This is a genomic window from Ramlibacter paludis (genome assembly GCF_022012305.1).
Classification (GTDB): Bacteria; Pseudomonadota; Gammaproteobacteria; order Burkholderiales; family Burkholderiaceae_C; genus Ramlibacter; species Ramlibacter paludis.
On sequence record NZ_JAKLTM010000007.1, the window covers coordinates 112,922 to 169,096 of the forward strand.

At 68.1% G+C, this 56,175-nt stretch carries 55 protein-coding genes, 1 tRNA gene and 1 pseudogene (2 of these 57 only partly in view); 33 read left to right on the top strand and 24 right to left on the bottom strand.

Annotated features, from left to right (window positions below; all coding sequences use genetic code 11):
* On the top strand, positions 1-229 hold the 3' portion of the coding sequence (locus LZ009_RS21110) for an RNA pyrophosphohydrolase (RefSeq protein ID WP_275699955.1). It extends 425 nt beyond the left edge of the window; the window shows 229 of its 654 coding nt (coding positions 426-654); its start codon lies beyond the left edge, outside the window; it ends in the stop codon at positions 227-229.
* The gene (locus LZ009_RS21115) at positions 219-719 is read left to right on the top strand and encodes a CNP1-like family protein (RefSeq protein WP_275699956.1); all 501 of its coding nucleotides are present in this window, start codon (positions 219-221) and stop codon (positions 717-719) included. Before LZ009_RS21110 ends, LZ009_RS21115 begins: the two co-directional genes overlap by 11 nt.
* Before the next feature lie 36 nt (positions 720-755).
* On the opposite strand, the gene proB is transcribed toward LZ009_RS21115, so the two are convergent.
* The 4 genes from proB to rplU form a co-directional block, all read right to left on the bottom strand.
* Positions 756-1,892: a glutamate 5-kinase gene (proB, locus tag LZ009_RS21120; RefSeq protein WP_275699957.1), complete on the bottom strand. Its 1,137-nt coding sequence runs from the start codon at positions 1,890-1,892 to the stop codon at positions 756-758.
* Complete coding sequence (gene cgtA, locus LZ009_RS21125) at positions 1,889-2,965, bottom strand: Obg family GTPase CgtA (RefSeq protein ID WP_275699958.1); 1,077 nt, start codon at positions 2,963-2,965, stop codon at positions 1,889-1,891. Before cgtA ends, proB begins: the two co-directional genes overlap by 4 nt.
* Positions 2,966-3,027: 62 nt before the next feature.
* Positions 3,028-3,288 (bottom strand): 50S ribosomal protein L27, encoded by a 261-nt coding sequence (gene rpmA / locus LZ009_RS21130; protein ID WP_275699959.1) that lies wholly within the window; start codon positions 3,286-3,288, stop codon positions 3,028-3,030.
* A 12-nt stretch (positions 3,289-3,300) separates the two neighbouring features.
* On the bottom strand, positions 3,301-3,612 hold the full coding sequence (gene rplU, locus LZ009_RS21135; RefSeq protein WP_275699960.1) for a 50S ribosomal protein L21: 312 nt from the start codon (positions 3,610-3,612) through the stop codon (positions 3,301-3,303).
* Between the two features lie 203 nt (positions 3,613-3,815).
* Here rplU and LZ009_RS21140 point away from each other — a divergent pair, with 203 nt between their 5' ends.
* The 8 genes from LZ009_RS21140 (at position 3,816) to LZ009_RS21175 (ending at position 10,511) form a co-directional block, all read left to right on the top strand.
* Positions 3,816-4,745 carry a polyprenyl synthetase family protein gene (locus LZ009_RS21140; RefSeq protein ID WP_430300406.1) on the top strand — a complete coding sequence of 310 codons (930 nt, stop codon included), beginning with the start codon at positions 3,816-3,818 and terminating at the stop codon, positions 4,743-4,745.
* Between the two features lie 32 nt (positions 4,746-4,777).
* Positions 4,778-4,854, top strand: a tRNA-Pro gene (locus tag LZ009_RS21145).
* 210 nt (positions 4,855-5,064) lie between these two features.
* Positions 5,065-6,801, top strand: coding sequence for a type IV-A pilus assembly ATPase PilB (pilB, locus tag LZ009_RS21150; RefSeq protein ID WP_275699961.1), 1,737 nt, complete (start codon positions 5,065-5,067; stop codon positions 6,799-6,801).
* A gap of 24 nt (positions 6,802-6,825) precedes the next feature.
* Entirely contained in the window at positions 6,826-8,040 is a 1,215-nt protein-coding gene (locus tag LZ009_RS21155; RefSeq protein WP_275699962.1) for a type II secretion system F family protein, read from the top strand.
* Positions 8,041-8,042: 2 nt separating this feature from the next.
* On the top strand, positions 8,043-8,903 hold the full coding sequence (locus LZ009_RS21160; protein ID WP_275699963.1) for a prepilin peptidase: 861 nt from the start codon (positions 8,043-8,045) through the stop codon (positions 8,901-8,903).
* 7 nt (positions 8,904-8,910) lie between these two features.
* Positions 8,911-9,513 (top strand): dephospho-CoA kinase, encoded by a 603-nt coding sequence (gene coaE, locus LZ009_RS21165; RefSeq protein WP_275699964.1) that lies wholly within the window; start codon positions 8,911-8,913, stop codon positions 9,511-9,513.
* A gap of 40 nt (positions 9,514-9,553) precedes the next feature.
* On the top strand, positions 9,554-10,306 hold the full coding sequence (zapD, locus tag LZ009_RS21170; RefSeq protein ID WP_275699965.1) for a cell division protein ZapD: 753 nt from the start codon (positions 9,554-9,556) through the stop codon (positions 10,304-10,306).
* A gap of 4 nt (positions 10,307-10,310) precedes the next feature.
* Positions 10,311-10,511: a DNA gyrase inhibitor YacG gene (locus LZ009_RS21175; protein ID WP_275699966.1), complete on the top strand. Its 201-nt coding sequence runs from the start codon at positions 10,311-10,313 to the stop codon at positions 10,509-10,511.
* Here LZ009_RS21175 and LZ009_RS21180 read toward each other — a convergent pair whose 3' ends face one another.
* From LZ009_RS21180 to LZ009_RS21200, 5 genes are read right to left on the bottom strand one after another with little or no spacing between them, the layout of a single operon-like run.
* Positions 10,512-10,985 carry an NUDIX domain-containing protein gene (locus LZ009_RS21180; RefSeq protein ID WP_275699967.1) on the bottom strand — a complete coding sequence of 158 codons (474 nt, stop codon included), beginning with the start codon at positions 10,983-10,985 and terminating at the stop codon, positions 10,512-10,514.
* Positions 10,982-11,854, bottom strand: a complete 873-nt coding sequence (locus tag LZ009_RS21185; RefSeq protein ID WP_275699968.1) for an ATP-binding protein — start codon at positions 11,852-11,854, stop codon at positions 10,982-10,984. Before LZ009_RS21185 ends, LZ009_RS21180 begins: the two co-directional genes overlap by 4 nt.
* Positions 11,851-13,077 carry a bifunctional glutamate N-acetyltransferase/amino-acid acetyltransferase ArgJ gene (gene argJ / locus LZ009_RS21190; RefSeq protein ID WP_275699969.1) on the bottom strand — a complete coding sequence of 409 codons (1,227 nt, stop codon included), beginning with the start codon at positions 13,075-13,077 and terminating at the stop codon, positions 11,851-11,853. Before argJ ends, LZ009_RS21185 begins: the two co-directional genes overlap by 4 nt.
* A gap of 16 nt (positions 13,078-13,093) precedes the next feature.
* Positions 13,094-13,525, bottom strand: a complete 432-nt coding sequence (locus LZ009_RS21195) for a rhodanese-like domain-containing protein (RefSeq protein WP_275699970.1) — start codon at positions 13,523-13,525, stop codon at positions 13,094-13,096.
* 37 nt (positions 13,526-13,562) lie between these two features.
* Positions 13,563-14,348: a fumarylacetoacetate hydrolase family protein gene (locus tag LZ009_RS21200; RefSeq protein ID WP_275699971.1), complete on the bottom strand. Its 786-nt coding sequence runs from the start codon at positions 14,346-14,348 to the stop codon at positions 13,563-13,565.
* 151 nt (positions 14,349-14,499) lie between these two features.
* Between LZ009_RS21200 and LZ009_RS21205 the strand changes: the two genes are divergently transcribed.
* The 11 genes from LZ009_RS21205 to LZ009_RS21255 all read left to right on the top strand — a co-directional run bounded on the left by LZ009_RS21205 (position 14,500) and on the right by LZ009_RS21255 (position 28,258).
* Positions 14,500-15,615 (top strand): TRAP transporter substrate-binding protein, encoded by a 1,116-nt coding sequence (locus tag LZ009_RS21205; RefSeq protein ID WP_275699972.1) that lies wholly within the window; start codon positions 14,500-14,502, stop codon positions 15,613-15,615.
* A 109-nt stretch (positions 15,616-15,724) separates the two neighbouring features.
* Positions 15,725-16,384 (top strand): TRAP transporter small permease subunit, encoded by a 660-nt coding sequence (locus LZ009_RS21210; protein ID WP_275699973.1) that lies wholly within the window; start codon positions 15,725-15,727, stop codon positions 16,382-16,384.
* Positions 16,381-18,381 (top strand): TRAP transporter large permease, encoded by a 2,001-nt coding sequence (locus LZ009_RS21215; protein ID WP_275699974.1) that lies wholly within the window; start codon positions 16,381-16,383, stop codon positions 18,379-18,381. The genes LZ009_RS21210 and LZ009_RS21215 overlap by 4 nt, the downstream gene beginning before the upstream one ends.
* On the top strand, positions 18,378-19,211 hold the full coding sequence (locus LZ009_RS21220) for a PPK2 family polyphosphate kinase (protein ID WP_430300403.1): 834 nt from the start codon (positions 18,378-18,380) through the stop codon (positions 19,209-19,211). The genes LZ009_RS21215 and LZ009_RS21220 overlap by 4 nt, the downstream gene beginning before the upstream one ends.
* 72 nt (positions 19,212-19,283) lie before the next feature.
* Positions 19,284-22,577 (top strand): fused isobutyryl-CoA mutase/GTPase IcmF, encoded by a 3,294-nt coding sequence (icmF, locus tag LZ009_RS21225; RefSeq protein ID WP_275699975.1) that lies wholly within the window; start codon positions 19,284-19,286, stop codon positions 22,575-22,577.
* A gap of 116 nt (positions 22,578-22,693) precedes the next feature.
* The gene (locus LZ009_RS21230) at positions 22,694-23,467 is read left to right on the top strand and encodes an ABC transporter ATP-binding protein (protein WP_275699976.1); all 774 of its coding nucleotides are present in this window, start codon (positions 22,694-22,696) and stop codon (positions 23,465-23,467) included.
* A complete protein-coding gene (locus LZ009_RS21235) occupies positions 23,467-24,174 on the top strand; it encodes an ABC transporter ATP-binding protein (protein ID WP_275699977.1) in 708 nt (235 codons plus the stop codon). The genes LZ009_RS21230 and LZ009_RS21235 overlap by 1 nt, the downstream gene beginning before the upstream one ends.
* A 37-nt stretch (positions 24,175-24,211) precedes the next feature.
* Positions 24,212-25,426, top strand: a complete 1,215-nt coding sequence (locus LZ009_RS21240; protein WP_275699978.1) for an ABC transporter substrate-binding protein — start codon at positions 24,212-24,214, stop codon at positions 25,424-25,426.
* Between the two features lie 94 nt (positions 25,427-25,520).
* Positions 25,521-26,408 carry a branched-chain amino acid ABC transporter permease gene (locus tag LZ009_RS21245; protein WP_275699979.1) on the top strand — a complete coding sequence of 296 codons (888 nt, stop codon included), beginning with the start codon at positions 25,521-25,523 and terminating at the stop codon, positions 26,406-26,408.
* Between the two features lie 85 nt (positions 26,409-26,493).
* Positions 26,494-27,432: a branched-chain amino acid ABC transporter permease gene (locus LZ009_RS21250; protein ID WP_275700078.1), complete on the top strand. Its 939-nt coding sequence runs from the start codon at positions 26,494-26,496 to the stop codon at positions 27,430-27,432.
* A 55-nt stretch (positions 27,433-27,487) separates the two neighbouring features.
* Positions 27,488-28,258, top strand: a complete 771-nt coding sequence (locus LZ009_RS21255; RefSeq protein WP_275699980.1) for an SDR family oxidoreductase — start codon at positions 27,488-27,490, stop codon at positions 28,256-28,258.
* A 34-nt stretch (positions 28,259-28,292) separates the two neighbouring features.
* Here the strand turns inward: LZ009_RS21255 and LZ009_RS21260 are convergent, their stop codons facing one another.
* The 7 genes from LZ009_RS21260 to LZ009_RS21290 form a co-directional block, all read right to left on the bottom strand.
* Complete coding sequence (locus LZ009_RS21260) at positions 28,293-29,174, bottom strand: carbohydrate kinase family protein (protein WP_275699981.1); 882 nt, start codon at positions 29,172-29,174, stop codon at positions 28,293-28,295.
* 22 nt (positions 29,175-29,196) lie between these two features.
* Positions 29,197-30,252 (bottom strand): DUF3426 domain-containing protein, encoded by a 1,056-nt coding sequence (locus tag LZ009_RS21265; protein ID WP_275699982.1) that lies wholly within the window; start codon positions 30,250-30,252, stop codon positions 29,197-29,199.
* A gap of 22 nt (positions 30,253-30,274) precedes the next feature.
* Entirely contained in the window at positions 30,275-31,156 is an 882-nt protein-coding gene (gene prmA / locus LZ009_RS21270; RefSeq protein WP_275699983.1) for a 50S ribosomal protein L11 methyltransferase, read from the bottom strand.
* A complete protein-coding gene (accC, locus tag LZ009_RS21275; RefSeq protein WP_275699984.1) occupies positions 31,156-32,505 on the bottom strand; it encodes an acetyl-CoA carboxylase biotin carboxylase subunit in 1,350 nt (449 codons plus the stop codon). Before accC ends, prmA begins: the two co-directional genes overlap by 1 nt.
* A gap of 2 nt (positions 32,506-32,507) precedes the next feature.
* Positions 32,508-32,969: an acetyl-CoA carboxylase biotin carboxyl carrier protein gene (gene accB / locus LZ009_RS21280; protein WP_275699985.1), complete on the bottom strand. Its 462-nt coding sequence runs from the start codon at positions 32,967-32,969 to the stop codon at positions 32,508-32,510.
* Between the two features lie 148 nt (positions 32,970-33,117).
* Complete coding sequence (locus LZ009_RS21285) at positions 33,118-33,666, bottom strand: TlpA family protein disulfide reductase (protein WP_275699986.1); 549 nt, start codon at positions 33,664-33,666, stop codon at positions 33,118-33,120.
* Positions 33,659-34,255: a hypothetical protein gene (locus LZ009_RS21290; protein WP_275699987.1), complete on the bottom strand. Its 597-nt coding sequence runs from the start codon at positions 34,253-34,255 to the stop codon at positions 33,659-33,661. Before LZ009_RS21290 ends, LZ009_RS21285 begins: the two co-directional genes overlap by 8 nt.
* A gap of 66 nt (positions 34,256-34,321) precedes the next feature.
* Here LZ009_RS21290 and LZ009_RS21295 point away from each other — a divergent pair, with 66 nt between their 5' ends.
* Together LZ009_RS21295 and mpl are read left to right on the top strand one after the other, a co-directional pair.
* The gene (locus LZ009_RS21295) at positions 34,322-35,950 is read left to right on the top strand and encodes a long-chain fatty acid--CoA ligase (RefSeq protein WP_275699988.1); all 1,629 of its coding nucleotides are present in this window, start codon (positions 34,322-34,324) and stop codon (positions 35,948-35,950) included.
* Positions 35,951-35,999: 49 nt separating this feature from the next.
* A complete protein-coding gene (gene mpl, locus LZ009_RS21300; RefSeq protein WP_275699989.1) occupies positions 36,000-37,379 on the top strand; it encodes a UDP-N-acetylmuramate:L-alanyl-gamma-D-glutamyl-meso-diaminopimelate ligase in 1,380 nt (459 codons plus the stop codon).
* 3 nt (positions 37,380-37,382) lie between these two features.
* Here mpl and LZ009_RS21305 read toward each other — a convergent pair whose 3' ends face one another.
* The 6 genes from LZ009_RS21305 to rodA form a co-directional block, all read right to left on the bottom strand.
* The gene (locus tag LZ009_RS21305; protein ID WP_275699990.1) at positions 37,383-38,459 is read right to left on the bottom strand and encodes a hypothetical protein; all 1,077 of its coding nucleotides are present in this window, start codon (positions 38,457-38,459) and stop codon (positions 37,383-37,385) included.
* 96 nt (positions 38,460-38,555) lie between these two features.
* Positions 38,556-39,677: a 3-deoxy-7-phosphoheptulonate synthase gene (locus tag LZ009_RS21310; protein ID WP_275699991.1), complete on the bottom strand. Its 1,122-nt coding sequence runs from the start codon at positions 39,675-39,677 to the stop codon at positions 38,556-38,558.
* A 219-nt stretch (positions 39,678-39,896) separates the two neighbouring features.
* On the bottom strand, positions 39,897-40,460 hold the full coding sequence (locus LZ009_RS21315) for a hypothetical protein (RefSeq protein ID WP_275699992.1): 564 nt from the start codon (positions 40,458-40,460) through the stop codon (positions 39,897-39,899).
* A 104-nt stretch (positions 40,461-40,564) separates the two neighbouring features.
* On the bottom strand, positions 40,565-42,025 hold the full coding sequence (gene tldD / locus LZ009_RS21320; protein ID WP_275699993.1) for a metalloprotease TldD: 1,461 nt from the start codon (positions 42,023-42,025) through the stop codon (positions 40,565-40,567).
* Complete coding sequence (locus tag LZ009_RS21325) at positions 42,022-42,912, bottom strand: NAD(P)-dependent oxidoreductase (RefSeq protein ID WP_275699994.1); 891 nt, start codon at positions 42,910-42,912, stop codon at positions 42,022-42,024. The genes tldD and LZ009_RS21325 overlap by 4 nt, the downstream gene beginning before the upstream one ends.
* A gap of 4 nt (positions 42,913-42,916) precedes the next feature.
* Positions 42,917-44,071, bottom strand: coding sequence for a rod shape-determining protein RodA (gene rodA / locus LZ009_RS21330; protein WP_275699995.1), 1,155 nt, complete (start codon positions 44,069-44,071; stop codon positions 42,917-42,919).
* 71 nt (positions 44,072-44,142) lie between these two features.
* On the opposite strand from rodA, the gene LZ009_RS21335 reads away from it, so the two are divergent.
* Entirely contained in the window at positions 44,143-44,805 is a 663-nt protein-coding gene (locus LZ009_RS21335) for a response regulator transcription factor (protein ID WP_275699996.1), read from the top strand.
* A gap of 4 nt (positions 44,806-44,809) precedes the next feature.
* Here the strand turns inward: LZ009_RS21335 and LZ009_RS21340 are convergent, their stop codons facing one another.
* Positions 44,810-46,165, bottom strand: coding sequence for a sensor histidine kinase (locus LZ009_RS21340; protein WP_275699997.1), 1,356 nt, complete (start codon positions 46,163-46,165; stop codon positions 44,810-44,812).
* A gap of 133 nt (positions 46,166-46,298) precedes the next feature.
* On the opposite strand from LZ009_RS21340, the gene LZ009_RS21345 reads away from it, so the two are divergent.
* The 8 genes and pseudogenes from LZ009_RS21345 to LZ009_RS21375 all read left to right on the top strand — a co-directional run bounded on the left by LZ009_RS21345 (position 46,299) and on the right by LZ009_RS21375 (position 53,051).
* Positions 46,299-46,883 (top strand): YqiA/YcfP family alpha/beta fold hydrolase, encoded by a 585-nt coding sequence (locus tag LZ009_RS21345; RefSeq protein WP_275699998.1) that lies wholly within the window; start codon positions 46,299-46,301, stop codon positions 46,881-46,883.
* Positions 46,884-46,929: 46 nt separating this feature from the next.
* Positions 46,930-48,462: pseudogene (locus LZ009_RS21350) on the top strand (ribonuclease catalytic domain-containing protein); the annotation flags it as partial.
* A gap of 472 nt (positions 48,463-48,934) precedes the next feature.
* The gene (locus tag LZ009_RS24365; protein WP_430300407.1) at positions 48,935-49,006 is read left to right on the top strand and encodes a hypothetical protein; all 72 of its coding nucleotides are present in this window, start codon (positions 48,935-48,937) and stop codon (positions 49,004-49,006) included.
* 2 nt (positions 49,007-49,008) lie between these two features.
* A complete protein-coding gene (locus LZ009_RS21355; RefSeq protein ID WP_275700000.1) occupies positions 49,009-49,857 on the top strand; it encodes an energy transducer TonB in 849 nt (282 codons plus the stop codon).
* Positions 49,858-49,887: 30 nt separating this feature from the next.
* Positions 49,888-50,703 (top strand): shikimate dehydrogenase, encoded by an 816-nt coding sequence (gene aroE, locus LZ009_RS21360; RefSeq protein WP_430300408.1) that lies wholly within the window; start codon positions 49,888-49,890, stop codon positions 50,701-50,703.
* Complete coding sequence (gene mtgA, locus LZ009_RS21365) at positions 50,700-51,428, top strand: monofunctional biosynthetic peptidoglycan transglycosylase (protein WP_275700002.1); 729 nt, start codon at positions 50,700-50,702, stop codon at positions 51,426-51,428. The genes aroE and mtgA overlap by 4 nt, the downstream gene beginning before the upstream one ends.
* 20 nt (positions 51,429-51,448) lie before the next feature.
* On the top strand, positions 51,449-52,057 hold the full coding sequence (locus LZ009_RS21370) for a lysophospholipid acyltransferase family protein (RefSeq protein WP_275700079.1): 609 nt from the start codon (positions 51,449-51,451) through the stop codon (positions 52,055-52,057).
* 4 nt (positions 52,058-52,061) lie between these two features.
* Positions 52,062-53,051, top strand: coding sequence for a phosphatidate cytidylyltransferase (locus LZ009_RS21375; RefSeq protein ID WP_275700080.1), 990 nt, complete (start codon positions 52,062-52,064; stop codon positions 53,049-53,051).
* A gap of 7 nt (positions 53,052-53,058) precedes the next feature.
* Here LZ009_RS21375 and LZ009_RS21380 read toward each other — a convergent pair whose 3' ends face one another.
* Positions 53,059-55,665, bottom strand: coding sequence for a M1 family metallopeptidase (locus tag LZ009_RS21380; RefSeq protein WP_275700003.1), 2,607 nt, complete (start codon positions 55,663-55,665; stop codon positions 53,059-53,061).
* 69 nt (positions 55,666-55,734) lie between these two features.
* Between LZ009_RS21380 and ruvC the strand changes: the two genes are divergently transcribed.
* On the top strand, positions 55,735-56,175 hold the 5' portion of the coding sequence (ruvC, locus tag LZ009_RS21385) for a crossover junction endodeoxyribonuclease RuvC (protein WP_275700004.1). 108 nt of this gene lie beyond the right edge of the window; the window shows 441 of its 549 coding nt (coding positions 1-441); it begins with the start codon at positions 55,735-55,737; its stop codon lies beyond the right edge, outside the window.

The following is a 56,175-nucleotide window of genomic DNA, read 5'->3' on the forward strand; positions in this document are numbered from 1 at the left end:
CGTGTACGAGATGGCGCTGCGCGAGCTGGCGCGCTACCTGCCGCGCAACGACCATCGCAACCGCTACCTGCGCAGCGGCATGCGCACGCGCGACGGCGACTACGCGGCGCACGACGGCGGGCAGATGCAGATGCCCGGTCCGGCCATGGAATTGCCGCCCGGCGCGGTGTTCGACCCCAACCCGCAGGCACAGGTGGAAGAGGTCGTCAAGGGAAAGCATGTTTCGTAGATTCTTCGCGCTGGCCGTCCTGGCCGGCGCCGTGGGCTCGTCCTTCGCGCAAGGCATGGACAACCCCGACTGGAAGGAGCAGGACGCACCTCCTCCCCCGCCCCTGCGCACCACGGGCCTGATCCCGCTGGAAGTCCCCGGCAGCAGCCTGCGCTTCGGCGTCGACCCCGCTTCCGTGGCCGTGGGCAAGGACGGCGTGGTGCGCTACGTCGTGGTCGCCCAGAGCAGCAGCGGCGCCGTCAACGGCATCTACGAAGGCCTGAGCTGCAGCGGCGGGTCGGTGCGCATCTACGCGCGCCACAACCCGGACAGCGGCTGGGTGCCGGCCGGCACGACGCTGTGGACGCCCCTGCACCAGACGGCGAACTCGCGCTACAGCCTGCAGGTGGCCCGCACGGGCGCCTGCGTGGGCCACGCACCGAACGGGAATGCGGCGCAGATCGTGCGCGACCTCCGGTCCGGCGTGGACCACCGGTTCGAGAAGTATTGAGTTCGGGATGCCGGGGCGAAAACCCCGGCTGGCGGCCTACCGGGTGACGACCAGGTTCGTCCGGTGGATCATCTCCGGCTCCGCCACGTATCCGAGCAGCTTCTCGATCTCGCTCGAAGGCTTGCGGCACAACAGGCGCGCCTCGGCAGCGGCGTAGTTCGCCAGGCCGCGCGCGATCTCCTGGCCGCGCGGGTCGCGCACCGCGATCACCTCGCCGCGGTGGAAGTCCCCTTCGACCGCGGTCATGCCGATGGGCAGCAGGCTCTTGCCGTCGTCGCGCAGCTTGGCCACCGCGCCCTCGTCCACGGTCACCGCGCCGCGCAGCTGCAGGTGGTCGGCCATCCAGCGCTTGCGTGCCTGGTTCTTCTGAGTTGGCGCCAGCAGCAGCGTGCCGATGATCTCGCCGCGCGCCAGGCGCAGCAGGCAGTCGGGCTCGCGGCCCCAGGCAATGACGGTCGATGCGCCCGAACCCGCGGCACGCTTGGCCGCCAGCACCTTGGTGATCATGCCGCCCCTGCCGATGCTGCTGCCGGCGCCGCCCGCCATCGCCTCCAGCGCGGCATCACCCGCGGCCGCCTCCTGGATGAAGCGGGCCGACGGGTCCTTGCGCGGATCGGCGCTGTACAGGCCCTTCTGGTCGGTGAGGATCACCAGCAGGTCGGCCTCGACCAGGTTGGCCACCAGCGCGCCCAGCGTGTCGTTGTCGCCGAACTTGATCTCGTCGTTGACGACCGTGTCGTTTTCGTTGATCACCGGCAGCACGCGCAGGCCCAGCAGGGTCAGCAGCGTCGAGCGGGCATTGAGGTAGCGTTCGCGGTCCGCGAGGTCGGCGTGCGTGAGCAGCACCTGCGCGGAGGCCATGCCGTGCTCGCGCAGCTTGGTCTCGTACATCTGCGCCAGGCCCATCTGGCCGACGGCGGCGGCGGCCTGCAGCTCGTTGAGTTCGCGCGGGCGCGTGGTCCAGCCCAGGCGCTTCATGCCTTCGGCGATCGCGCCGCTGGACACCATGATGACTTCGCGGCCCTCGGCCGCCAGCGCGGCCAGCTGCCGGCTCCATTCCCCGATGGCGCGCTCGTCGAGCCCGCGGCCCTCGTTGGTGACCAGGCTGGACCCGACCTTGACGACGATGCGCCGCGCTTCCTTCAGCGCGGCCGACCCGTTCCTTGGATTCATGGCTCCGGATTGTCGCTGCCCGCGAAGCGCGGGTCGACTTCCACCGGCGCCTGCTCGGCGCGCTGCTGCGACTGGATGTGGACGTACACCGCCTGCACCAGGTGCTCGCAGCCTTCGCGGGTGAGCGCGCTGATCTCGAACACGGGGCCCTTCCACTTGAAGCGCTTGACGAAGTCCTTGACCTTGGCCTCGCGCTCCTCCTTCGGCACCATGTCCAGCTTGTTCAGCACCAGCCAGCGCGGCTTCTCGTAGAGGGCGGGGTCGTATTTCTTCAGCTCGCCGACGATCGCCTTGGCCTGCGCCACGGGGTCGATGTTGTCGTCGAACGGGGCCATGTCCACCACGTGCAGCAGCAGCCGCGTGCGCTGCAGGTGCCGCAGGAACTGGTGGCCCAGGCCCGCGCCCTCGGAGGCGCCTTCGATCAGGCCCGGCACGTCGGCGATCACGAAGCTCTGCTCCGGACCGACGCGCACCACGCCGAGGTTCGGATGCAGCGTCGTGAAGGGATAGTCGGCGATCTTCGGCCGCGCGTTGGAGACCGCGGCGATCAGCGTGGACTTGCCGGCGTTGGGCATGCCCAGCAGGCCGACGTCGGCCAGCACCTTCAGCTCCAGCTTCAGGCTCTTCTTCTCGCCGGGCCAGCCGGGCGTCTTCTGCCGCGGCGCGCGGTTGATCGAGCTCTTGAAGCGCATGTTGCCGAAGCCGCCGTCGCCGCCCTTGGCGATCATGATCTTCTCGCCCGGCTGCAGCAGCTCGTACAGCACCTCGCCGGTCTCGGCGTCGGTGATGATGGTGCCCACCGGCATCTTCAGCGTGATGTCGTTGCCCATGGCGCCGAACATGTCGGAGCCCATGCCGTGCTCGCCGCGGCCCGCTTCGTGGCGGCGCGAGTAGCGGAAGTCGACGAGCGTGTTCAGGTTGACGTCCGCCACCGCCCACACGTGGCCGCCGCGGCCGCCGTCGCCGCCGTTGGGGCCGCCGAATTCCTTGTACTTCTCGTGGCGGAAAGACACGCAGCCGTTGCCGCCATCGCCCGCGGCGATGTCGATGAACGCTTCGTCGACGAATTTCATAGCAATTCCAAATGAAAAAGCCCCGACAAGTCGGGGCTTCTTGTCAGCAGGCTGAGGTTAACTCAAGCCGCCGGCACGACGTTGACCGTCTGCTTGTTCAGCGAGCCCTTGACCTGGAACTGCACGTGGCCGTCGACCAGGGCGAACAGGGTGTGGTCGCGGCCCACGCCGACGTTCACGCCGGGGTGGAACTTGGTGCCGCGCTGGCGCACGATGATGGAACCGGCGCTGATGAGTTCACCGCCGAAAGCCTTCACGCCGAGCATCTTGGGCTGGGAATCCCGCCCGTTTCGCGTAGAGCCGCCGCCTTTTTTCTGTGCCATGGTTCCTGCTCCTTAGCCGGCGATGGCACCGATTTGCAGCTCGGTGTATTGCTGGCGATGGCCTTGGTGTTTCTGGTAGTGCTTGCGACGGCGCATCTTGAAGATGCGGACCTTGTCGTGCTTGCCGTGCGCCACGATCGTGGCTTTCACCGTGGCACCGGATACCAGGGGCAGACCGATCTTCAGGTCGCTGCCGTTGCCGAGAGCGAGAACCTGGTCGATGGTGATTTCCTGTCCGATGTCCGCAGCAATCTGTTCTACTTTGATCTTGTCGCCGGAAGCAACACGATACTGCTTGCCTCCGGTTTTTATGACCGCGTACATAGTGACCTCTTCAATAGGGGAGTCCCCGGACGGATTTCCGGAGAGCCCAAGACTATAGCATAGTTTGCGCGCACTCACACAAGCCCGGCCGGACCGGGTCTCGCGAGTGTGGCGGCTTCCTATAATCCGGCAACTCCCGGATCCCCGTCTTGCCCGACTCCTCCCCCAACGCCAGCACCGTACTTTCCCTGATCGCCGAGGACATGGGCCAGGTCGACGCCGTCATCACGCGGCGCCTCGCATCGGGCGCCCCGCTGGTGGGGCAGGTGGCACGCTACATCATCTCCTCCGGAGGCAAGCGCCTGCGCCCGGCCCTGCTCCTCTTGGTCTGCGGCGCCCTCGGCTGGCGCGGCGAGCAGCGCTTCAACCTGGCGGCCGTGGTGGAGTTCATCCACACCGCGACCCTGCTGCACGACGACGTGGTGGACGACTCCACCCTGCGCCGCGGCCGCGCCACGGCCAACCAGCAGTTCGGCAATCCCGCCAGCGTGCTGGTGGGCGACTTCCTGTATTCGCGCGCCTTCCAGATGATGCTGGACGCCCACGACATGCGCATCATGGAGATCCTGGCCGAGGCCACCAACGTGATCGCCGAGGGCGAGGTCATGCAGCTGATGAACATGCACGACCCGGAGCTCGACGAAACCGGCTACCTGCAGGTGATCCGCTCCAAGACCGCCAAGCTGTTCGAAGCCAGCGCCCGCCTGGGTGCGGTGCTGGCCGGCGCGCCGCCCGCCATCGAACGGGCCTGCGCCGACTATGGCCAGGCGCTGGGCACCGCCTTCCAGGTGATCGACGACGTGCTCGACTACGCCGGCGAAGTGGAGGAAATGGGCAAGAACCTGGGCGACGACCTGCGCGAAGGCAAGGTCACCCTGCCCTTGATCGCCGCCATGCGCCGCGCCACGCCACAGCAGCGCGCGCTGATCCGCCATGCCATCGAGGAAAGCGCGGTCGGCGAACTGGAGCACATCATCGCCATCGTGCGCGAAACGGGTGCGCTGGACGTGGCTCATGCGGCCGCGGCGGCCGAAGCGCAGCGCGCGATCGAAGCCGCGCAGCAGCTTCCGCAAAATGAGCACTCCGCGGCTCTGGTACAATTGGCGGCTTCACTGCTGCAGCGGCGTAACTGAAAACCTTCAGCACGCGCCGCACCGCGGCAAATCGGGGTGTAGCTTAGCCTGGTAGAGCGCTACGTTCGGGACGTAGAGGCCGGAGGTTCGAATCCTCTCACCCCGACCAGTGAAATTGCCTCCCTGCGGGAGGTCTTCCTCCCTTCGGACGTAACAAGGCAGTAGCATTCCTGCGGGTCCCCATCCCCAGGCGTGACTTCCTACCAACTGCCTGACGCAGTTAAGCCACTGGATCGTTTACACCTCCGCGGCTTTTCGGGATGATCCGCTGTGACATAACTTTGGGGCTATTGCATTCGCCCTCAGAACTTCCCTGCCCATGGCCGCCGTCGATCCCGCCACTGAAGCCTCAGCCCTAGCACTGCCCGGCCTCGGCCGCGCCCTGGTGACAGCGGGCAAGCTCGGCCAGAAATCGGCCGAGGAAATCTTCCGCAAGGCGACGACCAACCGCACCAGCTTCATCGCGGAGCTGACCGGTTCCGGCGCCGTTTCGGCCGCCGACCTGGCGCACACCATGTCGTCGGCCTTCGGCGCGCCCTTGCTCGACCTGGAAGCCATCGACGTCCAGCGCCTGCCGCGCGGCCTGCTGGACGTGAAGATCTGCCAGAGCTACCGCGTGGTGGTGCTGTCCAAGCGCAACAACCGCCTGATCGTCGCCACGGCCGACCCGTCGGACCAGCAGGCGGCCGAGAAGATCAAGTTCGCGACCCAGATGGGCGTGGACTGGGTGATCGCCGAGTACGACAAGCTGACCAAGATGGTGGAGGCGCACGCCACCACCACCTCGGAGGCGATGGACAGCATCATCGGCGAGGACTTCGAGTTCGACGAGTCCAGCATGGAGGCGGCGAACGTCGAGGAGGACCAGGGCGCGGTCTCCGACGTCGAGGACGCCCCGGTCGTCAAGTTCCTGCACAAGATGCTGCTGGACGCGATCGGCGCCCGCGCCTCGGACCTGCACTTCGAGCCCTACGAACACACCTACCGCGTGCGCTTCCGCATCGACGGCGAGCTGCGCGAGATCGCCTCGCCGCCGGTGGCCATCAAGGACAAGCTGGCCTCGCGGATCAAGGTGATCTCGCGGATGGACATCTCCGAGAAGCGCGTGCCGCAGGACGGCCGCATGAAGCTGAAGGTCGGCCCCGACAAGGTGATCGACTTCCGGGTCTCGACGCTGCCCACGCTGTTCGGCGAGAAAATCGTGATCCGTATTCTCGACCCGTCCAGCGCCCGCCTGGGCATCGACGCCCTCGGCTACGAGCCCGAGGAGAAGGCGCGCCTGATGGCGGCCATCGGCCGGCCCTACGGCATGATCCTGGTGACCGGCCCCACCGGCTCGGGCAAGACCGTGTCGCTCTACACCTGCCTGAACCTGCTGAACAAGCCGGGCGTGAACATCTCCACCGCGGAGGACCCGTCCGAAATCGGCATGCCGGGCGTCAACCAGGTGAACGTGAACGAGAAGGCGGGCCTCACCTTCGCGGCGGCGCTGAAGTCCTTCCTGCGCCAGGACCCGGACGTGATCATGGTCGGCGAAATCCGCGACCTGGAAACCGCCGACATCGCCATCAAGGCCGCCCAGACCGGCCACATGGTGATGTCCACGCTGCACACGAACGACGCGCCGACGACGCTCACGCGGATGCGCAACATGGGCATCGCGCCCTTCAACATCGCCTCGTCGGTGATCCTGATCACCGCGCAGCGCCTGGCGCGCCGGCTGTGCCCGCAGTGCAAGGCGCCGATGGACATTCCCTATGAAACCCTGCTCGACGCGGGCTTCAAGGAAGAAGACGTGGACGGCAGCTGGACGCCCTACCATCCGGTGGGCTGCGGCGCCTGCAACAACGGCTACAAGGGACGGGTGGGCATCTACCAGGTGATGCCGATCAGCGAGGACATGCAGCGCATCATCCTCGCCGATGGCAGCGCCCTGGAGATCGCGGCGCAGGCTCGCAAGGAGGGTGTCCGCAGCCTCCGCGAGTCCGGCCTGCACAAGGTCAGGCTGGGCCTCACTTCCCTCGAGGAAGTGCTCGCCTGCACCAACGAATCATAAAGAAGAGTCGTAAGAGGAGCCCACATGGCGACGGCAGCAACCAAGGTCACCGAGTTCGTTTTCGAATGGGAGGGTCGGGACCGCAACGGCAAGCAGGTGCGGGGCGAAACCCGTGCCGCCGGCGAGAACCAGGTCATGTCGGCGCTGCGCCGGCAGGGCGTGTCGCCGACCAAGATCAAGAAGCGCCGCATGCGTTCGGGCTCGAAGATCAAGCCCAAGGACATCGCGATCTTCACCCGCCAGCTGGCGACCATGATGAAGGCCGGCGTGCCGCTGCTGCAGTCCTTCGACATCGTCGGCCGCGGCAACGCCAACGCCAGCGTCACCAAGCTGCTGAACGACATCCGCACGGACGTCGAGACCGGCACGTCGCTGTCGGCCGCCTTCCGCAAGTACCCGATGTACTTCGACAACCTGTACTGCAACCTGGTGGAAGCCGGCGAGCAGGCGGGTATTCTCGAAAGCCTGCTGGACCGCCTGGCGGTCTACATGGAAAAGACCGAGGCGATCAAGTCGAAGATCAAGTCGGCCCTGATGTACCCGATCGCGGTGGTCGTGGTGGCCTTCGTGGTGGTCTCGGTGATCATGATCTTCGTGATTCCCGCCTTCAAGGAGGTGTTCACCTCCTTCGGCGCCGACCTGCCCGCGCCGACGCTGTTCGTCATCGGCATGAGCGAGATCTTCGTCAAGTGGTGGTGGCTGATCTTCGGCGGCATCGGCGGCGGCTTCTACTTCTTCATGCAGGCGTGGAAGCGCAGCGAGAAGATGCAGATGTTCATGGACCGGCTGATGCTCAAGATGCCGGTGTTCGGCGCCCTGGTCTACAAGTCGGTGATCGCGCGCTGGACCCGCACCCTGGCGACCATGTTCGCCGCCGGCGTGCCGCTGGTGGAAGCGCTCGACTCGGTCGGCGGCGCGTCCGGCAACTCGGTCTACGAGATGGCGACGCTCAAGATCCAGCAGGAAGTGTCCACCGGCACCAGCCTGACGGCGGCGATGACCAACGCCAACGTGTTCCCGTCGATGGTGCTGCAGATGTGCGCGATCGGCGAGGAGTCGGGCTCCATCGACCACATGCTGGGCAAGGCGGCCGACTTCTACGAGGCCGAGGTCGACGACATGGTGGCCGGCCTGTCCAGCCTGATGGAGCCGATCATCATCGTGTTCCTGGGCGGCATCATCGGCGGCATCGTGGTGTCGATGTACCTGCCGATCTTCAAGCTCGGTTCGGTGGTCTGACGGTGGCGGGCGACCTGCTGGACACCGTGTTCGCCGGTGTCCTGGGGCTCCTGATCGGGAGCTTCCTGAACGTGGTGATCTACCGCTTCCCGAAGATGCTGGAGCGCCAGTGGGCGGAGGAAGCCGCCGACTTCAGCGGCCAGCCGGCGCCGGAAGCGGAGACCTTCAACCTGGTGACGCCGCGCTCGCGCTGCCGCAACTGCGGCCACGTGATCCGCTGGTACGAGAACATCCCGGTGCTCAGCTGGCTCGTCCTGCGCGGCAAGTGCTCGGAGTGCAGGACGCCGATCGGGCTGCGCTACCCCATCGTGGAAATGGTGACGGCTTCGTTCTTCGCGCTGTGCGCCTGGCGCTGGGGCCTGACCTGGCAAGGCGCGGCCTGGGCGGCGTTTGCCGCGCTGCTGATCTGCCTGTTCCTGATCGACTTCGACACGCAGATCCTGCCGGACGACCTGAACTACGTGCTGCTGTGGCTGGGCCTGCTGGCCGCCGCCATCGGCTGGACGGTGCCGCTGAAGTCCGCCGTCTGGGGCGCGGCCGTCGGCTACCTGCTGTTCTGGAGCATCTTCCAGCTGTTCAAGCTGGCGACCGGCAAGGAAGGCATGGGCTACGGCGACTTCAAGCTGCTGGCCGCGCTGGGCGCCTGGTTCGGGGTGGAGTACCTGCTGGCGATCGTCCTGCTGTCGTCCATCGTGGGCGCGGTGATCGGCATCCTGCTGCTCGTGATCGGCAGGATCGCCAACAAGGACATCCCCATGCCCTTCGGCCCCTACCTCGCCGGCGCGGGCCTGCTGTGCCTGGTGCTGAGCCCGGCGGCCGTTCCGGGGCTGCTGCCCTTCGCCTTCCCCTTCGGCGCGCACTGAGGTCACCTTGGCCGCGCGCATCGGCCTCACCGGCGGAATCGGCAGCGGCAAGAGCACCGTGCTGGAGATGCTGCGCGCGCTGGGCGCCGCGGCCATCGACGCCGATGCGATCTCGCGCGCCACCACCGCCTTCGGCGGCGCCGCCATCCCGGCCATCGCGGCGAAGTTCGGGCCCGAATACATAGGCCCCGATGGCGCGCTGGATCGCAACCGCATGCGCGAGCGCGCCTATGCGCATCCCGAGTCGCGCAAGGACCTGGAGGCCATCATCCACCCCCTGGTGGGCCGCGAGATCGAGCGGCAGGTGCAGGCCGCGCTGGCGGCCGGCGCGCGCTGCATCGTCTTCGACATCCCGCTGCTGGTGGAATCGGGCCGCTGGCGCGCCCAGCTCGATCGGGTGCTGGTGGTCGACTGCGAGCCCGAAACTCAGGTGGCGCGCGTCACGGCGCGCAGCGCGCTGGCGCCGGACCAGGTCCGGGCCATCATCGCCGCGCAGGCCCCGCGCGCGCTGCGGCTGGCGGCGGCGGACGTCGTGATCTGCAACGAAGGCATCACGCTGGAAGCATTGCGAAGCGAAGTGGAACAGGCGGCCCGGACCTTCGGGCTATGATGGCGGCCGACTCCCGCCTGCCCCAACGCCTTCCCCGCGCGTGATCCTCTACGAATACCCTTTCAACGAACGCATCCGGACCTACCTGCGGCTGGAACACCTGTTCCGGCGGCTGGGCGAGCTGATTCCCCGCAGCCACCCGCTGGACCACCACTACGCGCTTGCCACCATCTTCGAAGTGATGGACGTGGCGGCGCGCGCCGACCTCAAGTCGGACGTGATGAAGGACATCGAGAAGCAGAAGCAGACGCTCAACGGCTACCGCGGCAACCCCGGCGTCGCCGAGGCGGTGCTCGACGAGGTGATCGGCCGGCTCGACGCCTGCTTCAGCACGCTGAACAACACGCCCGGCAAGGCCGGCCATTCGCTCACCGAGAACGACTGGCTCATGAGCATCCGCAGCCGCGCCGGCATCCCGGGCGGGACCTGCGAATTCGACCTGCCCGGCTACTACGCCTGGCAGCACCACACGGCGGAGGCGCGACGCGCCGACCTCGAGCGCTGGGCAACCACGCTCGGCCCGCTGGCCGAAGCGATCCACCTGCTGCTGAAGCTGCTGCGCGACTCCGGTTCGCCGCAGAAGGTGATCGCCAATGGCGGGCAGCTGCAGCAGACCCTGCCGCAGGGCCGCACCTTCCAGCTGCTGCGCCTGCGGATCAACCCCGACCTGGGACTGGTGCCGGAAATCAGCGGCAACCGGCTGATCGTGTCGGTGCGCCTGATGCGGCAGGAGAGCGACCGCATGGTGCCCAGCACCGACAACGCCCCCTTCGAAGTGACGCTCTGCGCCTGAGCCCATGGCAGCGACGAAGCCACGCACCGTGCGTTGCCCCGCCTGTGGGGGCAAGAGCGTCTACGCGCCCAGCAATCCCTACCGGCCCTTCTGCAGCGAGCGCTGCAAGAACATGGACCTGGGGGCGTGGGCCAGCGAGAGTTTCCGGGTGCCCGACGATTCGCCGCCCGACGACCTGCCGTTCGGGGATCCGAAGGAGCAGTAGTCAGGCGTGCGTGGCCCCGGGGAACCGCCGTTCCTCCGCGAACCACTGCAGTACGGGCACCGTCCCCGGCAGCACCGGCTGCACGGTGACGGGCAGCTGCTGCCAGGCGAACTCCTGCCCTTCGTGCATGTGCAGCTCGCCTTCCCACTCGTACACCTTGCAGAAGTTCAGGCGCACCAGCGCGTGCGGATAGTCGACCCGCTCCACCTTCCACGGGTGCACGGCGCCTATCGTGATGCCGATCTCTTCCCGCAGCTCGCGCCGCAAGGCCTGTTCCACCGTCTCGCCGGCTTCGACCTTGCCGCCCGGGAATTCCCAGTAGCCGGCGTAGACCTTGCCCGCCGGGCGGGACGTCAGCAGGAAGGCGCCGTCGGCGCGGATCAACACGCCGACCGCGACTTCGACTTCCTTGCGGTCCGGCCCGCCTTCGCGCGGCCGGTCGCCGTGGGCGACGAGGACGGGCTTGTCGCTCACCCGTGGTGCCGCCCGGCGTAGTCGCGCGCGAACTGGTAGGCCACCCGGCCGCTGCGCGAGCCGCGCTCCAGCGCCCACACCAGCGCCTCGGGCCGCGCCGCCTCGATCTCGGCGGCGGGCACCTTGAAGTGCGACAGCCATTGCGCGGTGATCGCGAGGTATTCGTCCTGGCTGAAGGGGTAGAAGCTCACCCAGAGGCCGAAGCGTTCCGACAGCGAAATCTTCTCCTCCACCACCTCGCCCGGATGCACCTCGCCGTCCTCGGTGTGGGTGTAGGTGAGGTTTTCCTTCATGTATTCGGGCAGCAGGTGGCGCCGGTTGCTGGTCGCGTAGATCAGCACGTTGGGCGTGGCCGCCGCCACGGAGCCGTCCAGGATGGACTTGAGCGCCTTGTAGCCGGCCTCGCCTTCCTCGAAGCTCAGGTCGTCGCAGAACACCATGAACTTCTCGGGCCGGCCCGAGCAGACGTCGACGATGTCCGGCAGGTCGACCAGGTCGGCCTTGTCGACCTCGATCAGCCGCAGGCCGTCCTTCGCGTAGGTGTTCAGGCAGGCCTTGATCAGCGAGGACTTGCCGGTGCCGCGCGCGCCGGTCAGGAGCACGTTGTTGGCCGGATGGCCCTGCACGAACTGCAACGTGTTGCGCTGGATCTTTTCCTTCTGCGGCTCGATCTCCTTCAGGTCGTCGAGTGCAATGGCCGCCACGTGCCGCACGGGCTCGAGAACGCCATGGCCGCTCGCCCGCTTGCGGTAGCGCCAGGCGATCGCCGCGCCCCAGTCGGGGGCCGACAGCGGCTGCGGCAGGATGGCCTCGATGCGCTGCAGCAGCTGCACGGCCTGGGCCAGCAGGCCCTCGAACTTCTCGCTCATGAACGGTAGTCGGCGTTGATGGTCACGTAGTCGTGGCTGAAGTCGCAGGTCCACACCTGGTCGGAGACCTTGCCGCGGCCCAGGACCACGCGCACCGTGATCTCGCTTTGCTTCATCACGCGCTGGCCGTCTTCCTCGCGGTACGACGGATTGCGGCCGCCGCCGACGGCCACGTGCACGTCGTCGAGGAACAGGTCGATCTTCGTCTGGTCGAGGTCGGCGATCCCGGCATAGCCCACGGCCGCGAGGATGCGCCCCAGGTTCGGGTCGCTCGCGAAGAAGGCGGTCTTCACCAGCGGCGAGTGCGCGATGGCATAGGCCACCTGCAGGCATTCGGCTTTCGTCTTGCCACCTTCGACGCGCACCGTGATGAACTTGGTGGCGCCCTCGCCGTCGCGCACGATGGCCTGCGCCAGCAGGCGCGCCACTTCCTGCATCGCGCCCTTGACGGCCTGGCCGGCGGGCGTGTCGAACGAGGTGATCTTCGCGTGCCTGGCCTGGTTGGTGGCGACCACGACGAAGGAATCGTTGGTGGAGGTGTCGCCGTCCACCGTGGCACGGTTGAAGGACCCCTCGGCCAGCTCGAAGGCCAGCGCGGGCAGCAGCTTCGCGTCGATCTGCGCGTCGGTCGCCAGGAAGCCCAGCATGGTGGCCATGTTCGGGCGGATCATGCCGGCGCCCTTGCTGATGCCGGTGACGGTGACGGTCGCGCCATCGACCTGCACCTGGCGGCTGAAGGCCTTGGGCAGCGTGTCGGTGGTCATGATGCCCTCGGCCGCGCGCAGCCAGTGCGCGGGCTGCGCGTCGGCGATGGCGGCGGGCAGGCCGGCTTCGATGCGGTCCACCGGCAGCTGCTCCATGATCACGCCGGTGGAGAAGGGCAGCACCTGTTCGGGCTGCAGCTTGAGCAGCTTGGCGGCCGCCGCGCAGGTCGCGCGCGCGCGGGCCAGGCCGTCCTGCCCGGTGCCCGCGTTCGCGTTGCCGGTGTTGATCACCATCGCGCGGATGTCGGTGCGCGCGAGGTGCTCGCGGCAGACCTGCACCGACGCCGCGCAGAAGCGGTTCTGCGTGAAGACGCCGCCGACGCTGGAGCCTTCGTCCAGCAGGAAGACCGTCAGGTCCTTGCGGTTTGCCTTGCGGACGCCCGCCTCGGCCACGCCGATGCGCACGCCGGGAACGGGGAACAGCGACGCGGCGCTGGGCGCGCTCAGATTCACAGCCATGGTTTTCTTTCGCTTGTCAGTTCTGGCGCCAGGGCAGGCCGCGCAGGCGCCAGCCGCCCTTGCGGCCGCGGTGGCCCTCGGCGTCGGCGTCGCCTTCGAAGCCTTCCAGGATGTTGTAGGCCTCCAGGCCCAGTTCGGTGGCGCGCTTGGCGGCGGCGATGGAACGCACGCCGCTGCGGCACAGGAGGACGGCCTTCTTGCCGGCGGGGACGGCGGCCTGCACGCCTTCGTCGAAGGCGGCGTTCAGGGCCATGCCGGGCCACTGCTTCCAGGCGAGCGGCACGGCGCCCGGCACGAAGCCGACCCACTCGCGCTCGGCGTCGCTGCGCACATCGATCAGCACGGCGTCGCCGGCCTGCCACCAGCGGCAGGCGAGTTCGGGAGAAACGTCGCCCGCGTAGCCGGCCGCGGGCCGGACTTCGTCGGGCAAGGAGGAAGGGGCGTTCATGGGCCGATTTTGCCAGCCCCGGACGCCCCTGCTGCCGTCAGACGATCTTGACGCTGAGATTCGGCAGGCCGTCGATGTGCATCTCGATCACGTCGCCACGCACGACCGGGCCGACGTTTTCGGGCGTGCCGGAATAGATGATGTCGCCGGGGAACAGCTCGTTGGCCTCCGACAGCTTGGCGATCTGCTCGGCCACGGACCAGATCATCTGGTTCAGGTTGGCGTTCTGCTTGATCGCGCCGTTGACCTTGAGCCAGATCGCGCCCTTGGTGAAGTGGCCGGTCTGCGCCACCTTGTGCACCGGGCCGAGCGGCGCCGAATGGTCGAAGCTCTTGCCGATCTCCCAGGGCTTCTTCTCGTCGCCCATCGCGCGCTGCAGGTCGCGCCGCGTCATGTCCAGGCCCAGCGTGTAGCCCCACACATGGTCGAGCGCGCTTGCCACGGGAATGTTGCGGCCGCCCTTGCCGATGCAGGCCACCAGCTCCGCTTCATAGTGGTAGTTCTTGGTGAGCGTCGGATACGGATGGTCGGCCACCGTGCCGGTCGCGACGTACTGGATCGCATCGGTCGGCTTCTGGAAGAAGAACGGCGGTTCGCGGTTCGGATCCGAGCCCATTTCGCGCGCATGCGCGGCGTAGTTGCGGCCGATGCAGTAGATGCGGCGCACCGGGAAGACTTCGTCCGAGCCCACGACGGGGATCGAAGTCGTGTTGACGGCGAAGGGCGTGCGCGCGCCGCCGGCTGCGTTGCCCATCGTGGTGCAGCCCGCCAAACCCGCGGCAGCGGCGGCTGCTGAACCCTGGAAGAAATTGCGGCGATCCATCTTTCCTGTCTCCTGTGTCATCACTGTTTTAACTTTGAAGTCGAGAGCCATTCATCGACTTCGGAACAAGCGTCCGTGAAAACCCTATTACTGCAACAAGGTTCCGAATCAAAGATAGCTTGCTAACGATTCCAACGCAAGGAGACAAAGCATGAGCGAAAGCAAGAGCCCCCGCCGCCGCAGCCTGTTGAAGGGTGCAGCCATCGCGGCCGGCGCCATGTCGGCCCCGATGGTGGCAGTCGCACAGACCACCGCCTTCCGCTTCCAGAGCACCTGGCCGGCGAAGGACATCTTCCACGAGTTCGCCAACGACTTCGCGAAGAAGGTGAACGACATGGCGGGCAGCCGCCTGAAGATCGAGGTGCTGCCCTCGGGTGCGGTCGTTCCTGCGTTCCAGCTGCTGGAAGCGGTCAACAAGGGCACGCTCGACGGCGGCCACGGCGTGGTGGCCTACCACTACGGCAAGAACTCGGCGCTGGCCCTCTGGGGCTCGGGCCCGGCCTTCGGCATGGATCCCAACATGGTGTTGTCGTGGCACTACTACGGCGGCGGCAAGGCGCTGCTGGAAGAGATCTACAAGTCCATCAACATGGACGTGGTCTCCTACCTGTACGGCCCCATGCCGACGCAGCCGCTCGGCTGGTTCAAGAAGCCGATTTCGAACATCGCGCAGATGAAGGGCCTCAAGTACCGCACGGTGGGCCTGGCGGTCGACCTGTTCACCGACCTCGGCGCTGCGGTCAACCCGCTGCCCGGCGGCGAAATCGTTCCGGCGCTGGACCGCGGCCTGATCGAGGCGGCGGAGTTCAACAACGCATCGTCCGACCGCGTGCTCGGCTTCCCGGACGTCGCCAAGAACTGCATGCTGCAAAGCTTCCACCAGTCCGGCGAGCAGTTCGAGATCCTGTTCAACCGGGGCAAGTACAACGCCCTCGCGCCCGAGCTCAAGTCGATCATCGACTACGCCGTGCAGGCCGCGTCGGCCGACTTCAGCTGGAAGGCGATCGACCGCAACTCCAAGGACTACATCGAGCTGAAGACCAAGGACAAGGTCAACTTCTACAAGACGCCGGATTCGATCCTGAAGGCGCAGCTGGATGCCTGGGACCGCGTGACGGCCAAGAAGTCGGTCGACAACCCGTTCTTCAAGCGCGTGCTCGATTCGCAGAAGGCCTTTGCCGAGCGCGCCGGCCAGTGGCAGCGCGACTACATGGTCGACTTCAAGATGGCCTACGACCGCTACTTCGCGAAGGGCAAGAAGGCCTGATTCCGGCAAGCCGGAGAGGGGCTAGGGGCTGGAGGCCGGGGCCTAGGGAAGTGGAAATCCCTAGCCTCCAGCCCCCGGTCTCTAGCCCCTCCCCTTTGGAAAACCACAAATGACAATCCAGAAATTCCTGCACGGCGTGGACCACGCCAGCACCTGGATCGGCAAGGCCTTCGCCTGGCTGATCGTGGCGCTGATGCTGATGGTCTGCATCGAGGTCTTCAAGCGCTACGTCCTCAACATGCCCACCGCGTGGGTGTTCGACGTGAGCAACATGATGTACGGCACGCTGTTCATGATGTGCGGGGCCTACACGCTCGCCCATGACGGCCACGTGCGCGGCGACTTCCTCTACGGCAGCATGAAGCCGCGGCGCCAGGCCGCGCTCGACCTGGTGCTGTTCATCGTCTTCTTCCTGCCCGGCATCATGGCCCTCACCTGGGCCGGCTGGATCTACTTCGGCGACTCCCTGCGCATGCACGAGACCACGTTCAACGCGACTCCGCTGCCGATCTATCCCTTCAAGTTCATCATCCCGCTCGCCGGCGCCGTGGTGCTGGTGCAAGGCATCGCGGAGATCGTGCGCTGCATCGTCTGCCTGCGGACCGGCGAATGGACGCCGCGCCTGAAGGACGCAGACGAGATCGACGTCGTCGAGCAGCAGCTGGCCAGCAGCACCTACGTCGACGACGACGCGCGGAAGGAAGCCATGGCCAAGGCCAAGCAGATCGACGAAGCCGCGCGGCAACGTCATGGCGGGAGCATGTCATGAGCGATGCAGCACTCGGCATGACGATGCTGGTCCTCATCGTGGTCGTGATCATGATGGGGTTCCCGACGGCCTTCACCCTGATGGGGCTGGGCATCATGTTCGGCTACGTCGCCTTCTACGACCCGGCCGTCCACTTCTGGGACAACAAGATCTTCGACCTGATGGTGCAGCGCGCCTTCGGGGCGATGAACAACGACACGCTGCTGTCGATCCCGCTGTTCGTGCTCATGGGCTACGTGATGGAACGCGGCGCGCTGGTGGACAAGATGTTCCACAGCGTGCAGCTGGCCTTCCGCCGCCTGCCGGGCTCGCTCGCAGTCACCACGCTGATCATCTGCACCTTCTGGGGCATCGCCTCCGGCCTGGTGGGCGCCGTCGTGGTGCTGATGGGCGTGATCGCGATGCGGCCCATGCTCAACGCGGGCTACGACACGCGGCTCGCGGCCGGCGTGATCACCGCCGGCGGCACGCTTGGCATCCTGATCCCGCCCTCGGTGATGATCATCGTGTACGCGGCGGTCGCCGGGCAGTCGGTGGTGAAGCTCTATGCCGCCGCGATGTTCCCCGGTTTCTTCCTGGCGTTGCTGTACCTCGTGTACGTGATCGGCTGGGTGCTGATCAACCCCAAGATCGCGCCTAAGCTGCCACCGGAACAGATGCGGGTGCCGGTGCCGCCCTGGCTGGAACACCTGGGAGCGAACTATTCGCAGCGCATGCTGCCGGCCTTCGCGGCCGCGGTCGCGGCGCCCGGGCGCGCGGTACGCGGCGCGGGCGAGCAGCTGGGCATCCGCTGGACGCAGCTGCTGCGCGGCCTGGGCACTTCGCTGGTGCCCGTGCTGATCGCGGCGGTCACCCTGGGCACGATCTGGTGGTACGTGGTCATCTACTCGCAGAAGACCGAGCCGGTGGCGGCGGTGGCCACTGCGAAGGCCGGCACGCCCGCCGCCGGCACGTCGACCGGCCTCGCCGAGCCGCCGGCTTCGGGCTCCGACCTGAAGGAGCCCCCGGCGGCCTCGGGCGGCCTGCAGGAGCCGCCTGCTGCCGGCGGCTTGCAGGAGCCCCCATCCTCTGGAGGACTCCAGGAACCGCCCGCCTCCGGCGGCGTCCAGGAGCCCCCGGCGGCCTCCGGCGTGCAGGAGCCGCCGGGTGCGGCGCCCGCGGCGCCACCGTCCGCCGACGCGCCGCCCGAAAGCCTCGGCGGCCCGACCACGGCGGACGCTCCGCCCGCGGTGCCCGATGCCTTCTACACCGGCTTCTGGATCGCCTGCGCCATCACGCTCGCGCTGCTGGCCTGGTACTACTGGCGCTTCGACGCCGAGCAGTTCGAGATCCTGCGCATGCTCATCTCCTCGGTGATGCCGCTGGGCATCCTGACCTTCATCGTGCTGGCGGTGATCCTGTTCGGCATCACGACGGCGACCGAGTCGGCGGGCGTGGGCGCGGCCGGCGCCTTCCTGATGGCCTGGCAGGCGCGCACCCTGAACTGGCAGAAGATCAAGGAAGCGGTGTTCCTCACGGCCAAGACGACCGCCATGGTCTGCTGGCTCTTCATCGGCTCCGCGATCTTCTCGGCGGTGTTCGCGCTGCTGGGCGGGCAGCGGCTGGTGGAGGAATGGGTGCTCGGCATGAACCTGTCGCCCATCCAGTTCCTGCTGCTGTCCCAGGCGATCATCTTCGTGCTGGGCTGGCCGCTGGAGTGGACCGAGATCATCGTGATCTTCGTGCCCATCTTCCTGCCGCTGCTGCAGCACTTCCACATCGACCCGATGCTGTGGGGGGTGCTGGTGTTCGTCAACCTGCAGGCGGCCTTCCTGTCGCCGCCGGTGGCGATGTCGGCCTTCTACCTCAAGGGCGTTTCACCGTCCCACGTCACCATCAACCAGATCTTTGCGGGCATGATGCCCTACATGCTGATCGTGATCGTGTGCATGGTGCTGATGTACATCTGGCCCGGCCTCACGCTCTGGCTGCCCAACTACCTGTACGGAGGCAATTGAGCAAGGACAAGGCATCGCGGGACCTGGCGCGCTGGCAGCTGCGCGCACCGGCCCCGCGCTTCTCGCTGGACGCGCTGGACCCCGGCGCCAAGCCCTGCTCGACGGGCGACAAGGCGAAGGACAAGCTGCTGGTGGACGACTTGGCCCGGCAGATCGACGAGCTGCAGGACCTGCTGTTCGCCGATCGCCGCTACAAGCTGCTCGTGGTGCTGCAGGGCACCGACGGGTCGGGCAAGGACGGGACGATCCGGCACGTGTTCGGCCGCGTCAGCCCGCTGGGCTCGCATGCCTATGGCTGGCGGGCGCCCACCGAGGAAGAGAAGGCGCACGACTTCCTCTGGCGCATCCACAAGGCGGTTCCCGCCGCCGGCGAGGTGGCCATCTTCAACCGCAGCCATTACGAGGACGTGCTGGTGCCCATGGCCGAATCCGGCATGAAGGAGGCCGAGGCGAAGCAGCGCTGCCGCCAGATCGTCGACTTCGAGCGGATGCTGGCCGAGACGGGCACGGTGATCCTGAAGTTCATGCTGCTCGTCAGCAAGGAAGAGCAGCAGTCCCGCCTGCAGGCCCGCATCGACGACGCCACCAAGGCCTGGAAGTACGACCCGCACGACCTGGACGTGCGCAGCCGCTGGACCGCGTACCGCAAGGCCTACGAGTTCGTCCTCTCCCACACGGGCGCCGCCTGGGCGCCCTGGACCGTGGTGCCGGCGAACTCCAAGACGCACCGCAACGTGATGATCGGCACCGTGGTGCGCGACGCGCTGGCGTCGCTCAAGCTGCGCTACCCGGCGGCCAGGGAAGGCGTCGCCGGCACCCGGGTGGAATGACGGGAAATTCGCCGTCCTGATTGACGTTGACGTAAACGTCAATTAAGGTCGGGGGAGGAGACTATCCCCCCTATGACCGACCTGTCCGCCGAATTCAAGGCGCTCGCCAACTACCGTCCGACCCACAAGGTCCGTTTCGTCACCGCCGCCAGCCTGTTCGACGGGCATGACGCCGCCATCAACATCATGCGGCGCATCCTGCAGGGCATGGGCGCCGAGGTGATCCACCTGGGCCACAACCGCAGCGTCGACGAAGTCGTGACCGCGGCCCTGCAGGAAGACGTGCAGGGCATCGCCATCAGCTCCTACCAGGGCGGCCACGTCGAGTACTTCAAGTACATGGTGGACCTGCTCAAGCAGCGCGGCGGCGGCCACATCCAGGTGTTCGGCGGCGGCGGCGGCGTGATCGTGCCGGCCGAGATCCGAGAACTGCACGACTACGGCGTGACGCGCATCTACAGCCCCGAGGACGGCCAGCGCATGGGCCTGCAGGGCATGATCGGCGAGATGGTCATGCGCTGCGACCAGGACCTCACCTCCTACGCGCCGCACGACCTGAAGGCGATCCAGGGCCACGGCGAAGCCGCCTGGCGCGCCCTCGCCCAGCTGGTGACCGCATTGGAGAACGGCGGGGCCGACGCGAAGCTGCTGGAGGCGATCCGCGCCGAGGCAGCCACCCGCAAGGTCCCCGTGCTGGGCATCACCGGCACCGGCGGCGCGGGCAAGTCCTCGCTCACCGACGAACTGATCCGCCGCCTGCGCCTGGACCAGGACGACAGCCTGCGCGTGGCCGTGGTCTCGATCGATCCTTCGCGCCGCAAGAGCGGCGGCGCCCTGCTGGGCGACCGCATCCGCATGAACGCGATCAACCCATGGTCGCAAGGCGCGCGCGTGTTCATGCGCTCGCTGGCGACGCGCGACTTCGGCAGCGAAATCTCCGCGGCCCTGCCCGACGTGATCGCCGCCTGCAAGGCTGCAGGCTTCGACCTGGTGGTGGTGGAGACCAGCGGCATCGGCCAGGGCGACGCCGCCATCGTTCCGCACGTCGACGTGCCGATGTACGTGATGACGCCGGAGTTCGGCGCCGCCAGCCAGCTGGAAAAGATCGACATGCTGGACTTCGCCGAGTTCGTGGCGATCAACAAGTTCGACCGCAAGGGCGCCGCCGACGCGCTGCGCGACGTGGCCAAGCAGGTCCAGCGCAACAAGGAAGCCTGGGGCAAGAAGCCCGACGAGATGCCGGTGTTCGGCACCATGGCCGCCCGCTTCAACGACGACGGCGTCACGGCGCTGTACCAGGCATTGAAGCCGCGCCTGCAGCAGCTGGGGCTGAAGCTGCAGGACGGCCGCCTGCCGGCGGTGAGCGTGCGCCACAGCACCAACCAGACGCCGGTGGTGCCGGCCGCGCGCACGCGCTATCTCGCCGAGATCAGCGACACCGTGCGCGGCTACAAGAAGCGCGCCCGCGCCCAGGCCAAGCTGGCGCGCGAGATCCAGCAGCTGCAGGAAGCCGCGCGCATGCTCAAGGTGGACAAGCCCGACCGCGCGCCGGCCGCCGAAGCCGCGCTCGACCTGGCCGGCAAGCGCAAGTCCGCGATGGACCGCGACGCGCTGCGCCTGCTGCAGCAGTGGCCCGACATGCAGAAGGCCTACGCCGGCGACGAGTACGTGGTGAAGATCCGCGACAAGGAGATCCGCACCAAGCTGACCACCAAGTCGCTCTCCGGCACGACGATCCGCAAGGTCGCTCTGCCCCAGTACGAGGACCACGGCGAGATCCTCAAGTGGCTGATGCTGGAGAACGTGCCCGGCAGCTTCCCTTACACCGCCGGCACCTTCGCCTTCAAGCGCGAGGGCGAGGACCCGACCCGCATGTTCGCCGGCGAGGGCGACGCCTTCCGCACCAACAAGCGCTTCAAGCTGCTGTCGGCCAACATGCCGGCCAAGCGGCTGTCGACCGCCTTCGACTCGGTCACGCTGTACGGCAACGATCCGGACCCGCGTCCGGACATCTACGGCAAGGTCGGCAACTCCGGCGTGTCGATCGCGACGCTGGACGACATGAAGGTGCTGTATTCGGGCTTCGACCTGTGCGATCCGGCCACCTCGGTGTCGATGACCATCAACGGGCCGGCGCCTTCCATCCTGGCGATGTTCATGAACACCGCCATCGACCAGAACCTGGAGAAGTTCAAGGCCGACAACGGCCGCGAGCCGACCGACACCGAAGCCGCCAAGATCCGCGAGTGGGTCCTCGCGAACGTGCGCGGCACCGTGCAGGCCGACATCCTGAAGGAAGATCAGGGCCAGAACACCTGCATCTTCTCCACCGAGTTCTCGCTCAAGGTGATGGGCGACATCGCCGAGTACTTCGTGCACCACGACGTGCGCAACTTCTACTCCGTCTCGATCTCGGGCTACCACATCGCCGAAGCGGGCGCGAACCCGATCTCGCAGCTGGCCTTCACGCTGTCGAACGGCTTCACCTTCGTCGAGGCCTATCTCGCCCGCGGGATGCACATCGACGACTTCGCGCCCAACCTGTCCTTCTTCTTCTCCAACGGCATGGACCCGGAGTACACGGTGATGGGCCGGGTGGCGCGCCGCATCTGGGCGACGGCGATGAAGGACAAGTACGGCGCCAACGAGCGCAGCCAGAAGCTGAAGTACCACGTCCAGACCTCCGGCCGCAGCCTGCACGCGCAGGAGATCCAGTTCAACGACATCCGCACCACGCTGCAGGCGCTGATCGCGATCTACGACAACTGCAACTCGCTGCACACCAACGCCTTCGACGAGGCGATCACCACGCCGACCGAGGACTCGGTGCGGCGCGCGATGGCCATCCAGCTCATCATCAACCGCGAGTGGGGCCTGGCGAAGAACGAGAACCCGAACCAGGGCGCCTTCATCGTCGACGAGCTGACCGAACTGGTCGAGGAGGCCGTGCTGGCCGAATTCGAGCGCATCGCCGAGCGCGGCGGCGTGCTGGGCGCGATGGAAACCGGCTACCAGCGCGGCCGCATCCAGGACGAGAGCATGCACTACGAGATGCTCAAGCACACCGGCGAGCTGCCCATCATCGGGGTCAACACCTTCCGCAACCCGCATGGCGACACCGTGATGGAGAAGCTGGAACTGGCCCGGTCGACCGAGGACGAGAAGCAGAGCCAGCTGAGGCGCCTGAAGGATTTCCACGCCCGCAACGCGGGCCAGGCCCCGGCCATGCTCAAGCGCCTGCAGGAGACGGTGATCGCCAACGGCAACGTCTTCGCCGTGCTGATGGACGCCGTGCGGGTCTGCTCCCTCGGCCAGATCACGACCGCCTTGTTCGAAGTGGGCGGCCAATACCGCCGGAACATGTAGCTTCGGGGCTGGCCCGAGTCAGGTATCCGCAAGACTACCTAGGGTTCAACCCCCTTACTGCGTCGCAGCACGCCTCCCACCATAGCGGCCTCACATCCGCCGTGGAAGGAAGAGACTTGCCTGCAGAAACCATCCTGGAAACCCGAGGCCTGACCAAGGAGTTCAAGGGATTCGTGGCCGTCAACAACGTGGACCTGAAAGTGCGCCGCGGCGACATCCACGCTTTGATCGGACCCAACGGCGCCGGCAAGACGACCTTCTTCAACCTGCTGACCAAGTTCCTGCCGCCCACCCGCGGCACCATCACCTACAACGGGGCCGACATCACCAGCGAGCGGCCGTCCCAGACGGCCCGCCGCGGGATCGTCCGCTCCTTCCAGATTTCGGCCGTGTTCCCGCACCTGACGGCGCTGGAAAACGTCCGCGCCGCCCTGCAACGCAACCTGGGCACGTCCTTCCACTTCTGGAAGCCGGAACGCACGCTCTACCCGCTGCACGACCGGGCGCAGGAGCTGCTGGAGTCCGTGGACCTCGGCGCCTTCGCCAATGAACTCACCGTCAACCTGCCCTACGGCCGCAAGCGCGCGCTGGAACTGGCCACGACCATGGCGCTGGAGCCCGAGCTGATGCTGCTGGACGAGCCGACCCAGGGCATGGGCCACGAGGACGTGCACCGGGTCACCGAATTGATCAAGAAGGTGTCGGCCGGCCGCACCATCCTGATGGTGGAGCACAACATGAACGTGGTGTCGTCGATCGCCGACCGCATCACGGTGCTGCAGCGCGGCGCCGTGATCGCCGACGGCCCTTACGCCGAAGTGTCGAAGAACCCGCAGGTGATCGAAGCCTACATGGGCACCGCCGACACCGAGCTGGTGGGGGCGCACTGATGGCCGGCAACGAACTGCTTCGCATCGAGAACCTCAACGCCTGGTACGGCGAGTCGCACGTGCTGCACGGCGTGAACATGCGCGTGAACGAGGGCGAGGTGGTCTCCCTGCTCGGTCGAAACGGCGCCGGCCGCACCACCACCATGCGCGCCATCATGGGCCTGACCGGCCGCCGCGAAGGCTCGATCCGCATCCGCGGCCAGGAAGCCGTCAAGCTCGCGCCGCACCGCATCGCCCGCCTGGGCGTGGGCTACTGCCCGGAAGAGCGCGGCATCTTCGCCAGCCTGTCGGCGGAAGAGAACCTGATGCTGCCGCCCACGATCGCCGAAGGCGGCATGAGCGTGGCCGAGATCTACGACATGTTCCCCAACCTGAAGGAACGCGCCGCCAGCCCGGGCACGCGCCTGTCCGGCGGCGAACAGCAGATGCTGGCCGTCGCCCGCATCCTGCGCACCGGCGCGCGCCTGCTGCTGCTGGACGAGATCTCCGAAGGGCTGGCGCCGGTGATCGTGCAGAAGCTGGCGGAGATGATCCGCACGCTCAAGTCCAAGGGCTACACGGTGGTGCTGGTGGAGCAGAACTTCCGCTTCGCCGCCCCGCTGGCCGACCGCTTCTACATCATGGAGCACGGCAAGATCGTCAAGGAATTCACCCAGGCCGAGCTCGGCGCCAACACGTCGGTGCTGCAGGAATACCTGGGCGTCTAGGCGGATCCCCGCAAAGTTTTTTCACGAAGGAGACCCCATGAAAATCAAGAAGGCATTCAGCTGCGTCGCGCTCGGCGCGGCAGCCCTGTTCGGCGCCAGCCTCCCGGCGCACGCGCAGTTCTCGGGTGACGTCATCCGCGTCGGCCTGATCACCGACATGTCGAGCGTCTACGCCGACATCGACGGCCAGGGCGGCGTGGAAGCCATCCGCATGGCCATCGCCGACGCGGGCGGCAACGTCGCCGGCAAGAAGATCGAGGTGCTCTCCGCCGACCACCAGAACAAGCCCGACGTCGCCGCCACCAAGGCGCGCGAGTGGTTCGACACCCAGGGCCTGGACGTCCTGATCGGCGGCACCAACTCCGGCACCAACCTGGCCATGGCCAAGGTCGCCGCCGAGAAGAAGAAGCCCTTCATCTCGATCGGCGCCGCCACCTCCGCGCTGACCAACGACCAGTGCACGCCCTACACCCTGCACTGGGCGTACGACACCACCGCGCTGGCCAAGGGCACGGGCGCGGCGGTCGTCAAGCAGGGCGGCAAGACCTGGTACTTCCTGACCGCCGACTACGCCTTCGGCCACCAGCTGCAGGCCGACACGACCAAGGTCGTGGAAGCCAACGGCGGCAAGGTGGTGGGCTCGGTCAAGGCGCCGCTGAGCGCCAGCGACTTCTCGTCCTTCCTGCTGCAGGCGCAGGGCAGCAAGGCCCAGATCCTGGGCCTGGCCAATGCCGGCGGCGACACGATCAACTCGATCAAGGCCGCCAACGAGTTCGGCATCACCAAGACGATGAAGCTCGCCGGCCTGCTGGTGTTCATCAACGACATCCACTCGCTGGGCCTGAAGACCACCCAGGGCATGTACCTGACGGACAGCTGGTACTGGAACCAGAACAAGGAAACGCGCGACTGGTCGCGCCGCTTCTTCGACAAGATGAAGCGCATGCCCTCGTCGATCCAGGCCGGCGACTACTCCGCCATCACGCAGTACCTGGCCGCCGTCAAGGCCGTCAACAGCGACGACACCGACAAGGTGCTGGGCCACATGAAGAAGGCGAAGTTCAACGACGTCTTCATGAAGAACGGCTACGTGCGCGCCGACGGCCGCGTGATCCACGACATGTACCTGATGCAGGTCAAGTCGCCGGACAAGTCCACCGAGCCGTGGGACTACTACGACGTGAAGCAGGTGTTCAAGGGCGAAGAGGCCTGGACCACCAAGGCCGAGAGCAAGTGCGCGCTTTGGAAGTAAGGGTCTAGAGGCTAGAGGCTGGAGACTAGGGAGGGTCCCGGTCTCCAGCCTTTCCCTCGTCTCTAGCCTCCAGCACCTAGTTTCTTTTTCCTCAATGACCGAAATCTTTGGCATTCCGATCCAGGCCTTCCTGGGCCAGCTGATGCTGGGCCTGGTGAACGGCGCCTTCTACGCCATGCTGAGCCTGGGGCTCGCCGTGATCTTCGGCCTGCTCGACATCGTGAACTTCGCGCACGGCGCGCTGTACATGGTGGGCGCCTTCTTCGCCTACATCATGCTGGACAAGTGGGGCGTGAACTACTGGATCGCCCTCGTCGTCGCACCGCTGCTGGTCGGGGTGCTCGGCGTGCTCATCGAACGGCTGTTCCTCAAGCGGCTGTACGGGCTGGACCCGTTGTACGGCCTGCTGCTCACCTTCGGCCTGTCGCTGATCCTGGAAGGCATCTTCCGCGACCAGTACGGCGTCTCCGGCCAGTCCTATCCCGTGCCCGAGGCCCTCTCCGGCGCGACCAACCTCGGTTTCATGGTGCTGCCGAACTACCGCGCCTGGGTGGTGCTGGCTTCGGTCACCGTATGCCTTTCCACCTGGTTCCTGATCGAGCGCACGCGCCTGGGCGCCTACCTGCGTGCCGGCACCGAGAACGCCAAGCTGGTGCAGGCCTTCGGCGTCAACGTGCCGCTGATGGTCATGCTCACCTACGGCGCCGGCGCCGCGCTCGCGGGCCTGGCCGGCGTGCTGGCGGCTCCCGTGATCCAGGTGACCCCGCTGATGGGCACCAACCTGATCATCGTCGTGTTCGCCGTCGTCGTGATCGGCGGCATGGGCTCCATCCTCGGCTCCGTGATCACCGGCCTGGCGCTGGGCGTGATCGAGGGCTTCACCCGCGTGTTCTATCCCGAAGCGTCCAACGTCGTGGTATTCGTCATCATGGCGATCGTGCTGATGATCCGGCCCGCGGGCCTGTTCGGGAAGGAGGCCTGACATGAATACCTCCGCATCGAGCTCGGTGGCGGCGGACGCCGGCACGCAAGCGCCGGAGCGGGCGAAGCCCGCTGCCGTCACGGGCATGTCCCGCGGCACGCGCATGACCTACCTGGGCCTGCTCGCCCTGGCGCTGGTGGCGCCGATGATCGGCCTGTACCCGGTGATGGGCATGAAGCTGCTTTGCTTCGCGCTGTTCGCCTGCGCCTTCAACCTGCTGCTCGGCTTCACCGGCCTGCTCTCCTTCGGCCATGCCGCCTTCTTCGGCTTTGCCGCCTACGTGGCCGGCTGGTTGATCAAGGCGCAGGGCCTGACGCCCGAACTCGGCGTGCTGGCCGGAGCGGCCACCGGCGCGGGGCTGGGCCTGCTGTTCGGCCTGATCGCGATCCGCCGCCAGGGCATCTACTTCGCCATGGTCACGCTGGCGCTGGCGCAGATGGTGTTCTTCGTCTGCCTGCAGGCGCCGTTCACCGGCGGCGAGGACGGGCTGCAGGGCGTGCCGCGCGGCAGCCTCTTCGGCGTGCTGTCGCTGGCTTCGGACCTGACGCTGTACTACGTGGTGCTGGCGATCTTCGTGGCCTGCTTCCTGTTCATCCTGCGGGTGGTCACCTCGCCTTTCGGCCAGGTGCTGAAGATGATCCGCGAGAACGAACCGCGCGCCATCTCGCTCGGCTACGACGTCGACCGCTACAAGCTGCTGGCCTTCGTGCTGTCGGCCACGCTGGCGGGATTGGCCGGCTCGCTGAAGACCGTCGTCATGGGCTTCGCCTCGCTGTCGGACGTGCACTGGTCGATGTCCGGCGAGGTCATCCTCATGAGCCTGCTGGGTGGCGTGGGCACCTTCTTCGGCCCGGTGCTGGGCGCCGGGCTGGTGATCGCGCTGCAGGACACCCTGGCCGACAAGGTCGGCGCCTGGGTGACCGTGATCATCGGCGTGATCTTCGTGTTCTGCGTGCTGGCCTTCCGCAAGGGCGTGGTGGGCGAGCTGATCGCCTGGCGCGACCGGCGCAAGGCGCGGGGCTAGCCGCCCCTGTCATCCATGTGATTGCGCGGGGCGGGGCGCGGCGTAAGCTGGCCCCATGAACACCGAGCTCTTCTCCTTGCAAGGCCGCGTCGCCTTGGTCACCGGCGGCTCGCGCGGCATCGGCCGCATGATCGCCACCGGCTTCCTGCGCCAGGGCGCCAAGGTCTACATCTCCGCGCGCAAGGCCGCGGCATGCGACGCGACCGCCAAGGAGCTTTCCGAGATCGGCCCGTGCATCTCGCTGCCGATCGACGTCTCGACGGTTGACGGCGCACGCCAGCTGGCCGCGGAGATCGCCAGCCGCGAGCCGCGCCTGGACATCCTGGTGAACAACGCCGGCGCCGCCTGGGGCGAGGACTTCGACACCTTCCCCGAAAGCGGCTGGGACAAGGTGATGAACCTCAATACCAAGGCGCCCTTCTTCCTGACGCAGGCGCTGCACGCGCTGCTGAAGAACGCGGCGACCGAGCGGCCGGCCAAGGTGATCAACATCGCCTCGATCGATGGCATCTCGGTGAACCCGCAGGAGACCTACTCCTATGCCGCCAGCAAGGCCGGCCTGATCCACCTGACCAAGCGCATGGCGCTGCGGCTCGCGCAGGACAACATCGTGATGAGCGGCATCGCGCCGGGCGCCTTCGCCTCCGACATGAACAAGGTGGCGCGCGACCATGGTGACGAGGTCGCGCAGCGCATTCCCGCCGGCCGCATCGGGCGCGACGACGACATGGCCGGGGCGGCGATCTTCCTCGCGTCACGCGCCGGCGACTACGTGGTCGGCGAGACCATCGTGGTCGACGGCGGCGTGACGCACGCGCGCGGGTGAACGCACTTGGTGGGGTCGCTGGCGCGAACCCACCCTACAGCGTGTAGTTCTGCGGCCCGCGGCTGGCGATCTTGAGCGCGCCGACCTTGTTGCCCAGCTCGGCGCACTTCGCCAGTGACCAGCCCTGCTCCAGGCCGTGCAGCAGCGCGCCGCGCCAGGCGTCGCCGCAGCCGGTGGGGTCGACCACCGCGGCGGCCTTCACCGGCGGCACCAGCGTCTTTTCGCCGCCGACCCACACTTCGCAGCCTTCGCCGCCCAGCGTCACCACCAGGCCCTGCGTGCGGCGCGAAATCTCCGCGCTGTCCCAGCCGGTGCGCTCCGACAGCATCTTGCCTTCGTAGTCGTTGACCGTGACCCAGGTCGACTTCTCGATGAAGCCGGCGAGCTCCCTGCCGTCGAACATCGGCAGCCCCTGGCCCGGATCGAAGACGAAGGGGATGCCGGCGGCCCGGAACTGGTCGGCGTGCTGCAGCATGGCGTCGCGGCCGTCGGGCGAGATGATGCCGAGCTTGATGTCGCTGCGCGCGGCGATCTTCGTCTGGTGCGCCTGCATCATCGCGCCGGGATGGAAGGCCGTGATCTGGTTGTTGTCGCGGTCCGTCATGATCATCGCCTGCGCGGTGTAGCTGTCGTCCACCGTGCGCACGAACTCCGTGCTGATGCCCAGCTCCTTGAGCCGCGCCAGGTACCCGGCGCCGTCGCTGCCCAGCGCCGCCATGGGCAGCGGCGTGCCGCCCAGGAGCTTGAGGCTGTACGCGATGTTGCCCGCGCAGCCGCCGAAGTCGCGCCGCAGCGCGGGCACCAGGAAGGACACGTTCAGGATGTGCAGCTGCTGCGGCATGATCTGCTCGGCGAAGCGGCCCTCGAAGCTCATGATGGTGTCGAAGGCAAGGGATCCGCAGATGACTGCTGCCATGGGTGTTCGCTGTTGGTGGGTTTCAGGGATAGAAGGCCAGCAGCCGGTAGCCCGCGATGCGCGGGCCCCCGCTGCTGGGGAGAACGACGATGCCCACCGCGCCCGACCAGTCGGAGGCGGCGGGAATCACGTTGTCGGGGGCGCCCAGCTCCGCCGGCGTGAGCACGCGGCGCAGCAGCGGCTGGTCCTGCGCGTCGGTGAGCGTCAGCTCCATGGCGGGCGCCGCTACCGGCACGCCGGCGCTGTTCTTCAGGGTGAAGCTCAGTCGGTAGGTGTCGCTGCGCAGCTTGTTGAAGCCCGAGCTGTCGATCGCGACCGCCTCGATCTGGCGCGGCGGCCCGAGCGTGCAGCGCAGCTGGTCGCACAGCATCTGCAGCGCCGGTCGCAGTGCCGGCTGCGACAGGGCCAGCCGGTCGCGCTCCTGGTACGCCCACTGGCCGGCCAGCGCCGCCGCCAGCAGCAGCGCCGACAGCAGCATCAGGGTGCGCACCACCGGCCGCCGCCAGAACGCCTTGCGCCGCGCCTGGCGCACGAAGGACACATCGGGGGGCGGCGCGCGGAAGTCGTCGCGCTGTTCGTCCTCGTCGAGTCCCAGGCGGCTGTCGCTGATGCTGGGCCCCGCCGGCGGCAGCACCGAAGGCACCGGATCGCGCTCGACGAAATCGGAGCGCCGGAACACGAAGGGCTCGTCGAGATCCAGCGCCTCGAGCGCCTGGCTGTCGGGGCCGGTCGGGCGCGGGTCGCGTTCGGCTTCGGCGCGCAAGGCGGCGATCTGGGGCGCCAGCGGCGCCGGCCCGCTGGGCAGCGCTGCGGGCTGGGTCAGGCCGGCGGTCGCCGTCGGCTCCCAGCCGCGGATGCCTTCGGGGTTGCTTGCGCCGATCGATGGAGCGGATTGCGCAGGTGCCGGCGCCGGCGGCTCGGGCTCGCCCTCCAGCACGATCTCCTCGGCGAGGTGCGCGGTCGCATCGAACACCTCCGAGCAATGGCCGCAGCGCACCCAGCCCTCGCTGATCTTCAGCTGGTCCGGCACGACACGGAACATCGTGCCGCAGGACGGGCAGCTGGTAGTGAGGCTCATGAGCCGGGGATTGTAGGGAAGCTCAGAGGCGCGCGGTCATGAGGATCCAGCCGTCCTCTTCGTCGCTCACCTGCAGCGCGCAGTACGGCGCGTAGGCGGCCTTCAATTCCTCTTCCTGGCGCGCCAGGATGCCGGCCAGCACCAGCGCGCCACCGGGGGCCACGTGGGAGGTCAGCAAGGGCGCCAGCACCTTCAGCGGCGTGGCGAGGATGTTGGCCAGCACGGTCTGGTACTTGCCGCCGGCGAGCTCCGGCAAGCCGGCGTTCAGCTGCACGCCGTTGGCGCGCGCGTTGTCGTTGGTAGCGGTCACCGCCGCCTCGTCGATGTCGACGGCGTCCACGGTGGCCGCGCCGAACTTGGCCGCGCCGATCGCCAGGATCCCGGAACCGCAGCCGTAATCCAGCACGCGCTGGCCCTGCGGCGCATGCCCGGCGATCCAGCGCAGGCACATGCGGGTGGTCGGATGGGTGCCGGTGCCGAAGGCGAGGCCCGGGTCGAGCCGGATGATTTCGCGGGCGGCGGCGGGCGGCTCGTGCCAGGTCGGCACGATCCAGAAGCTGGGCGTGATCTGCACCGGCTCGAACTGCGACTGCGTCAGGCGCACCCAGTCCTGGTCCGGCACCGGCGCCACGCCGACCAGCTTGCAGCCTTCGAAGAAGTCCTGCGGCTGCAGCAGCGTGGCCGCGGCGTTGGCCACGTCTTCCGCGGGAAAGAGCGCGACCACCAGCGAGCGCTGCCAGCCTTCCTTGGGCGGCGGCATGCCGGGCTCACCGAACAGGGCCTGCTCCGCCGGCGTCTGCGCGTCGGCGTCCTCGACCGAGACGCTCAGGGCCTCGAGTTCCTCCAGCGCATCGCTGACGATCTCGACGCGTTCCTCGGGAACGAGCAGGCGCAGCTCGAACATCAACGCTTGTGGTGGGACAGCCACTCTTCCAGGTAGTGGATGTTGGTGCCGCCGTCCATGAACTTGGCGTCGACCATCAGCTCGCGGTGCAGCGGGATGTTGGTCTTGATGCCTTCCACCACCGTCTCGCCCAGCGCCGTGCGCATGCGCGCCAGCGCCTGCTCGCGGGTGTCGCCGTGCACGATGATCTTGCCGATCATCGAGTCGTAGTTGGGCGGCACGAAGTAATTGTTGTACACGTGCGAGTCGACCCGCACGCCGGGGCCGCCCGGGGCGTGCCACAGCGTGATGCGGCCCGGCGAAGGCACGAAGGTGTACGGGTCCTCGGCGTTCACCCGGCACTCGATGGCGTGGCCGCGCAGCACGATGTCGCCCTGCTTGAACGGCAGCTTCTCGCCGGCGGCGACGCGGATCTGCGTCTTGACGATGTCGACGCCCGAGATGAGCTCCGTCACCGGGTGCTCCACCTGCACGCGGGTGTTCATCTCGATGAAATAGAACTCGCCGTTCTCGTACAGGAACTCGAAGGTGCCGGCGCCGCGGTAGCCGATCTTCTTGCAGGCGGCGGCGCAGCGTTCGCCGATCTTCTCGATCAGCTTGCGCGGGATGCCCGGCGCCGGCGCTTCCTCGATCACCTTCTGGTGGCGGCGCTGCATGGAGCAGTCGCGCTCGCCGAGGTAGACGGCGTTCTTGTACTTGTCGGCGAGGATCTGGATCTCGACGTGGCGCGGGTTCTGGAGGAACTTCTCCATGTACACGGCCGGATTGTTGAAGGCCGCGCCGGCTTCCGCCTTGGTCATCTGCACCGCGTTGATCAGGGCCGCCTCGGTGTGGACCACGCGCATGCCGCGCCCGCCCCCGCCGCCGGCCGCCTTGATGATCACCGGGTAGCCCACCGACTTGGCGATGCGCTTGATCTCCACCGGGCTGTCCGGCAGTTCGCCCTCGGAGCCCGGCACGCAGGGCACGCCGGCCTTGATCATGGCCTGCTTGGCCGAGACCTTGTCGCCCATGATCCGGATCGACTCGGGCGTGGGGCCGATGAACTGGAAGCCGCTCTTCTCCACCCGCTCGGCGAAGTCCGCGTTCTCGGACAGGAAGCCGTAGCCCGGGTGGATGGCCTCGGCGTCCGTCACTTCGGCCGCCGAAATGATGGCCGGCATGTTCAGGTAGCTCTGTGCCGACGGGGCCGGCCCGATGCACACGGCTTCCTCGGCCAGCTTGACGTACTTGGCTTCGCGGTCGGCCTCGGAATAGACCATCACCGCTTTCACCCCGAGCTCGCGGCACGCCCGCTGGATGCGAAGCGCGATTTCGCCGCGGTTGGCGACAAGGATCTTCTTGAACATGCTTACTCGATGATGAACAGGGGCTGGCCGTATTCGACCGCCTGGCCGTTCTCGCACAGGATCTGGGTGATGGTGCCGCCCTTGTCCGCCTCGATCTCGTTGAGGATCTTCATGGCTTCGATGATGCAGATGGTGTCGCCTTCCTTCACCACGCTGCCCACTTCGACGAAGGACTTGGCGCCGGGCGCGGAGGCCCGGTAGAAGGTGCCCACCATGGGCGATTTGACGGTGTGGCCGGCCGGCTCCTGCGGCGCGGCGGCGACCGGCGCCGCGGCGGCGGGCGCGAGTGCGGGCGCCGCGGCCACCGGGGCGGCGTGCATCACCTGGGGCTGGGCGACGCCCTGCGCCATGGCGGGACCGCCCTTGACGATGCGGACCTTGCCTTCGGCTTCCGTGATTTCGAGTTCGGAGACGTTCGATTCCGACACCAAGTCGATCAGCGTCTTGAGTTTGCGCAAGTCCATGGGATGGTTCTCCACCTCGTTCTAAGAGGAACGCGAATTTACAGCAAAATTCGGTTACTTCGGCTTACTCGCGTGAATTTTCGCTAATTTATCTCACGCAAGGCCGCTTGGGGACGGCAGGGAAGGCGCCGGAACGGGCCGCCGGCCTTCAGCGGAGGGCCGTCCAGGACTTCAGGTCGGCCTCGCTGACCCGGCCCATTCTACGCTCGCGGACCTGGCCGTCGGCGCCGAAGACGACGCTGAAAGGAAGGCCGCCGACCGTGTTGCCCAGGCTGCGCGACAGCTCCGTGCCGTCCAGGCCGGCCAGTCCGATCGGAAAAGTCACGGGGACGCGGGCCAGCCAGTTGCGCACGGCGCTGGGCTGGTCGATCGCCAGCCCGAGCACTTGCCAGCCTTTGGCCGCATTTTGCCGGTAGAACGCATCGAGCAGGGGCATTTCCTCGATGCAGGGCGCGCACCAGGTCGCCCAGAAATTCAGCAACAGCGGTTTGCCGCGGAATGCCGACAAGGCCAGGTTCGCGCCTTGCGGCGTCTGGAAACCCAGGCCCCACAGGCGGCTGGCGGCTGCGTCGTCGACCTCGCCGGGGCGATGGCGCCACCAGGCGAAGCCTGCGCCGGCCGCAGCGGCCGCCACGGCGACGCCGCCGATCACGAGGCGCCGATGGCGATCCGGCGCGGAAGTCACGGCGTCACTCATCGCCGGCCTCCGCCACCAGGGCGCGCACCGCCTTCAGGTCGCCGCGCGGCGTGCGGCCTTGCGCGTCGGGTTTCAACGCGCCGCGCAGGTCGTCGTGGTCGTAGACCAGCAGGTGCACGCCGATCGGCTCACCCAGTTCGGGGCTCATGCTGCTCAGGCTGAGGGCTTCGACCGAGTCGCCCGTGAAGCCGGTGACGGTGCGCGGGGTGTAGGAAACCTCGTGGTCGATCAGCGCGATCTCGGCGGACTTGGGGTCGTCGCAGAACAACTGCAGGTAGATGTCGGACAGGCGCGTGGCCGTTCCGTGCCAGACCGCGCCGCCCAGGTGCGGCCGGAATTCCTGCAGCCGCTCCATCCACGTGAGCGCCAGCTTGCGCAGCGCGGCCAGCTCCCGCGGCTGGGTGTCGCCGTGGAAGACGGCGATGTATTCGCGCACCGCCTCTTCCAGCAGATCGTTGTCCGGCAAGGCCGTGCGGGTGTTCAGGCCCATCTGCTTGACCGCGCGCTTCTTGGCCGGCCCGTATTCCAGGCCCTCTTCCACCACCAGCCGGGCGGCGGTGGCGGCAATCTCCGACTGCAAACTGTCCATGCCGGGGATTCTGCATTGCCTGCGCGGGCCCAGGTCCTTAGAGTGGCCATTCCAAGGAGACCGACGATGAAAAGCACGATGATGGAAGGGGCCCTGTCGCTCAACCACCTGCTGGAGCGCGCCGGGCGGCTCTTCGCCGGCAACGAGATCGTCTCCCGCCTGCCCGACAAGTCGCTGCGCCGGCACAGCTACGGCGAGTTCTACCGCCGCACCCGCTCGTTGGCCGCGGCCCTGCAGCAGCTGGGATTGCAGAAGGGCGAGCGCGTGGCCACGCTGTGCTGGAACCACCATGCGCACCTGGAGTGCTACTTCGGCATCCCGGCCGCCGGCGGCGTGATGCACACCTTGAACCTGCGGCTCTCGCCCGACGAGATCGGCTGGATCGCGGGCAATGCCGACGACCGCTTCCTGGTGGTCGACGACGTGCTGCTGCCGCTCTACCAGCAGTTCGCGGCCCTGCACAAGTTCGAGAAAGTCATCGTGTTTCCCTTCTCGGGCGCCGCGGTGCCGCCCGGCTTCACGAACTACGAGGCGCTCCTGGAAAGCGCCGACCCGGACGGCTTCCGCTACGCCGACCATGACGAGAACGACCCGGTGGCCATGTGCTACACATCCGGCACCACGGGACGGCCCAAGGGCGTCGCCTATTCGCACCGCTCCACCATCCTGCACACGCTGGTCGCGAGCCTGGGCGATTTCTGGGGCCTGCGCGGCACCGACGTCGTGCTGCCGGTGACGCCCATGTTCCATGCCAACAGCTGGGGCATGCCTTACGGCGCCGTGATGATGGGCGTGAAGCTGGTCCTCCCCGGGCCGCACCTGCATCCGGACGACATCCTCGACCTGATGCAGCTCGAACCGCCGACGCTGTCGCTGGGCGTGCCGACGATCTGGATGACGCTGATCCAGGCTTTCGACGCGGCGCAGGACCCTGCCTCGCCCAACCACGGCCGCTGGAAGCTGCCGCGCGGCATGCGCTCGCTGGTGGGCGGCGCGGCGGTGCCCGAGTCGCTGATCCGCGCCTTCGACAGGCACGGCATCTGGATCGAACAGGGCTGGGGCATGACGGAGACCTCGCCGGTCTGCACCATCTCCTATCCGCGCGCCGAGCTGCAGGGCGCGAGCGCCGACGAAAAGTACCGCCGCGCCGCGATGGCCGGCGTGCCGGTGCCGCTGGTGGACCTGCGCGTGATGGGTGACGGCGGCGAACAGCCCTGGGACGGCAAGAGCGTCGGCGAGATCCAGGTGCGCGGCCCGTTCATCACCGGCAGCTACCACGAAGTGCCGCTCAGCCCCGAGAAGTTCACCGGTGACGGCTGGCTGCGCACCGGCGACGTGGCCAGCGTCGATTCGCTCGGCTTCGTGCGCATCACCGACCGCACCAAGGACCTGATCAAGTCGGGCGGCGAGTGGATCAGTTCGGTGGACCTGGAGAACGCGCTGATGGCGCATCCGGCCGTGGCCGAAGCCGCCGTGATCGCCATCCCGGACGAAAAGTGGAGCGAACGGCCGCTGGCCTGCGTCGTGCTGAAGAAAGGTGCCGATGCCCATGCGGGCGCCTTGAACGAACACCTCCTGAAACACAGCTTCGCCAAATGGCAGCTGCCCGAGCGCTACGAGTTCATCGACGCGGTGCCGCGCACGTCCACGGGCAAGTTCTGGAAGCTCAAGCTGCGTGAACGATTCCCACGCTAGGCGCATCGCGTAACAGCCGGGCCGTGGGGCCCCGGGATAATTGCGCCCCATGCACATCCACATCCTCGGCATCTGCGGCACGTTCATGGGAGGGCTGGCCGCGCTCGCCCGCGAGGCGGGCCACAAGGTGACCGGCTGCGACGCCGGCGTCTATCCGCCCATGAGCGACCAGCTGCGCGCGCTCGGCATCGACCTCATCGAAGGCTTCGGCGTCGAGCAGCTGGCCCTCAAGCCCGACGTCTGGGTCGTCGGCAACGTCGTCTCGCGGGCCCGCCTTCCCGACGGCACGCCGCGCTATCCCCTGATGGAAGCCATCCTCGACCAGGGCCTGCGCTACACCAGCGGTCCGCAATGGCTGGCCGAGGAAGTGCTGCAAGGCCGCCACGTCCTGGCCGTCGCGGGCACCCACGGCAAGACGACCACGACCGCCATGCTCGCCTGGATCCTGGAACATGCCGGCCTGCAGCCCGGCTTCCTGGTCGGCGGCGTGCCGCTCAACTTCGGCGTCTCGGCGCGCCTGGGCAACGTCGCGCGGCCGCTCACGCCCTTCGTGATCGAGGCCGACGAATACGACACCGCCTTCTTCGACAAGCGCAGCAAGTTCGTGCACTACCGCCCGCGCACGGCGATCCTGAACAACCTGGAGTTCGACCACGCCGACATCTTCGACGACCTGGCGGCCATCGAGCGCCAGTTCCATCACCTGGTGCGCATCGTGCCCTCGACGGGACGGGTGGTGGTGAACGGGCTGGAGGAAAGCCTGGCGCGCGTGCTGCACCAGGGCTGCTGGAGCGAGGTGCGCAGCTTCGGCGCCGCCGTCAGCGACTTCCGCGCCGACGGCGAGCCGGGCCACTTCGAAGTGCTGGAGCAAGGCCACCGCGTGGCCACCGTGCACTGGGAAGTGGGCGGCGTGCACAACCAGCTGAACGCGCTGGCGGCGATCGCCGCGGCGCAGCACGTCGGCGTGACGCCGGCGGTGGCGGCGGCGGCACTGCGCGAATTCCGCAACGTCAAGCGGCGCATGGAAGTGCGCGGCGTGGCCGGCGGCGTGACGGTGTACGACGACTTCGCGCACCACCCCACCGCGATCCGCACGACGGTCGATGGCTTGCGCCGGCAGGTGGGCAAGCAGCGCATCCTTGCGGTGTTCGAGCCGCGCAGCAACACGATGAAGCTGGGCACGATGAAGGCGCAGCTGCCCTGGAGCCTGGAGCAGGCGGACCTCGCCTTCTGCCATGCGGGCGGCCTGGGCTGGGATCCGACCGAAGCCCTGCAGTCCATGGGTGGGCGCGTGCGCGTGGCGCGCGACATCCCGGAACTCGTCGAGCAGGTCCGCCAGGCTGCGCGGCCCGGGGATCACGTTCTTTGCATGAGCAACGGCGGCTTCGGCGGCATCCACGCCAAGCTGCTGGCGACCCTCGGGTCTTGACCTTCAGCCGCGGCCGAGTTCCGGCATCAGCGGCGCCGGCATCGTCTTGTCCATCACCAGCGGCGCCGGCGCCGTGCGGTCGTACTGGCCGGCGGCCGCGCCGCGCAAGGCCGCAGTGAACGCGGTCGGGTCCAGCTCCGACAGGAAAACGCTTCCCGCGGTGCCGGGGGTGGAATCCTCCACCGGCCGGCGCGCGCTGCTGCTTTCGGCGCGGCGGGGATTGGCGGTGATCGAACCCACCACGTACAGCGCAGCCAGGCACCGGGCGAGGGGTTCCTGCGCCAGGCCGGTGGCCTGCTGCAGCTGTTCGAAATCCAGTCCGGGCTGCGCCACCAGCTCGCGCAGCAGCAGCAGGTGGACGTCGCGCAGCTGCCGCTGCGGCAGCTTGGGCGGACGCCGGAAGTACAAGGGCTGCTGGCGGTAATGCGGCGGCAGCAGGTCACGCGTGGTGCGCAAGGCGTATTGCCACATCAGCTGCGACACGCTGGAGCGCGGGAAGCCGGCGGGAATCTTGACCGCGCCATGGTCGCGGATGCACCAGCTGGCATCGGCCAGGTCGGTTGCGCCCACGCCGGGCGCCACGGCGGCACCCAGCCGCAGGTCCACGACGGCCAGCAGGTCCGAGCCACGCAGGACCTCCCAGGATCCGGAGGACAAGGCCGGCTGCTGCTCCGCCAGGTTCGACGCCAGGCAGAACTGGGAGAGCATGTTCTGCAGCCAGTTGGCGAACTGGTTCAGCACGGCCACCGACTGCTGCAGGTTGGCGGCGTCGAAGGTGACGGCCGGCTGGAAGCCTTCGGTGCTCAGGGGCAAGGTGAAGCCCACCGGCCGGTCGACGTCGGCCAGCGCCAGCTGCACCGAGCGGCCCGACGGCACGCCCGGCTGCACGCGCAGGATCGCGCCGGGCAGCACCATGGTGCGGCTGCCTTCCAGCCACCACGCGTCGGCGTCCGGAAAGCTCGCGATCTGCCATTCCGCGCGCGCGGACCTGGCCAGCCGAATCACTTCGGCCGCCGCCCTCTGTTGTGCCTCGCTGAACCCCGCCAGTCCCAAGCGGAGTACAGGTACCTCGATCGTCATGTGTCCCTCTTGCCGGCACTTGGCCAGTGGACGCATGTTAGGACGAGTGTTTCAGGTTGTAAATACAGGTTACAGAATTAGGAACGGGAAAAAGTCTCAATTGCGCCTTGCGTGAACGGCTTGCGACAGTGACTCCAGCACGGCCAGCGACTCGTTCCAGCCGATGCAGCCGTCAGTAATACTCTTGCCGTACTCCAGGGCCTTCGGATCGTCCGCGCCGGGGGTGAATTTCTGGGCGCCCGCTTGCAGGTGGCTTTCCACCATCACGCCGAAGACCCGGCGTGAGCCGGCCGCGATCTGGCCGGCGATGTCGCGCGCCACGTCCACCTGCCGCTCCGGCTTCTTGGCGCTGTTGGCATGGCTGCAATCGACCATCAGCTTGGCCGTGAGTTTGGACGCCTCCAGTTCGCGGCAGGCGGCCTCCACGCTGTTCGCGTCGTAGTTGGGTTCCTTGCCGCCACGCAGGATCACGTGGCAGTCGCGGTTGCCGTTGGTCTGCACGATCGCGACCTGGCCGTTCTTGTGCACCGACAGGAAGTGGTGCGGACGCGCCGCCGCCTGGATGGCATCGGTGGCGATCCGGATGTTGCCGTCGGTGCCGTTCTTGAAGCCGATGGGCGCCGACAGCCCCGAGGCCAGTTCGCGGTGCACCTGGCTTTCGGTCGTGCGCGCACCGATGGCGCCCCAGGAGATCAGGTCGCCGATGTACTGCGGCGAGATCACGTCGAGGAACTCGCTGCCGGCCGGCAGCCCGAGCCGGTTGATCTCGATCAGCAGCTGGCGCGCGATGCGCAGGCCCTCGTCGATGCGGTAGCTCTCGTCCAGGTAGGGGTCGTTGATCAGGCCCTTCCAGCCGACCGTGGTGCGCGGCTTCTCGAAGTACACGCGCATCACGATCTCCAGCGTGCCGGCGTACTGGTCCCTGGCTTCCTTCAGCTTGCGCGCATAGGCCAGCGCCGCGTCCGGGTCGTGGATGGAGCACGGCCCGATCACCACCAGCAGCCGGTCGTCCGTGCCGGCCATGATGTCGTGGATCGCCCCGCGCGTGCGGCTGATCAGCGCCTCGACCGGCGTGCCGCGGATGGGGAAGAAGCGGATCAGGTGTTCGGGAGGCGGAAGCACGGTGATGTCCTTGATGCGTTCGTCGTCGGTCTGGCTCGTTTTGTCGACGGGGTGCGGATACCAGGCATCGGTGGCGGCGGTGGCTTTGGCGGTCATGACGGCTTCCGGGTGAAGTGGCAGGGGCAAAAAAAAACCGCCGGGGTTACCGGCGGTTGTTGGAGGGTCTGTTTGCGTTTCTTGCGGGTACGCTCAGATCTCTCTTCCGCCGGGGGCGCAGGAGAACCAAAAGTAGCCAAAAAAGAAACCGCGAACGGGACGCATGGATGCCAATCTATCACAGTTGGTGCGGCGCACCAAGAATCGCGTGCGGCTGTCTCAGAGCCGCAACTTGTGCCACCACTGCAGGGCGCGCTCGCGCTGCGGCTCGTCGAGCCCGCCGAGAGCGGACGCTTCCTCGCCCTGGTCGTCTTCGAGCCAGCGCTCGTACATGTCGATCAGCAGCATCCCCTCGCCCAGGGTACGCCAGGCCACCAGGGCGAAATCTTCCGGGGTGACGGTGAGGCGGTCGCCCCAGGGCTCGACATCCAGCAGCCACTGGCCGATCAGCACGCGGAAGTTGTTCAGGGCGTTCAGGTAGCCGGCGTATTCATAGAGCCCGCGCCAGCTGAGCCCCAGGTTCACCACGAAGTTGCGGTGGTCGCGCAGCACGGTCAGCATGTCCATCAGCGCGGGTGCGACGGCGTCGCGGCGGCGGTCGCGCCGCAGGCCCGAGATCACCGACTCCACCCGCGCGGCGAGCTCGGTCATGCTCTCGGAAAAGATGCGGCTGTCCTCGTCGGCCACCGCCTGGCGCAGGAAGTTGCTCAAGCCGTCGAACGTGTTGATGCTCGGCAGGTTGGTCAGCGGATCGATCGGCAGGCGCGAGGGAATGGTGTCCATGGAGGCGCAAGTATTACCGCCACGGCTGAGCCTGGATAGGGCCGCCCCCTAGGGCAAGCCCTTGCGAGCGTGAACTGCGCCCGCTTTCGCCGGCTGGCGACGCCTCAGGCCGTGCCGCCGACGGTCAGGCCGTCGATGCGCAGCGTCGGCTGGCCGACGCCCACCGGCACGCTCTGGCCTTCCTTGCCGCAGGTGCCCACGCCGGTGTCGAGCTTCATGTCGTTGCCGATCATGCTCACGCGCGTCAGCGCATCGGGGCCGTTGCCGACGATGGTGCCGCCCTTCACCGGGTACTGGATCTTGCCGTTCTCCACCCAGTAGGCTTCGCTCGCCGAGAACACGAACTTGCCCGAGGTTATGTCGACCTGGCCGCCGCCGAAGTTGGTGGCGTACAGGCCCTTCTTGATGCTGGCCACGATCTCCTGCGGATCCTTGTCGCCGCCCAGCATGTAGGTGTTGGTCATGCGCGGCATCGGGATGTGCGCATAGCTCTCGCGCCGGCCGTTGCCGGTGGGCTTGACGCCCATCAGGCGCGCATTCATCGAGTCCTGGATGTAGCCGCGCAGGATGCCGTCCTCGATCAGCACGTTGCGCTGGCTCGGGTTGCCTTCGTCGTCGACGTTCAGCGAGCCGCGGCGGTCTTCGATGGTGCCGTCGTCCAGCACGGTCACGCCCTTGGCCGCCACCCGCTTGCCCACCTTGCCGGAGAAGGCGCTGGAGCCCTTGCGGTTGAAGTCGCCTTCCAGGCCGTGGCCCACCGCTTCGTGCAGCAGGATGCCGGGCCAGCCCGGGCCGAGCACCACGGTCATCTCGCCGGCCGGGGCCGGGCGCGCTTCCAGGTTGGTCAGCGCCGCCTTGACGGCGTCGTCGACGTAGCTTTGCAGCTGCTCGTCGCTGAAGTAGGCCAGGCCGAAGCGGCCGCCGCCGCCGCCGGAACCCATCTCGCGGCGGCCGTTCTGTTCGGCGATCACGGTCACCGACAGGCGCACCAGCGGCCGCACGTCGGCCGCCATCGTGCCGTCGGCGCGCGCGACCAGCACCACGTCGTATTCGCTGGCGAGGCCCGCCATCACCTGCTGCACACGCGGGTCCTTGGCGCGGGCCATGCCTTCGACGCGGCCCAGCAGTTCGACTTTCGCCGTGCTGTCGAGGGTGGCGATGGGGTCCACACCCTGGTACAGCGAGCGGCTGCCGGCCACGCGCGGAGCCGTCACCTTCACCTTGCCGCCCTTCGCCGCCGACGCGATGGTCCGCACCGTGCGCGCCGCATCCAGCAGCGAGGCTTGCGAGATGTCGTCGGAATAGGCAAAGGCCGTCTTCTCGCCGCTCACCGCGCGCACGCCCACGCCCTGGTCGATGCTGAAGCTGCCGGTCTTGACGATGCCCTCTTCCAGGCTCCAGCCTTCGCTGCGCGTGTACTGGAAGTAGAGGTCGGCGTCGTCCACCTTGTGCGCCCGGATCTCGGCCAGCGCCTGCGTCAGGTGGCTCTCGTCGAGTCCGAAGGGTTCGAGCAGGAGCGACCTGGCGATGGCCAGGCGCTCGATCGTGGGTTCGCGGGAAATCATCGGCCCATTGTAGGCCGCGGGTCGGAAAGCAGCTGGAACAGGGCCGCATCGTCCAGGTCGCGCAGGCCGGCTTGCACGGCGCGCTCGAAGACGGCGTGCGCGGCCGGGCCGAGCGGGCCCTCGAAACCGGCCGCGCGGGCCGCTTCCAGGGCCAGGCGCGTGTCCTTGTGCAGCAGGCTCACATGGGCGCGCGGCGCGTAGTCGCCGGCAATGGCGCGCCGAAGGCGGTCGCTGCCGATCCAGCTCTGGCCGCTGGACTGCTCGATGACGTCCAGCGTGCGGTCCAGGTCCAGCCCCAGGCGCTGGGCCAGTGCCATCACTTCGGCGGCGCCGGCGAGGTTGATGCCCGCCAGCAGGTTGTTGACCAGCTTGGTGCGGCCGCCGTCACCCGGCCGCGGGCCGACCCGGAACACCTTGTGGCTCAGCGTTTCGATCAATGCGCGCTGCTCCCCGAAGGCAGCGTCGCTGCAAGCCACCATCAGGCTCATGCTGCCGTCGCGGGCGCGCGCGGGGCCGCCGGACATGGGGGCATCGATCGCCGCCAGGCCTTGCGCCGCCAGTCGGGCCGCGAACCGTTCGACGTCCTGCGGCGCGATCGTCGGGCACAGCAGGACCGCGGCGCCGGCCGGCAAGGCGCCCGCCGCTCCTTGCGCCCCGAACAGCACTTCGTCGACCTGCGCCGCATCGACCACGCACACGATCAAGGCCTGCGCATCGCGCGCCGCGTCCGCAGGCGTCGCGGCGCTACGGGCGCCTTGCGCCACCAACGCGTCTACGCGCGCGGCGACGAGGTCGCAGGCCTGCACCTGCCAGCCGCATTCCAGCAGCCGCGCCGCCATGGCGCCGCCCATGTTGCCGACGCCGATGCAGCCGACGGTGCCCGCCATGGCGCTAGCTCTGCACCAGGCGCTTGGACTTGGCGATCGACATCAGGATGCCCAGCCCCAGCCCCAGCGTCACCATCGCGGTGCCGCCATAGCTGATGAAGGGCAGCGGCACGCCCACCACCGGCAGGATGCCGCTCACCATGCCCATGTTCACGAAGGCATAGGTGAAGAAGATCATCGTGATCGCCCCGGCCAGCAGGCGCGAGAACAGCGTCGATGCCTCCAGCGCGATGGCCAGTCCGCGCAGCACCAGGAACAGGAAGCTGATGATCAGGAAGATGTTGCCCACCAGGCCGAACTCTTCCGAATAGGCGGCGAAGATGAAGTCGGTGGTGCGTTCCGGGATGAACTCCAGGTGCGTCTGCGTCCCTTGCATGAAGCCCTTGCCCAGCAGGCCGCCGGAGCCGATGGCGATCATGCCCTGGATGATGTGGAAGCCCTTGCCGAGCGGATCCTTCGAAGGGTCCAGCAAGGTGCAGATGCGCTGCTGCTGGTAGTCGTGCAGGATCGGCCAGCGGAATCCGTCGGCGCACAAATGGCCTTCGAAGCCGACCACCAGGCCGACCACCACCAGCCCCAGCACCACCGGCGGGATGATCAGCTTCCACGACAGGCCGGCGAAGAAGATCACCGACATGCCGGCGGTCAGCACCAGCACCGAGGTGCCCAGGTCCGGCTGCTTCATGATCAGGCCGACGGGAAGCGCCAGCAGCAGGCCCGCCACGACGAAGTCCAGCGCGCGCAACTGGCCCTCGCGTTTCTGGAACCACCAGGCCAGCATCAGCGGCATGGCGATCTTCAGGATCTCGCTGGGCTGGATCACCACGCCCACGTTCACCCAGCGCTTGGCGCCCTTCTTGGTGATGCCGAACACGGCCACCGCCACCAGCAGCGCCACCCCCGCGATGTAGAGGGGCACCGCGAAGCTCGCGAGCCGCTGCGGCGGCACCTGCGCCACCACGAACATGATGGCGCCGGCCAGCAGCATGTTGCGGCCGTGGTCGATGAAGCGGGTGCCATGGTCGAAGCCGGACGAGTACATCGTCAGCATGCCGGCACACGCCAGCAGGAAGACCGCGAAGGCCAGCGGGCCATCGAAGCCCTGGAGCATGGGCGCCATGCGCTGGCGGAGATTGGGTTTGTCGAAGACTGCGGCCATGGCAAATTATCGCCCTCCTCCAAATGGCCGTTCGCTTTAGCTCCGGCCGCACTGCTACCATGGCCCCGCCCATGAACATCTTCGTCGTCGACGACCACCCCCTGTACCGCCGCGGCGTGGCCTACACGCTGCAGAGCTCGGGGCAGGACATCCACGTGGACGAGTTCCCGGTGGTCGACGCGGCGCTGGCCCGGATGGACGAGGGCCAGCAGGCCGACCTGATGATCCTGGACCTGCAGATGCCCGGCTACAGCGGCATCGACTCGCTCAACGCCGTACGGGCGCGCCGGCCGGAAGTGCCGGTGCTGGTGTTGTCGGCCAACGACGACCCCTCGGTCGTCCGCGACTGCATCGACCGCGGCGCCTTCGGCTTCGTGCCCAAGTCGGCGTCCAGCGAGCAGTTCAACGCCGCGCTGGCCCTGGTGCTGTCCGGCGGCGTCTACCTGCCGGCCACCAGCCTGAGCGTGGGCAAGCCGGCCAGCAAGGCGCAGCAGGACGCCTGGTCGCGTCTCGGGGCCCGCCTGACCGAGCGCCAGCGCCAGGTGCTGGTCGGCATCGTGCAAGGCAAACCCAACAAGGTGATCGCGCGCGACCTCGGCCTGTCCGACACCACCGTCAAGTCGCACGTGGCGCACATCCTCGACGCCCTGGTGGTCTCCAACCGCACCGAGGCCGTCTATGCCCTCGCGCGTGCCGGCCTGAGCCTGCGCGACCTGGAGACGGCCGCGCCCTAGCGGCTCAAGCGTTCGCGTCCAGCGACGCCGTGTCGCGCAACCGCTCCACCGACGGATCGGCCGAGTCCTGGGCATCCACCTGCGCCAGGGCGAGCCGCACGCTCACCCGCGTGCCCTGGCCCGGCGCCGAATCCAGCTGCAGGCGCGCATCCATCAGGTCGCAGATGTGGCGCGAGATGGCCAACCCGAGGCCGATGCCCTCGGCCTCCGCGACACTCGCCGAAGGCCCGCGGTAGAAGGCATTGCAGGCCTGGGCGAGTTCATCGGCCTGCATGCCCACGCCTTCGTCGGTGACCGAGATTTCCACCTCGCCCGGCCCCGGCGCGACCTGCAGCACGATGGTGCCGCGCAGCGAGTATTTCCAGGCGTTGTCGAGGAAGTTGCGCAGCAGGCGCTCCAGCAGCACCGGGTCGGCGGAAACGCTGGGCGGCGCATGCATCTCCAGCCGGAACTTCAGGCCCTTGGCCGCGCACTTCTCCGCATAGCCGGTCACGGCGGCGGCGACCATCCGGTCCAGTTGCACCGGCCGCAGCACCGCCTTCATGGTGCCGGCGTCGATCTGCGCGAAGTCGACGAGGTGGCGGAACATCGTGTCGATCGACTCGCCGGTGCGGCCGATCTGCAGCGCCATCGCATCGCGGCGCGCGGGATCGGTCGACTTGCGCAGGATGTCCGTCAGGAAGACCAGCGCCTGCACCGGCTGGCGCAGGTCGTGGCTGGCAGCGCCCAGGAAGCGCGTGCGCGCCCGCTGCGCCTCGGCCTGGCGGTCCAGCGCCTGCCGCAGCTGCGCCACCAGCGAGGCGTTCTGCTCCGCCGCCGCCACGGTGTCGCGCAGCTGGCGCTGCACGCCCTGGGCCAGCTTGACCAGCAGGCGCCCGCCCAGCAGCAGGCTGATGGCGATCACGACCAGCTCGGTCTCCTCGACGTGGGGCGTCCAGGCCACCCAGATCAGGAGGAAGCAGGTGACGAGGTAGGCGACGTACACCTTCGGCATGGCCGACAGCACCGAGACGGCCACGGAAACCCAGCCGATCATGATCATGCTGAGGACGCCGACTTCCGCCACCGACAGGTAGTCGGAAAACAGGGCCACGGACAGCGGCGTCAGGACCCCGGTGAAGGCGCCCACCAGGGCGATGGGGCGCAGGGCCTCCCGCGTGGGCCCGTACTGGCGCACCACCCAGTCGAAAAAGGGGCCGCGCAAGGCCATGGCCAAGGCAAAGGCCAGGTACCAGGCGAGATAGCGCGTCCAGCCGGTGGCGGGGACATAGATGAAGCCGATCAGGGCGCCCATCACGACGGCCGTCATCGATCCCGCGCGTGCCTGCGCGAGGATCATGGCGACGCTGCGCCGGGTCAATTCATCCGAAGCTGGCGCCTCGGCTGCTCTGGACTCCCACACGAAAATGCCCTCGGTATTGTTTCTGTTCTTGGAACGAGTTTCGCCGAGATCGGCGGCGCCCACAATCCTCCGGCCCTCTACCATCCGAGGGATGACGACCACGCATTTGCTCTACCTGCACGGCTTTCGCTCGTCGCCGCGCTCCTTCAAGGCGCAGCGCATGGCCGAGTCGGTGCGGCAGCGCCATCCTTCGGTGCACTGGTGGTGCCCGCAGCTGCCGCCCTCGCCGCGCGCGGCCATGGACCTCCTGCGCGACGGCACGCGCGACTGGCCGCGCGAGCGGATGGCCGTGGTCGGCTCGTCCCTCGGCGGCTTCTATGCGACCTGCGTCGCCGAAGACACGGGCTGCCGCGCCGTGCTGCTGAACCCGGCGGTGGATCCGGCGCGCGACCTCGCCAAGTACATCGGCGAGCAGACCGCCTGGCACGACCCGCAGGAGCACTTCTACTTTGCCCCGGAATACGTCGGGGAACTGCGGGCGCTGGAGCGTGGCCCGGTGGCGCACCCCGAGCGCTATTTCGCCATCATCGCCAAGGGCGACGAGGTGCTGCACTGGCGTGAAATGACCGGCCGCTACCCCGGCGTGCACACCCGCCTGCTCGAAGGCAGCGACCACGCGATCTCGGAGTTCGACGAGCACATCGACGCGGTGCTGGCCTTCCTGAAACTGGCCTGACGGCTCGCGCGCGGCCGGTCCGCACCCGCATGGGACAATCCACCCCATGTTCGCGTTGTTTGAAGAAGCCGGGAAGTTCCAGGCGGGCCGGGTGCTGTCGGAGGCCGAATCCTCGTCCCAGGTGGAGCTGGAAAGCGGCAAGCGGGTCAAGGTGAAGGCCGCCAACATCCTGCTCAAGTTCGAGAAGCCCAGTCCCGCCGAGCTGCTGCGGGACGCGCAGGCGCTTGCCCCCAGCATCGAGCTGGACCTGGCCTGGGAATTCGCGCCCGAGGAGGAATTCGGCTTTGCCGACCTCGCGCGCGACTATTTCAGCGCCAACGCCAGCCTGGTGCAGCAGACGGCCGCGCTGTTGCGCCTGTTCGAGGCGCCGCACTATTTCCGCCGCGCCGGCAAGGGCCGCTTCCGCAAGGCGTCCGCCGAGATCCTGCAGCAGGCGCTGGCCGGCATCGAGAAGAAAAAGCAGCTGCAGGCGCAGATCGCCGCCTGGGCCGCCGAGCTGGCCGCCGGCAGCTGCCCGCCGGCCATCCGCGACCAGCTGTACAAGATCCTGTTCAAGCCGGACAAGAACGCGCCCGAGTACAAGGCCGTGGTCGAAGCCTCGCGCAACACGCAGACGGCGCCGCTGGCGCTGCTGCAGAAGGCTGGCGCGATCACCTCGCCCTACCAGTTCCACTGGAAGCGCTTCCTGCTGGAGCACTTCCCCAAGGGCACCGGCTTCCCGCCCGTCACCGCCCCGGCGATCAAGGACGACCTGCCGCTCGCCGGCGTGCAGGCCTTCTCGGTGGACGACTCCAGCACCACCGAGATCGACGACGCGCTCTCGGTGCAGGGCCTGGGCACCGGCACCGTGACGGTCGGCGTGCACATCGCCGCGCCGGGCCTCGCCGTGCAGGCCGGCACGCCGCTGGACAACCTGGCGCGCCAGCGCCTGTCCACGGTCTACATGCCGGGCTACAAGATCACGATGCTGCCGGACGACGTGGTGCAGGCCTACACCCTGCTCGAAGGGCGCGACTGTCCCGCCGTGTCGCTCTACGTGCAGTTCGACGAAGCCACGCTGGAAGTGAAGGCCCACGAGACGCGCCTGGAGCGGGTGCCGATCGCCGCCAACCTGCGGCACGACCAGCTCGATGCGCACCTCGACGAAGCCTGGCTGGAAGACGCTTCGCTCGAGCGCCCCGACGTGCCCGCGCCGGCCGCGCGCTTTCGCAGCGAGCTCTCCTTCCTGTTCCGCCTGGCGAAGCAGCTGAAGGCGCAGCGCGAAGTGGTTCGCGGCAAGCCCGAGACCTTCAACCGGCCCGACTACAACTTCCGCCTCCCCGACGCGGGCGCGGGCGAACCGGGCGGCGACGAAACGGTGGAGATCACCGTGCGCCGCCGCGGCGCGCCGCTGGACCTGATCGTGGCCGAGGCCATGATCCTCGCCAACAGCACCTGGGGCCTGTGGCTCGCCGACGTCGGCGTCCCGGCCATCTACCGCAGCCAGGCCAGCCTGGCGCCCGGCGTGAAGGTGCGCATGGGCACCAAGGTCGCGCCGCACGCGGGCATCGGCGTCAAGGCCTATGCCTGGAGCACCTCGCCGCTGCGCCGCTACACCGACCTGGTCAACCAGTGGCAGATCATCGCTGCCGCCCGCCACGGCCGCACCGCGGCGCTGGCCGCGCCCTTCAAGCCGAAGGACGCGGAACTGTTCTCGATCATTTCCGGCTTCGACGCTGCCTACAGCGCCTACAACGCCAACCAGGCCGGCATGGAGCGCTTCTGGACGCTGCGCTGGCTGCAGCAGAACGGCGTGCAGGAAATCGAGGCCACGGTCTTCAAGGAAGGCCTGGCGCGCGCCGACACCCTGCCGCTCGTCCTGCCGGTCCTGGGCGGCGGCGAACTGCCGCGCGGCAGCCGCGTGCGCGTGAAACTGGGCGCGATCGACCTGATCACGCTGGACGTCTCCGGCACCGTGGTGGCCCGCCTGGATGCGGCACCGGTCGCACCGGCGTCGGAAGAAGGCGACAGCGAGGACGAAACGGTGGCCGGTCCGATTGCCATTGCCATGGATGTCACGGACACTTCGGAGGATGAAACGGGAGCGCCGGTGGCGGCGCCCGCGGCCGGTTAACCATCCTTGAACTTGAAGTCCTTCAGCACCCTGCAGATCGCACTGGGCGCCTCATTCGCCGTCCATGCCGCGCTGTTCACGGTGCGCATCGTCGACCCCGAGGGCTTCAACCGCGTCTTCCAGGACACCCCGCTCGAGGTGGTGCTGGTCAACGCCCGCAGCAACGAGAAGCCGGACAAGGCGCAGGCGATCGCCCAGGCGAGCCTCGCCGGCGGCGGCGAAGCCGAAAAGGGCCGCGCCACCTCGCCGCTGCCACCCTCCGCCCTGATGCAGGTGGGCGATGCCGCCGACGACGCCCAGCGCAAGATCGACGCGATGCAGGAGCAGCAGATGCTGATGCTCGCGCACGTCAAGAAGACGCTGGCCTCCATGCCGCCGGCCGACCCCAAGCTGGCGGCGCAGAACCCGGAAAACTCCGCGCAGGAAGAGAAGCGGCGCCACCTGACCAAGCTGCTGGCCGAGATCGAACGGCGCATCAACGAGGAAAACGCCCGGCCCAAGAAGCGCTACATCAGCCCGGCCACGCGCGAAGAGGTCTACGCCGTCTACTACGACGGCCTGCGCCGCCGCATCGAGGAGCGCGGCACCCGCAACTTCCCGGAGCTGTCCGGCCGCAAGCTGTACGGCGAGCTGACCATGATCGTCACCGTCAACCACGACGGCCGCATCCTGGACACCGAAGTGGTGGAGAGCTCCGGCAACCTGACGCTGGACCGGCGCGCCGCCTACATCGCCAAGGCCGCCGCCCCCTTCGGCAAGTTCAACGACGCGATGCGGCGCAAGGCCGACCAGATCGTCGTCGTCTCGCGCTTCAAGTTCACGCGCGAAGACGTGCTCGAGACCAACCTCACCAGCCGCTGAAGGCCAACTGCCGTGGACCGTTACTGCGTCATGGGCAATCCCGTGCAGCACAGCAAGTCGCCGTGGATCCACGCGCGCTTTGCCGCCCTGACCGGCCAGGCCATGGAATACGGCAAGCGCCTGATCCCGCTGGACGGCTTTCCCGCCGCAGTGCGCGAATTCATCGCCGAAGGCGGCCGGGGCTGCAACATCACCGTGCCCTTCAAGTTCCAGGCCGCGTCGCTGGTGAGCCACCGCACGGCGCGGGCGGCGCTCGCCGATGCCTGCAACATCCTGCGTTTCGACGGCGAAATCATCTCGGGCGACAACACCGACGGCATCGGCCTGGTGCTGGACCTGCAGGACAACGCGGGCGTCCCGCTTGCCGGCCGCGACCTGCTGCTGGTGGGCGCCGGCGGCGCCGCGGCCGGCGTGCTGGGCCCACTGCTCGAAGCGCGGCCGCGCCGCGTGGTCGTGGCCAACCGCACTTTGGCCAAGGCGCAGTCGCTGGTGTTGCGCCATGCCACGCTGGCTGCCGCAAATGAGGTCGAACTGGAAGCCACCACGCTCGAAGGCGTGCGCGGCGCCTTCGACGTGATGGTCAACGGAACCGCCACCAGCCTGGAAGGCGTCGCCGTTCCGGTCCCGGCCGGCGTGCTGAAGCCGCGGGCCCTCGCCTACGACATGATGTACGGACCCGCAGCCGCCTCCTTCCTGCGCTGGGCGGCGGAGCATGGCGCGATCGGCCGCGACGGCCTGGGCATGCTGGTGGAACAGGCCGCCGAAGCGTTCCACGTGTGGCGCGGCGTTCGCCCGCCTTCGGCCCAGGTGCTGGGCGAGCTGCGCGCGGAGCTGGAGCGGGCGTGAAGGCGGCACTGCGCTGGCTGGGACTGGTGCTGCTGGCGGTGCTGGCGCTGCAGCTGTTCTTCGTGCTGCGCATCGCGGCGATGGCCGTGGTCGACCCCGAGTCCACCACCTTCCAGCGGTCCGAGGCCTGGCGCATCGCGGTCGAGAAGCACCGGCTTCCCTGGACGCAGCGCTGGGTTCCCTACGAGCAGATCTCGGACAACCTCAAGCGCGCGGTGATCGCCTCGGAGGACGGCACCTTCGTCTACCACGACGGCGTCGACTGGGACGCGCTGGAGAAGGCCTGGAGTCGCAACGCGAAAGCCGAGGAAGCGGCGGCCAAGCGCTCGCAATTCCGCCCGAATGCCAGGCCGCCCAAGATCGTCGGCGGCTCGACGATCTCGCAGCAGCTGGCGAAGAACCTGCTGCTGTCCGGCGAGCGCACGCTGCTGCGCAAGGGCCAGGAGTTCGTGCTGACCATGGCGCTCGAACGCACGCTGTCCAAGCAGCGCATCCTCGAGATCTACCTGAACAACGTCGAATGGGGCGAAGGGGTGTTCGGCGCCGAAGCGGCTTCGCAGCATTACTTCCGCAAGAGCGCCAGCCGGCTCTCGCCCTACGAGGCGGCGCGGCTGGCGGTGATGCTGCCGCAGCCCAAGCGCTTCGAGAAGATGCCCGGCTCGCCCTACATTGCCGGCCGCGCGTCCACCATCGTTGCGCGCATGCGCGACGCTGAGTTGCCTTGAAGCGCCAGATCTCGCCCTTGATGGCAAAGGCGCTGGGCTTGTTCCTGCTGGCCTTCGTGCGCGTGCTCACCGGCGCGCAGGCCCGCTGGTACGGCTGCCCGCCCAAGGCGGAACAGCGCATCTACTTCGCCAACCACCAGAGCCACGCCGACCTGGTCATGATCTGGGCGGCCCTGCCGGCGGAGCTGCGCAGCATCACCCGGCCCATCGCGGCCAAGGACTACTGGACCAGGACGCCGCTGCGGCAATGGATCACCACCGCCGTCTTCAACGCCGTCTACGTCGACCGCGAACGCAAGGGCGACGAGGACCCGCTGCAGCCGCTGGTGGAGGCGCTCGCCAGCGGCGACTCGATCGTGATCTTTCCCGAAGGCACGCGCGGCCACGGCGAGGAGCCTCAGCCCTTCAAGTCCGGCCTGTACAGCCTGGCGCAGCGCTTCCCGCAGGCGGTGCTGGTGCCCGCGTGGATCGACAACATCCAGCGCGTCATGCCCAAGGGCGAAGTGGTGCCCGTGCCCATCCTCTGCTCGGTGACCTTCGGCGCGCCGATCCGGCTGGGGGAAGGCGAAGAGCGGCGCGCCTTCCTGGACCGTGCCCGGGCCGCGGTGATCGCCTTGCGCGAGGTCTGACGCCATAAACGCTTACCTGCGCAGCCTCAATTCCAGCGAACAGGTCGCCGCCCTTTTCCTCGTCGTGTTCGGCTTGCTGGTCGTCGCGAGCGTCAGCGCCTTCCTGCTCACCTTCCGCCAGAGCGAAAACGCGCACGACGCGGCCTGGCATGCGGAGCTGGCGGACTTCCGCCGGCTGCTGGGCATGTCTTGGTTCATGGTGGTGGTCTTCTGGCTGGCCTGGGCGACCGGCGAGGCCATGGCGACCATCCTGTTCGCGCTGATCGCCTTCTTCGCGCTGCGCGAATTCATCACCCTCTCGCCCACGCGGCGCGGCGACCACCGCAGCCTGGTGCTGGCCTTCTTCGTCGTGCTGCCGATCCAGTTCTGGCTGGTGGCCACGCGGCACTTCAACCTGTTCACCGTGTTCGTGCCGGTCTACGTGTTCCTGGCCCTGCCGGCGGTGAGCGCGATCTCCGGCGACCCGCAGCGCTTCCTGGAGCGCAACGCCAAGCTGCAGTGGGGCATCATGGTGTGCGTCTACGGCACCAGCCACGTGCCGGCACTGATGCTGCTGGAGTTCCCGGGCCGCAACTACGCGGGCAAGCAGGCCTTCCTGGTCTTCTTCCTGGTGCTGGTGGTGCAGTGCTGCATGCTGCTGCAGCACCTGCTGGCGCGGCGCATGAAGCGCCCGCCCAGCCTGCCGGCGGTGAGCGCGAGCTTCAACTGGGAGACGGCGGGCCTGGGCATCCTGGCCGGCAGCGCGGTCGGCGCGATGCTGTCCTTCATCACGCCTTTCAAGCCGGGGCAGGCGCTGGGGATGGCGTTCGTGGCCTGCGTGGCGGGCACCCTGGGCCACCTGGTGATGAAGGCGCTGAAACGCGACCGCGGCGTGACGGCCTGGGGCAATCGCGTTTCAGTGACGGGCGCGAACGGGTTGCTGGACCGGGTCGATGCGCTCTGCTTCGCGGCGCCGATCTTCTTTCATTCGGTGCGGTGGTACTTCAGCGGCTGACGCCGCCTCAGCGCCCCGCCGCTTTCGCCTGCCAAGCCACGTTGGCGGTGCACAGCTCCACTGCTTCCAGCGTCTGCGCCAGCGTGTAGCTCGCCCCCGGCAGCTTCAGCTTGTCGCCCACGGAGAAAGCCTTCAGCGCATCGCGGTCGGCCGCGCTGCACAGGTGCTCGTGCCAGCGCGGCATGCGGGCCCGGATCTCTTCCGGCAGGCGCTTCGCCAGCGCCGCGTCGTTGGCGCGAACGAATTCGAACATGGCGCGCGCGGTGCGCGGATCGTCGCCCGCCGCGTCGTAGACCTCCAGCGTCTCGCGCACGTCCAGCGGATCCGCCAGCGGCAGCTGGAAGGCGCGCTGCTGCAGCGCCGGCGCGCGCACGCCGCCCAGCGCGTACAGGATGTCCAGCCGCGTCCGGCTATCCTGCGCGGCGCGGACAGCCGCCAGGTAGCTGTCGAACAGCTTCTCGTCGGCATCGCGCGCGGCCAGCACCAGTACGCGCTTGCCGAAAGCGCCCAGGCGCTCCCGGTCACCTGCCAGCCACGCTTGCGCCAAGGGCTTGGCCTGCGCGCGCAATTGCTGGTCGTCGCCGAGGTCCGCCACCAGGGGCAGCACGACGGACCGCAGGCTGCGCACGGCATCCGGCTCGTCACGCTGCGGGACCCAGCCCAGGCGCGCGGCCAGCGGCCCGAAGTTCTCGCGAATCCAGGCCGCATGCGCCGCCTCGCGGCCGGCGAACAGCGCGGGATGCAGGTCGGCCACCGCATAGGCGGCAGCGGTCGCCACCTCGGGCCGCGGGTCGTGAGCCATCGCGCCGGCCAGCTCCAGCAAGGCCGGCAGCGGCAGCGCGCCCGAATGGGCCAGCGTCACCTGTTCCCCGAGCAGGCCGATCGCTTCCGGCGGCGACAGCGGCGCGCGCGCGAGCTTCTGCAGCGACGGCGCATCCATGCGCGCGAGGTAGTAGCCGGTGCCGCCCGGGTTGGGCAGCACCCAGGCAGGGCACTGGCCGGCCTTGGGCAGGGCAAAGGCCTGTTGCTGCTCGCGCAGGACGGTGCACGCGGGCTGCGTGGCGCCCTCGGCGCGCAGGCACACGGGAATGGCCCAGCGGCCGCTGCCGGCCGCGGCACCGGCCGGAACGAAACGTTGCTGGCGCAAGGTCGCGGTCGCTTCCCCGTTGCTGCAAGCGACGGCGACATCGACCAGCGGCACGCCCGGCTGCTGCACGAAGCCGGCCATGCCGGAAGCGAGTTGCGCGTCGCCATCGGCCAGCGCCGCGAAGAAGTCGTCCGCCGACGCGTTGCCCCAGGCATGGCGCTTCAGGTAGCGGCGCACGCCTTCCTGGAAACGCGCCTCGCCCAGCACCGACTCGTACATGTACAGGATGGAGCCGCCCTTCTGGTAGGTGATGCGGCTGAAGGCGCCGGCCAGGTCGTTGCGCGTTTCCACCGGCCGGCTCACGCTGCGCGCGGTGGCCAGGCGATCGGCGGCAAAGGCGGACTGGCGCTCCTCGGCGCGCTGCCCGTGCGGCTCCCACGACGGCTCGAACTGCAGCACGGCCTTGCGCGCCATCCAGGTGGCGAAGGATTCGTTGAGCCAGATGTCGTCCCACCACTTCATCGTGACCAGGTCGCCGAACCACTGGTGCGCGATCTCGTGCGCGCCGACGCCGGCATAGGCCTTCTTGAAGCGCTCGTCCTCGCGGTCCGGCGTGGCCAGCAGCAGGCCCGAGCGGTAGGTGATGAGGCCGGGGTTCTCCATCGCGCCGAAGTTGGTGGTGATCGGGATCACCATCGAATCGAGCTTGTCGAAGGGATACGGCATGCCGAAGTAGTTCTCCAGCAGTTCCACCAGGCGCGGCGTCGTCTTCACGGCATAGCGCGTCTGCGCGGCGCGGCCCTTGGGCACGATGTAGCGCAGCGGCGTCTGCTTCATGCCGGCCTTGCCGCCGTCGACGATGTCGAAGGGGCCGACGCCGAGCGCGACGAGGTAGCTGGGCAGCGGCTGGGTCGGCGCGAAGCGCACCTGCTTCCAGCCCTTGCCGGCGGGCTGCTCGCCGACGGCGGGCGCGTTGGCCACCGCCGTATCACCGGCCGGGACCGTGAGCGTCACGGTCCAGGGCGTCTTCCAGTGCGGCTCGTCGAAGCTCGGAAAAGCGCGGCGCGCGTGGTCGGTCTCGAACTGCGTGAAGGCATACCAGTTGCCCAGGTCCTGCTGGCGGAACAGGCCGCGCGTCTCGTCGTTGGACATGCGGCCCTTGAAGGCGATCGCGAGCCGGGCGCGTCCGGCCGGCACGGGGCGGTCGAACTGCAGGCCGATGAAATAGTCGTCGGGGATCCGGGCCTTGCCCTGGAAGCGCCGGCCGCCGGACGTCAGCACCACGCTGTCGACCGTGAGCTTGGTGCCGTTGATCCAGAAGAAGTCGCGCGCCTGCGCGACCTCGATGTCGATCTCGACGCGGCCTTCGAACTGCTCCTTGCGCGGATCGATCTTCAGCGCGAGTTCGTAGGCGAGCGGCTTGACGCCGTCGCCCAGGCGCATGGCGGGCGGGGTGGAATTGCGGGCGAAGGCGAGGCCGGTGGTAACCAGCAGCACGAGCGCCAACACGAAGCGTCTTGTGGACATGTTCGATCGGTGTCGGAAAAGCCGCATTTGTACCTCATTGCGCTTACAGCCCACGGGTACACTGCGGCGATGCGCATTCTCGGCATCGACCCCGGCCTGCAGACCACCGGCTTCGGCGTCGTCGATGTGGACGGCCACGAACTGCAGTACGTGGCCAGCGGCACCATCAAGACCACCCACCTGGACCGCGGCGACCTGCCCGCGCGCCTGAAGGTGCTGTACGAGGGCATCAAGGAAGTGCGTTCGCGCTACCAGCCCGATGCCGCCGCGGTGGAAATCGTCTTCGTCAACGTGAACCCGCAGGCCACGCTGCTGCTCGGGCAGGCGCGCGGCGCTTGCGTCACGGCTTTGGTCGCCTGCGACCTGTCGGTGGCGGAATACACCGCGTTGCAAATGAAGCAGGCCGTGGCCGGCACCGGCCGGGCCGCCAAGGCGGAAGTGCAGCAGATGGTGAAGCGCCTGTTGCGGCTGCCGGGACTGCCCGGCAAGGATGCGGCGGATGCGCTGGGG

Bases quoted from the DNA above. Each gene is read 5' to 3' on its own strand.
- LZ009_RS21115 (WP_275699956.1), top strand. From the start codon at position 219: ATGTTTCGTAGATTCTTCGCGCTGGCCGTCCTGGCCGGCGCCGTGGGC.
- proB (WP_275699957.1), bottom strand. From the start codon at position 1,892: ATGAATCCAAGGAACGGGTCGGCCGCGCTGAAGGAAGCGCGGCGCATC.
- cgtA (WP_275699958.1), bottom strand. From the start codon at position 2,965: ATGAAATTCGTCGACGAAGCGTTCATCGACATCGCCGCGGGCGATGGC.
- rpmA (WP_275699959.1), bottom strand. From the start codon at position 3,288: ATGGCACAGAAAAAAGGCGGCGGCTCTACGCGAAACGGGCGGGATTCC.
- rplU (WP_275699960.1), bottom strand. From the start codon at position 3,612: ATGTACGCGGTCATAAAAACCGGAGGCAAGCAGTATCGTGTTGCTTCC.
- LZ009_RS21140 (WP_430300406.1), top strand. From the start codon at position 3,816: ATGGGCCAGGTCGACGCCGTCATCACGCGGCGCCTCGCATCGGGCGCC.
- pilB (WP_275699961.1), top strand. From the start codon at position 5,065: ATGGCCGCCGTCGATCCCGCCACTGAAGCCTCAGCCCTAGCACTGCCC.
- LZ009_RS21155 (WP_275699962.1), top strand. From the start codon at position 6,826: ATGGCGACGGCAGCAACCAAGGTCACCGAGTTCGTTTTCGAATGGGAG.
- LZ009_RS21175 (WP_275699966.1), top strand. From the start codon at position 10,311: ATGGCAGCGACGAAGCCACGCACCGTGCGTTGCCCCGCCTGTGGGGGC.
- LZ009_RS21185 (WP_275699968.1), bottom strand. From the start codon at position 11,854: ATGAGCGAGAAGTTCGAGGGCCTGCTGGCCCAGGCCGTGCAGCTGCTG.
- argJ (WP_275699969.1), bottom strand. From the start codon at position 13,077: ATGGCTGTGAATCTGAGCGCGCCCAGCGCCGCGTCGCTGTTCCCCGTT.
- LZ009_RS21195 (WP_275699970.1), bottom strand. From the start codon at position 13,525: ATGAACGCCCCTTCCTCCTTGCCCGACGAAGTCCGGCCCGCGGCCGGC.
- LZ009_RS21200 (WP_275699971.1), bottom strand. From the start codon at position 14,348: ATGGATCGCCGCAATTTCTTCCAGGGTTCAGCAGCCGCCGCTGCCGCG.
- LZ009_RS21205 (WP_275699972.1), top strand. From the start codon at position 14,500: ATGAGCGAAAGCAAGAGCCCCCGCCGCCGCAGCCTGTTGAAGGGTGCA.
- LZ009_RS21210 (WP_275699973.1), top strand. From the start codon at position 15,725: ATGACAATCCAGAAATTCCTGCACGGCGTGGACCACGCCAGCACCTGG.
- LZ009_RS21215 (WP_275699974.1), top strand. From the start codon at position 16,381: ATGAGCGATGCAGCACTCGGCATGACGATGCTGGTCCTCATCGTGGTC.
- icmF (WP_275699975.1), top strand. From the start codon at position 19,284: ATGACCGACCTGTCCGCCGAATTCAAGGCGCTCGCCAACTACCGTCCG.
- LZ009_RS21235 (WP_275699977.1), top strand. From the start codon at position 23,467: ATGGCCGGCAACGAACTGCTTCGCATCGAGAACCTCAACGCCTGGTAC.
- LZ009_RS21240 (WP_275699978.1), top strand. From the start codon at position 24,212: ATGAAAATCAAGAAGGCATTCAGCTGCGTCGCGCTCGGCGCGGCAGCC.
- LZ009_RS21245 (WP_275699979.1), top strand. From the start codon at position 25,521: ATGACCGAAATCTTTGGCATTCCGATCCAGGCCTTCCTGGGCCAGCTG.
- LZ009_RS21250 (WP_275700078.1), top strand. From the start codon at position 26,494: ATGTCCCGCGGCACGCGCATGACCTACCTGGGCCTGCTCGCCCTGGCG.
- LZ009_RS21255 (WP_275699980.1), top strand. From the start codon at position 27,488: ATGAACACCGAGCTCTTCTCCTTGCAAGGCCGCGTCGCCTTGGTCACC.
- LZ009_RS21260 (WP_275699981.1), bottom strand. From the start codon at position 29,174: ATGGCAGCAGTCATCTGCGGATCCCTTGCCTTCGACACCATCATGAGC.
- LZ009_RS21265 (WP_275699982.1), bottom strand. From the start codon at position 30,252: ATGAGCCTCACTACCAGCTGCCCGTCCTGCGGCACGATGTTCCGTGTC.
- prmA (WP_275699983.1), bottom strand. From the start codon at position 31,156: ATGTTCGAGCTGCGCCTGCTCGTTCCCGAGGAACGCGTCGAGATCGTC.
- accC (WP_275699984.1), bottom strand. From the start codon at position 32,505: ATGTTCAAGAAGATCCTTGTCGCCAACCGCGGCGAAATCGCGCTTCGC.
- accB (WP_275699985.1), bottom strand. From the start codon at position 32,969: ATGGACTTGCGCAAACTCAAGACGCTGATCGACTTGGTGTCGGAATCG.
- LZ009_RS21285 (WP_275699986.1), bottom strand. From the start codon at position 33,666: ATGAGTGACGCCGTGACTTCCGCGCCGGATCGCCATCGGCGCCTCGTG.
- LZ009_RS21290 (WP_275699987.1), bottom strand. From the start codon at position 34,255: ATGGACAGTTTGCAGTCGGAGATTGCCGCCACCGCCGCCCGGCTGGTG.
- LZ009_RS21295 (WP_275699988.1), top strand. From the start codon at position 34,322: ATGAAAAGCACGATGATGGAAGGGGCCCTGTCGCTCAACCACCTGCTG.
- mpl (WP_275699989.1), top strand. From the start codon at position 36,000: ATGCACATCCACATCCTCGGCATCTGCGGCACGTTCATGGGAGGGCTG.
- LZ009_RS21305 (WP_275699990.1), bottom strand. From the start codon at position 38,459: ATGACGATCGAGGTACCTGTACTCCGCTTGGGACTGGCGGGGTTCAGC.
- LZ009_RS21310 (WP_275699991.1), bottom strand. From the start codon at position 39,677: ATGACCGCCAAAGCCACCGCCGCCACCGATGCCTGGTATCCGCACCCC.
- LZ009_RS21315 (WP_275699992.1), bottom strand. From the start codon at position 40,460: ATGGACACCATTCCCTCGCGCCTGCCGATCGATCCGCTGACCAACCTG.
- tldD (WP_275699993.1), bottom strand. From the start codon at position 42,025: ATGATTTCCCGCGAACCCACGATCGAGCGCCTGGCCATCGCCAGGTCG.
- LZ009_RS21325 (WP_275699994.1), bottom strand. From the start codon at position 42,912: ATGGCGGGCACCGTCGGCTGCATCGGCGTCGGCAACATGGGCGGCGCC.
- rodA (WP_275699995.1), bottom strand. From the start codon at position 44,071: ATGGCCGCAGTCTTCGACAAACCCAATCTCCGCCAGCGCATGGCGCCC.
- LZ009_RS21335 (WP_275699996.1), top strand. From the start codon at position 44,143: ATGAACATCTTCGTCGTCGACGACCACCCCCTGTACCGCCGCGGCGTG.
- LZ009_RS21345 (WP_275699998.1), top strand. From the start codon at position 46,299: ATGACGACCACGCATTTGCTCTACCTGCACGGCTTTCGCTCGTCGCCG.
- aroE (WP_430300408.1), top strand. From the start codon at position 49,888: ATGGGCAATCCCGTGCAGCACAGCAAGTCGCCGTGGATCCACGCGCGC.
- LZ009_RS21370 (WP_275700079.1), top strand. From the start codon at position 51,449: ATGGCAAAGGCGCTGGGCTTGTTCCTGCTGGCCTTCGTGCGCGTGCTC.
- LZ009_RS21380 (WP_275700003.1), bottom strand. From the start codon at position 55,665: ATGTCCACAAGACGCTTCGTGTTGGCGCTCGTGCTGCTGGTTACCACC.